Consider the following 57,671-nt stretch of genomic DNA (forward strand, 5'->3'; position numbering starts at 1 on the left):
CCCCAGCCTGGCTGGCCTCGAATCCGTAACGCTGGGGGGTGGAAACGGTCGAGGGGGGGCCCCCCGGGGGGGGCCCCCCCCGGGGGGGGGGGCCCCCAACCCTTTTTTGGTATGCGTAACTTCAAGTTCACGTTGCGCGCTCAGCATCACAGCCATGGGTACTGCTGCAATGCTCAGAGCCGCCGGCGTCGGAGCCGGTGACGAGGTCGTCGTACCGGCCTTCGGGAACGTCGAGCTGGCCGAGGCCGTGTGCCTCGTGGGTGCGCTCCCCGTGTTCGCCGACATAGATCCGGCCACCTACTGCCTCGACCCCTCCGCCGTCGAAGCTGCCGTAACTCCTCGGACCGCGGCCGTCGTTGTCGTACACCGCTTCGGACGGCGTGCCGACATCACGCGGTTGCACGAGGTCGGCCGGCGGCACGGGCTGCTCGTGCTGGAGCAGGGCGAGTCCGAGGCGCCGTACGACGAGATGGCGCAGCGCAGGGAGCGGGCCGCCTACCTCGACGCCAAGCTGAAGGGCGTGCGCACGCCGGACGGCGGTGACGGGCACAGCTACCAGCAGTACGTGGTGCGGGTGCCGGGCAACGGCCGGCCGGACCGTGACGCCTTCGCGCGGGCCCTGCGGGCCAAGGGAGTTGCCTGCCACGTGCCGGTGAAGACACCCGTGCACCGGCTGCCCGAGTTCCGGTGCTGCGTGACGCTGCCGCAGACCGAGCGGGCCGCGGACGAGACGCTCGCCCTGCCCGTCGACGCCGCACTGACCAAACGCGAGATGCAGCGCATCGTGTCCGCGTGCAACGCCCTCGGCGGACTGCTCCAGCCCGCCTTCTGACCGCCGCCGAACGAGTTTGGGAAATGCGGCCTGTTCAGGGTATGGTTTTCTTGTTGCCGCGAGGGAAACCTCGAATGCGACAGGCCCCTATAGCTCAGTCGGTAGAGCGTCTCCATGGTAAGGAGAAGGTCAACGGTTCGATTCCGTTTGGGGGCTCTGGAATAAAGGCCTCGCCCTTGTGGGCGGGGCCTTCTTCGTGTGCCCGGGCGGGCCCGGGGCCTCAGTCGTGGTGAAGCCCCGAGACCCGCATCGCCAGGATCGCCATGTCGTCCGAGGGGGCGTCGGACGCGAAGCGTTCCACGGCTCGCATGATGCGTGCCGCGACAGCGCCGGCCGTGAGACCCGTGCAGGTGGTCAGCACGTCGGCGAGACCGTCGTCGCCCAGCATGCGGGTGCCCTCACGGCGTTCGGTGACGCCGTCCGTGACGCACAGCAGGACGTCGCCCGGGTCGAGGGTGACCGTCTGCTCGTACAGCTCCAGGTCCTCGATGACGCCGAGCAGCGGCTGGGGTTCGGCCGCCGCGACGACCGTGCCGTCCTGGCGCAGGCGCAGCGGGAGCGGGTGGCCCGCGCAGACCACCTTCAGCTCGGCGCTGCCGTCCGCCTGGGGCCGCATCTCGCCGTAGAGCAGGGTCAGGAAGCGGCTGCGGTCGCCCTCGTCGAGGATCGCGGAGTTGAGGCGCTCCAGCACGGCGGGGCCGGACAGGCCCTCGCGGGCCAGCAGGCGCAGCGCGTGCCGGGCCAGGCCCGTGACCGCCGCCGCGTTCGGGCCGGTGCCGCAGACGTCGCCGATGGCGAAGCCGTAGGCGCCGTTGCCGATGGGGAACAGGTCGTAGAAGTCGCCGCCGACCTCGTTGCCCTCGCCGGCCGCGCGGTAGATGACCTCGACCTCGACGCCGTCGATCTGCGGCAGGCCGGGCGGGAGCAGGCTGCGCTGGAGGGCCTGGCTGATCGCGGTGCGTTCCGAGTACAGGCGGGCGTTGTCCAGGGCGAGCGCGGCCCGGCGGGACAAGTCCTCGGCCAGTTCCAGGATCTCCTGCCGGAAGTGCTCGTCCGTGGGCTTGCCGAGGGTGAGCATGCCGATCACGCGGTTGCGGGCGACCAGCGGCAGGACGACCGTCTCGCCGCCGACCGCGGAGGCGGTGGCGAGGGTCGGGCCGATGCCCGAGGCGATCTGGTGCGTGGGGCCGCCGGACAGGCCGAGGCTGCGCATGGAGCTGCGCAGGGCCGCCTGGTGGGCGACCTCGCCGGGGGTGTTCCAGACGCGGGCGCCGGGCGTCGGTACCGGATCGGGCGGGGAGATCTTCGACAGCAACGACTTGATGCCGTCGATGAGTTCCTCGTCCTCGTGCAGGACGTACGAGAGGTAGGGCTCGGATGCCTGGTCGGCGATCGTGTAGACGGCGCACCAGGTGGCGAGCGTCGGCACGGTCATCTGGGCCATCAGGGCCAGCGTCTGGTCCCGGTCCAGGGTGCCGGCGAGCAGGTCGGAGGCCTCGACCAGGAAGCTCAGGGAACCGCGTCGCAGCCGTTCGAGCTCGCCCAACCGGGCCGACTCCACGGCCAGGGCGATGCGGTCGGCGGCGAACTGCAGGCGCAGCGCCTCCTCGTTGGAGTACCGGCCGGGTGCCTCGGCCGCGACGCCGAGGGAGCCGGTGAGGCGGCCCTCGACCTTCAGCGGGACCGTGACGACCGAGCGCATGCCGGTGCCGTTGAGCAGAGGTACGGCGCCGGGCACGGCGTTGAGGTCGTCGTGGACGGCCGGCATGCGGGCGGAGCCGTAGCGGCCGGGGCCCGCCTCCACGGGGACGCGGGCGAAGCGCTGGCGGGCGGAGGGCAGGCCGGTGGAGGCGCGGACCTCCAGCTCCGTCTCGTCGTCGGTAGCCAGGAGCAGGAACGCGGAGTCGCCGTCGAGCATGTCGCGGGCGCGTTCGACGGTGCGTTGCAGCAGGCCGTCGAGGTCGTCCGGGGCGGGGGAGCCGATGAACACCTCGAAGGGGTCGGTGCTCTGGCCGTCGGAGGCGGTGGCCTGGTCGCCGGCGGGGACGCGCTGCGGGGTCTGCAGGACGGCGCGCTCGTGGTCCCGGACCAGGAGGCAGACGGTGGACGGCTCGCCGCCGGTGTCGCGGACCCTGAGGTGGGAGGCGTAGACCGAGGCCACCCGTCCGTCGGCGCCGCGGACGCCGTAGCTGCCCTCCCAGCGGGAGAGTTGGAGCGCCTCGGCGATGCCGGTGCCGGTGCCGGGGGTGTGCGGCCAGGCGGCGAGGTCGGTGAGGGGCCTGCCGATGACCGCGGCCGCCGGGTAGCCGAACAGTTCCTCCGCGTCCTCGTTCCAGGCGTTGATCATGCCCTTGCGGTCGATCTGGACGACCGCGACACGGACCCGGCCGTCGGCGAGCGGGAGCAGCTCGGCGGGCAGCGAGGGTCCGGCGGCGCGGGTGCCGACCGGGCGTTCGGGCAGGTCGAGCTGGAACCAGACGTTCTTGTGGGTGGGTGTGTAGTCCACGCCCCAGCGGGCGGCCAGGGCCGCGCACAGCTGCAGGCCGCGCCCGCCCTCCCGGTCGGGGCTGCCCATGGCGGCGGGCGAGCCCTGGAGGGGGACCTCGCGTTCCGGGTAGCGGTCGGAGACCTCGATGCGCACGCCGTCCTCGGTGCGCAGGCACAGCACTTCCGCGTGGGTGCCCGCGTGCACGACCGCGTTGGTCACCAGTTCGCTGGTGAGGACCACCGCGTCGTCGACGATGTCGGCGAAGCCCCAGCCCTGGAGGGTGTCGCGGACGAAGGACCGGGCGGTCGCGACCGATCGGCCGACGGGCTCGAAACTGGCGGCCGCGCGCGCGGTGATCACAGAACTCCTCGGCCGGTTGTCGACGTGCAGGGCTGCGGGGCCGGCCGGCTCGCGCCGCTGCTGCGGCATCAGCTCGCCCGTCGGCCGTGGCTCCGGGGGAAGTCCCTCGGGGATCACTCCGGTGGTCATGGTCTGCGGCCGCCCCTCCGATGCCCGCTCGTTCTCGTGCCACCGCCCAGGCCGGTGGGACCGGTGCGGCTGGACAGCCGCATGCAAGGTTACTTACCTTCCCCGTCCGAGTGGATGCCGGTCGCCGGTGATTACGCCCCCAGGGTGTGCGGACGATGTGCGAAGCTGCCGAACTGTTATGGCCTGGTTCGGCCGGGGTGAAACACTGGGCAAGCTTCTGACGAAGGTCCGGTCATGCTGCGTGTGTTCCGTGTACGGCGGGCAGCAGCCCTTGGTGTGTCGGATCTCGTCTGGCAGAAATACCCATGAGTAACGGGTACGCGGAAGTAACCGGTGGGCCGGGATGCGGCGCACCGGGCCGGCGTGGCCGAGCACGGCAGTGGCACAGCAGTAACGGTCTACCCCTTCGGGAGGGACACAGTGGAGTCTGGCGCAGCGACGCGGGGCACGAAGACGCGCGCGAAAGGCGGACCGTCCCTGGGCAGGAACGGCGGCACCACCGCCGTGGACACGGCTGCCCTGAACCGGCTGCAGGCGGCCCTCGTGGCGATGCGCGACGGGAACTTCCGCAAGCGGCTCACGGTGTCCGGGGACGGCGTGATGTCGGAGATCGCGGCGGTCTTCAACGAGGTGGCCGACCGCAATCTGCATCTGACCGGCGAGCTGTCGCGGGTGCGGCGCATGGTGGGGCGTGAGGGCAAGCTCACAGAGCGGCTGGAGACGGGTGCCTGCGAGGGCTCCTGGGCGACCGCCATCGACAACTCCAACGCGCTGGTCGACGATCTGGTGTGGCCGGTCTCGGAGGTCAGCCGGGTCCTGACGGCGGTCGCGGAGGGCGATCTGTCGCCCCGCATGGACCTGCGCACCCAGGCACCGGACGGCACCGGGCATCCGCTGCGGGGCGAGTTCCTGAAGGTCGGCCGTACCGTCAACAACCTGGTCGACCAGCTGTCGACGTTCACCGACGAGGTCACGCGGGTGGCCAGCGAGGTCGGCACCGAGGGCAAGCTCGGCGGGCAGGCGCGCGTGCGGGGGCTGTCCGGTTCGTGGAAGGACCTCACGGACTCGGTCAACACGATGGCGTCCCGGCTGACGGCGCAGGTGCGGGACATCGCCCTGGTGACGACCGCGGTGGCCAAGGGCGATCTGTCGCGCAAGGTCACGGTGCACGTCGCCGGCGAGATGCTGGAGCTGAAGAACACCGTCAACACGATGGTCGACCAGCTCTCGGCGTTCTCCTCGGAGGTGACGCGGGTCGCGCGCGAGGTCGGCACGGACGGCATTCTCGGTGGTCAGGCGCATGTTCCCGGGGTGGACGGCACCTGGAAGGAACTCACCGACTCGGTGAACCTGATGGCCGGCAACCTGACGGCTCAGGTGCGCGGGATCGCCCAGGTCACCACCGCGGTGGCCAACGGTGACCTGTCGCAGAAGGTGACCGTGCCGGCGCGTGGCGAGGTCGCGCAGCTGGCCGAGACGATCAACCAGATGACCGAGACGCTGCGGATCTTCGCCGACGAGGTCACGAGGGTGGCCAACGAGGTCGGTGCCGAGGGACGGCTGGGCGGTCAGGCGAACGTGCCGGGTGTCGCCGGCACCTGGAAGGACCTCACCGACTCCGTCAACACGGTGTTCCGGAATCTGACCACACAGGTGAGGGACATCGCCGCCGTGACGACGGCGGTGGCCAGCGGTGACCTGTCGCAGAAGGTCACCGTGGACGTGGCCGGCGAGATGCTGGAGCTGAAGAACACCGTCAACGGCATGGTGGACCAGCTGTCCGCGTTCGGTGCTGAGGTGACGCGGGTCGCGCGCGAGGTCGGTGTCGAGGGTGAGCTGGGCGGCCAGGCGCAGGTGCCGGGGGCGGCCGGTACCTGGAAGGACCTGACGGACTCCGTCAACACCGCGTTCCGCAACCTGACCGGGCAGGTGCGCAACATCGCGCAGGTGACGACGGCGGTGGCCAACGGCGATCTGTCGCAGAAGGTCACGGTGGACGTGTCCGGCGAGATGCTCCAGCTGAAGAACACCGTGAACACGATGGTGGACCAGCTGTCGAGCTTCGCGGACCAGGTCACGCGCATGGCGCGGGACGTGGGTACGGAGGGCCGGCTGGGCGGTCAGGCGCGGGTGGACGGCGTCTCGGGCACCTGGAAGGAGCTGACGGACTCCGTCAACTTCATGGCCGGGAACCTCACCTCACAGGTGAGGCAGATCGCACAGGTGACGACGGCGGTGGCGCGCGGTGACCTGTCGCAGAAGATCGACGTCGACGCGCGCGGCGAGATCCTCGAGCTGAAGAACACGATCAACACGATGGTCGACCAGCTCTCCGCCTTCGCCGACCAGGTGACCCGGGTGTCCCGGGACGTGGGCACCGAGGGCCGGCTCGGCGGTCAGGCGCAGGTGCCGGGCGTGGCCGGTGTGTGGCGGGACCTGACGGACTCGGTGAACGGCATGGCCGGGAACCTCACCGCCCAGGTGCGCAACATCGCCCAGGTCGCCACGGCGGTGGCCCGCGGTGACCTGTCCCAGAAGATCACCGTGGACGCGCGCGGCGAGATCCTGGAGCTGAAGAACACCCTGAACACGATGGTGGACCAGCTGTCGTCGTTCGCCCAGGAGGTCACGCGGGTGGCCCGTGAGGTGGGCACGGAGGGCATGCTCGGCGGTCAGGCCGAGGTGCAGGGTGTCTCCGGCACCTGGAAGGACCTCACGCAGTCCGTGAACTTCATGGCGAACAACCTGACGATCCAGGTGCGCAACATCGCCGAGGTCACGACGGCGGTCGCCAAGGGCGACCTGTCGAAGAAGATCACCGTGGACGCGAAGGGCGAGATCCTCGAACTGGTCACGACGGTCAACACGATGGTCGACCAGCTCTCCAGCTTCGCCGAGCAGGTGACCCGGGTGGCCCGTGAGGTGGGCACCGAGGGCATCCTGGGCGGCCAGGCGCACGTGCCGGGTGTCACGGGCATCTGGAAGGACCTGAGCAACAACGTCAACCTGATGGCCAACAACCTGACCATGCAGGTGCGGAACATCTCGCAGGTGGCCGCGGCCGTGGCCAACGGTGATCTGACCCGGCAGGTGACGATCGAGGCGAGCGGTGAGGTCGCGCAGCTCGCGGACACCATCAACACGATGGTCAAGACGCTGAGTTCGTTCGCCGACCAGGTGACCAAGGTGGCCCGTGAGGTGGGCACGGACGGCATCCTGGGCGGTCAGGCGCACGTGCCGGGTGTGGCCGGGACGTGGAAGGACCTCACCGAGTCCGTGAACCAGATGGCGTCCAACCTGACCGGTCAGGTGCGCAACATCGCGATGGTCACCACGGCCATCGCCAAGGGTGACCTGACGAAGAAGATCGACATCGACGCCCGCGGTGAGATCCTCGAACTGAAGACGACGATCAACACGATGGTCGACCAGCTCTCCAGCTTCGCCGAGGAGGTCACCCGGGTCGCCCGTGAGGTGGGCACGGAGGGGCAACTCGGCGGCCAGGCACGCGTGCGTGACGTCGACGGCACCTGGCGGGACCTCACCGAGTCGGTGAACGAGATGGCCGGGAACCTGACCCGGCAGGTGCGTGCCATCGCGCGCGTGGCGACCGCGGTGACCCGCGGCGACCTGAACCTGAAGATCGACGTCGACGCGTCCGGCGAGATCCAGGAGCTGCAGGACTACATCAACAAGATGATCGCCAACCTGCGCGACACCACGATCGCCAACAAGGAGCAGGACTGGCTCAAGGGCAACCTCGCCCGTATCTCCGCGCTGATGCAGGGCCGCCGGGACCTGGAGGACGTGGCCTCGCTGATCATGAGCGAGCTGACGCCGGTGGTCTCCGCGCAGCACGGGGCGTTCTTCGTGGCGATGCCGCTGATGGAGGGCCAGGACATCAGCGGTGACGCCGGGGAGCAGTACGAACTGCGGATGCTCGGCTCGTACGGCTACTCGATGGGCTCCATGCCGACGTCGTTCAGGCCGGGTGAGGCGCTCATCGGCACGGCAGCCGAGGAGCGGCGCACGATCCTCGTGGAGAACGCGCCCAGCGGCTACCTGAAGATCTCCTCGGGGCTGGGGGAGGCGCCGCCGGCGCAGGTGATCGTGCTGCCGGTGCTGTTCGAGGGCACGGTGCTCGGGGTGATCGAGCTGGCCTCCTTCACGCCGTTCACCCAGATCCAGAAGGACTTCCTCAACCAGATCGCCGAGATGATCGCGACCAGTGTCAACACCATCTCGGTCAACACCAAGACCGAGCAGTTGCTGAAGCAGTCGCAGGAGCTGACCGAGCAACTGCGCGAGCGGTCGGCGGAGTTGGAGAACCGGCAGAAGGCGCTGCAGGCGTCCAACGCCGAGCTGGAGGAGAAGGCGGAGCTGCTGGCCCGGCAGAACCGGGACATCGAGGTGAAGAACACCGAGATCGAGGAGGCCCGGCAGGTCCTGGAGGAGCGGGCCGAGCAGCTCGCGGTGTCCATGCGCTACAAGAGCGAGTTCCTCGCGAACATGTCGCACGAGCTGCGCACACCGCTCAACTCGCTGCTGATCCTGGCCAAGCTGCTCGCCGACAACGCCGAGGGGAACCTGTCGCCGAAGCAGGTGGAGTTCGCCGAGACCATCCACGGCGCCGGTTCCGACCTGCTCCAGCTGATCAACGACATCCTCGACCTGTCGAAGGTCGAGGCGGGCAAGATGGACGTCTCCCCGACGCGTATCGCGCTCGTCCAGCTCGTGGACTACGTGGAGGCCACCTTCCGGCCGCTGACCGCGGAGAAGGGGCTCGACCTGTCGGTGCGGGTGTCCCCGGAGCTGCCGGCGACCCTGCACACCGACGAGCAGCGGCTGCTTCAGGTGCTGCGCAACCTGTTGTCGAACGCGGTGAAGTTCACCGACTCCGGGTCGGTGGAGCTGGTGATCCGGCCCGCGGGCGCGGATGTGCCGCAGAAGATCCGGGAGCAGTTGCTCGAGGCCGGTTCGCTCACCGATCCGCAGGCGGATCTGATCGCGTTCTCGGTGACCGACACGGGCATCGGCATCGCGGCCAGCAAGATGCGGGTGATCTTCGAGGCGTTCAAGCAGGCGGACGGCACGACCAGCCGCAAGTACGGTGGCACCGGCCTCGGTCTGTCGATCTCGCGGGAGATCGCGCAGCTGCTCGGCGGTGAGATCCACGCGCAGAGCGAGCCGGGCCGCGGTTCGACGTTCACGCTGTACCTGCCGCTGCACCCGAGCGAACTGCCGCCGCAGGGCTACCAGCAGTCGGTGGCCCCGCTGGAGGCCGGTGAGCTGGTCGCCTCCGAGGCGCGGCTGTCCTCGGAGCTGTCCGCAGCGGAGATCGTGACGCCGGCCGAGGTGAAGTCGTACCAGGAGACGCAGAACGGGGCCGCCGCGCTCTTCCGGCGCCGGCGCCGCAGTCTGCCGCCGGTCGAGCAGCGGCCCGAGCAGTGGACGACGATCGCCGAGCAGGAGAGCGTGCCGGAGCCCGCCCGCGCGGTGCGGTTCGGCGGCGAGAAGGTGCTGATCGTCGACGACGACATCCGCAACGTGTTCGCGCTCACCAGCGTCCTGGAGCAGCACGGGCTGTCGGTGCTGTACGCCGAGAACGGCCGTGAGGGCATCGAGGTGCTCGAACAGCACGACGACGTGGCGGTCGTGCTGATGGACATCATGATGCCCGAGATGGACGGGTACGCGACGACCACGGCGATCCGCCGGATGCCGCAGTTCGCCGGGCTGCCGATCATCGCGCTGACCGCGAAGGCCATGAAGGGCGACCGGGAGAAGGCGATCGAATCGGGCGCCTCCGACTACGTGACCAAGCCGGTCGACCCCGATCATCTGCTGGCGGTCATGCGGCAGTGGATGGGGGCCCGGTGACGGGGTGACCGGTGCGAACGTGAACGGGGTGGGAACCCGGGATGTGCACGTGGAGTTGCCGGTCCCCGGTCTCCGGACGTGTGGGGGAATCGCGGATTCCGGGAACCTTCCGGTCCTGCGCCGCGTTTCCCTTATGTGCACAGTGACATCGCGGTGACAGGGTGTGGCGACGGGCGGGGTGCGGCTACGATGACCGGCACAAGGACGGACGGCGAAAGGGAGTCGTCCCCTGGGGCGGCGCCCGGTGTACCGCCGGGACGAGGAGGGCGGGCCATGGTGCAGAAGGCCAAGATCCTCCTGGTCGATGACCGGCCGGAGAATCTGCTGGCGCTGGAGGCCATCCTCTCTGCGCTCGATCAGACACTGGTGCGGGCATCGTCCGGGGAGGAAGCGCTCAAAGCACTGCTCACGGACGATTTCGCGGTCATTCTGCTGGATGTCCAGATGCCGGGCATGGACGGTTTCGAGACGGCCGCGCACATCAAGCGGCGGGAGCGGACCCGGGACATCCCGATCATCTTCCTGACCGCGATCAACCACGGCCCCCACCACACCTTCCGGGGTTACGCGGCGGGCGCGGTGGACTACATCTCGAAGCCGTTCGACCCGTGGGTGCTGCGCGCCAAGGTCTCGGTGTTCGTCGAGCTGTACATGAAGAACTGCCAGCTGCGGGAACAGGCGGCGCTGCTGAGGCTCCAGTTGGAGGGCGGCGGCAGGAGCGCGGTGGGCGGCAAGGAGTCCGCCGGGCTGCTCGCGGAGCTGTCGGCGCGGCTGGCGGCCGTGGAGGAGCAGGCGGAGGCGCTGTCCAAGCAGTTGGACGACGAGTCGGCGGACGCGGCCGCGGTGGCCACGGCGGCCCATCTCGAACGCAAACTCACCGGGCTGCGCCGGGCGCTCGACGCGCTGGAGCCGGGCACGGCGAGCGGTGCCGCGTCGATGCCGCCGCAGAACTGACGCCCGCCCGGAGCACAGTTGTCCATGAGTGCGCGTCAGTTCCGCGCCGCGGTACGGGGGACACGTACGGGTGAAGCCGGCGGTCCCCCCTGTTCGAGCGAAGTCGAGAACTCGGGGGCGGGCACACGTGTCCGCCGTCGTCTCCCCCGGTAACCTCACACCTATGGCCTCACGTCCCTCCGCAGCCAAGAAGCCCGCCAAGAAGGCGGCCGCTCCCACGAAGGCTCCGGCGAGGAAGGCCGCCGCCAGGAAAGCCCCCGCCAAGAAGGCGCCCGCGAGGAGGGCCCCGGCCAAGAAGGTCGCGCCGCCCAGGCCGGCACCGAGCCCGACAGGGGGCCTGTACCGGCTGGTGCGCGCCCTGTGGCTGGGTTTGGCGCACGCCGTCGGCGCCGTCTTCCGGGGCATAGGGCAGGGCGCGCGCAACCTCGACCCGGCCCACCGCAAGGACGGCGTCGCGCTGCTGCTGTTCGGCATCGCGCTGATCGTCGCCGCCGGCACCTGGGCCGATCTGCGCGGTCCGGTCGGCGACCTGGTGGAGATCCTGGTCACCGGCGCCTTCGGCCGGCTCGACCTGCTGGTGCCGATACTGCTCGCGGTGATCGCCGTGCGGTTCATCCGGCACCCGGAGCAGCCGGAGGCCAACGGCCGTATCGTGATCGGCCTGTCCGCGCTCGTCATCGGCGTGCTCGGCCAGGTCCACATCGCCTGCGGCTCACCCGCCCGCAGCGACGGCATGCAGGCCATAAGGGACGCCGGCGGCCTGATCGGCTGGGCGGCGGCGACCCCGCTGACGTACACCGTGAGCGACATGCTCGCCGTACCGCTGCTGGTGCTGCTGACCGTCTTCGGACTGCTCGTGGTGACCGCCACCCCCGTCAACGCCATCCCGCAGCGGCTGCGCGCGCTCGGCGTGCGGCTGGGGCTGCTGCCCGAGCCGGAGGAGTACGAGACCTCCGAGGACGACGAGCGGTACGACGAGCAGTGGCGTGAGGCGCTGCCCGCGCGCCCCCGTAAGCGCCGGAGCGCCCCTCAGGGGTACGACCCCGAGGGCGCCGAGGAGGAGGCCCTCTCACAGCGCCGCGGCCGTCCCAGGCGCTCCGCGGTGCCGCAGCCCGACCCGCAGCGCCGGATGGACGCCGTGGACGTCGCGGCGGCCGCCGCGGCCGCGCTCGACGGCGCCGTCCTGCACGGCATGCCGCCGTCGCCGCTCGTCGCCGACCTCACCCAGGGGGTCGGCGCGGGGGAGCGCGAGGACACCACGCCGGTGCCGACCCCGGCAGCCGCCCCCGGCCCGGCACCCGCGTCCGCGACGGTTCCAGCGGCCGCCCCGGTTCCCGCGCCGGCCGCCCGGCCCGAGCAGGAGAAGGTCCAGGTCGCGAATGTCCCCGACCTCACGAAGGCGGCCCCCGACGCGCCCCGCGAGCTGCCCCCGCGCGCGGAGCAGCTCCAGCTCGCCGGGGACATCACCTACGGGCTGCCGTCGCTGGACCTGCTCACCCGCGGCGGGCCGGGGAAGGCGCGCAGCGCGGCCAACGACGCGATCGTCGACTCCCTGCGCAACGTCTTCTCCGAGTTCAAGGTCGACGCCGACGTCACCGGCTTCACCCGGGGCCCGACCGTCACCCGCTACGAGGTCCAGCTCGGCCCCGCCGTGAAGGTCGAGCGGATCACCGCGCTCACCAAGAACATCGCGTACGCCGTCGCCAGCCCCGACGTGCGGATCATCAGCCCCATCCCGGGCAAGTCCGCGGTCGGCATCGAGATCCCGAACACCGACCGGGAGATGGTCAACCTCGGTGACGTGCTGCGCCTCGCGGAGTCCGCCGAGGACGACGACCCGATGCTGGTCGCCTTCGGCAAGGACGTCGAGGGCGGGTACGTGATGCACTCGCTGGCGAAGATGCCGCACATGCTGGTCGCGGGCGCCACCGGGTCCGGCAAGTCGTCCTGCATCAACTGCCTGATCACCTCGGTCATGATGCGGGCGACCCCGGAGGACGTCCGGATGATCCTGGTCGACCCCAAGCGCGTCGAGCTGACCGCGTACGAGGGCATCCCGCACCTGATCACGCCGATCATCACCAACCCCAAGCGTGCCGCGGAGGCCCTGCAGTGGGTCGTGCGCGAGATGGACCTGCGCTACGACGACCTCGCCGCGTACGGCTTCCGGCACATCGACGACTTCAACCGGGCGGTTCGCGAGGGCAAGGTCAAGCCGCCCGAGGGCAGCGAGCGGGAGCTCCAGGCGTACCCGTACCTGCTGGTGATCGTGGACGAGCTGGCCGACCTGATGATGGTCGCCCCGCGGGACGTCGAGGACGCGATCGTGCGCATCACCCAGCTCGCGCGCGCGGCCGGCATCCACCTGGTGCTGGCGACCCAGCGACCCTCGGTCGACGTGGTCACCGGCCTCATCAAGGCCAACGTGCCCTCGCGGCTGGCGTTCGCCACCTCCTCGCTCGCCGACTCCCGGGTCATCCTCGACCAGCCCGGCGCCGAGAAGCTGATCGGCAAGGGCGACGGGCTGTTCCTGCCCATGGGCGCGAGCAAGCCGACCCGCATGCAGGGCGCGTTCGTGACCGAGGCCGAGGTCGCCGCCGTCGTCCAGCACTGCAAGGACCAGATGGCGCCCGTCTTCCGGGACGACGTCACCGTGGGCACCAAGCAGAAGAAGGAGATCGACGAGGACATCGGCGACGACCTCGACCTGCTGTGCCAGGCGGCCGAGCTGGTCGTCTCCACCCAGTTCGGGTCGACGTCCATGCTCCAGCGCAAGCTGCGCGTCGGCTTCGCCAAGGCCGGCCGGCTGATGGACCTCATGGAGTCCCGCAACATCGTCGGGCCCAGCGAGGGCTCGAAGGCGCGTGACGTTCTCGTGAAGCCCGACGAACTGGACGGCGTGCTCGCGGTGATCCGCGGGGAGTCCGACGGCTAGGACGCGCGGGGCGCGCGGACCCGGCGGACCGGGCGGACGGAAGCGGCAAGGCGGTCGATTCCGGGCGGACACAAGGGGAAGTGCGGGCGGGAACGGGCGGATCGGGTGGGGCCGCTGAAGCGGACTGGGCCGGTTGCCCGCCCGGCGTGCGGAACCCGGCGTGTCGGGTTACGCCGGCTGGCGGCACGGCCGTGATCCACCCGTTAGAGAGAGTCGGGCAACCGTTTCCCTTTGCTGTACGTCAAGTTGAGCGAAAGGACAGCTACCGACCCCGATATGGGGTAGGTGTCTGTCCCCGCCGTCGGGATGACCGGCCTTTCCGATTGGCGTACAAGTCCCACCGCCCGGTTGCCCCACCCTTTCGCTCCCGCCCTAGACTGAACCTCCAGCACAGGTGGCTCACACGCTCGAAAGGCGCCCCCGTGTCCATCGGCAACTCCCCTGAAGACGAGCGTCCGTTCCCAGACGTGTCCGAAGAAGCCCGTACCTCCGTCGGGCGCGCCCTGCAGCAGGCGCGCATCGCGGCCGGGCTCACCGTCGACGCTGTCAGCAGCGCCACTCGTGTCCGCATCGCCATCGTGCACGCCATCGAGGCGGACGACTTCGCCCCCTGCGGCGGTGACGTGTACGCGCGCGGGCACATCCGCACGCTGGCCAGGGCTGTGCACCTCGACCCCGCACCACTGATCGAGCAGTTCGACGCCGAGCACGGCGGACGGCCCGCGCCGACCCCGGCGGCCCCCCTGTTCGAGGCGGAACGTATCCGCCCCGAGCGCAGGGGCCCGAACTGGACCGCGGCCATGGTCGCCGCGATCGTCGCCGTCGTCGGTTTCGTCGGGTTCACCGCGTTCAAGGGCGGCGGCGCCGGGAACGACGCCAAGTCGCAGGTCGCCGAGGGCACCACCACCACGCCCAGCAAGTCCTCCTCGCCCACCCCCAAGAAGGGCAAGCCCGCCGAGCCCACCTCGGAGGCGTCCGACAGCGCCATCGCGGCCGCCCCGCAGGACAAGGTCACCGTCCAGGTCAGCGCGCCGGGCGGGCGCAGCTGGATCTCCGCCAAGGACCACAACGGACGGATGCTCTTCGACGGGCTGCTGAAGAAGGGCGAGTCCAAGACCTTCCAGGACAACTCCAAGATCAACCTGATCCTCGGCGACGCCGGCGCGATCCAGCTGTACGTCAACGGCAAGAAGATCGAGGACAACTTCCGGCCGGGCGCCGTGGAGCGCCTCACGTACACCAAGGGCGACCCCGAGGCCGGATGAGGGGCCCTCGGGCGGAGCGGATGTGACGGGGTTGGCCAGGATCGGCCAACCCCGTCGACGTGGGTCGTCAGTGAGACAAAGTAGTCTTGAGCCCATGCCTGAACGCCGTACCGTCGCACTAGTCACTCTCGGCTGCGCCCGTAACGAGGTGGACTCGGAGGAGCTCGCAGGCCGTTTGGAGGCGGACGGCTGGCAGCTCGTCGAGGACGCCGCGGACGCCGATGTCGCCGTGGTCAACACCTGTGGCTTCGTCGAAGCCGCCAAGAAGGACTCCGTCGACGCCCTGCTGGAGGCCAACGACCTCAAGGACCATGGCAGAACCCAGGCCGTCGTGGCGGTGGGCTGCATGGCCGAGCGGTACGGCAAGGAACTGGCCGAGGCCCTGCCCGAGGCCGACGGCGTGCTCGGTTTCGACGACTACGCCGACATCTCCGACCGCCTGCAGACCATCCTGTCGGGCGGCATCCACGCCGCCCACACCCCGCGCGACCGCCGCAAGCTGCTGCCGATCAGCCCGGCCGAGCGCCAGGAGTCGGCCGCCGCCGTCGCGCTGCCCGGCCACGGCCCCACCGATCTCCCGGAGGGCCTCGCGCCCGCCTCCGGCCCGCGAGCGCCCCTGCGCCGCCGGCTGGACGGCTCCCCGGTCGCCTCCGTCAAGCTCGCCTCCGGCTGCGACCGGCGCTGCTCGTTCTGCGCCATCCCGTCCTTCCGCGGCTCCTTCATCTCCCGCCGCCCCAGCGACGTGCTGAACGAGACGCGCTGGCTGGCCGAGCAGGGGGTGAAGGAGATCATGCTGGTCTCCGAGAACAACACCTCCTACGGCAAGGACCTGGGCGACATCCGCCTGCTGGAGTCCCTGCTGCCCGAGCTGTCCGAGGTCGACGGCATCGAGCGGGTGCGGGTGAGCTACCTGCAGCCGGCCGAGATGCGCCCCGGCCTGATCGACGTGCTGACCTCCACCCCGAAGGTCGCCCCCTACTTCGACCTGTCCTTCCAGCACTCCGCGCCCGACGTGCTGCGCGCGATGCGCCGCTTCGGCGACACCGACCGCTTCCTGGAACTGCTCGACACCATCCGGAGCAAGGCCCCGGAGGCCGGCGTGCGCTCCAACTTCATCGTCGGCTTCCCCGGCGAGAGCGAGTCGGACCTCGCCGAACTGGAGCGCTTCCTGACCGGCGCCCGCCTGGACGCCATCGGTGTCTTCGGGTATTCGGACGAGGAGGGCACGGAAGCGGCGACGTACGAGAACAAGCTCGACGAGGACGTCGTCGCCGAGCGCCTCGCCCATATCTCCCGGCTCGCCGAGGAGCTCGTCTCCCAGCGGTCCGAGGAGCGCGTCGGGCAGACCGTCAGCGTCCTCGTGGAGTCCGTGGACGACGAGGAGGGCGTGTACGGCCGTGCGGCGCACCAGGCGCCGGAGACGGACGGCCAGGTGCTGCTCACGAGCGGCGCGGGCCTGAGCGTCGGACGTATGGTCGAGGCGAAGGTGGTCGGCACGGAGGGCGTCGACCTGGTCGCCGAGCCGCTGGCGGGCTCGTCCGGGTGTAGCGAGGAGGCGGGCAGATGACCGGAGTCCCGGCATCCGCCGCGGGCGGCTCCACCGGCGCGCAGGGTGCCCGTGGTTCCGCCGCCGCTGCCGACGGCGCCCGTGAGGTCTCCGGTTCCGGCCCCGCGGCTACGGCCGCGGACTCCGAGGGCGTGCGGCCCGCGCGCGGCGGCAAGCTGACGGCCGCTGCCGTCAACCAGGCGAGCGTCTGGAACGTCGCCAATCTGCTGACGATGCTGCGGCTGCTGCTGGTGCCCGGATTCGTGGCGCTGATGCTGGCGGACGGCGGCTACGACCCGGCCTGGCGCTCGCTCGCCTGGGCGGCTTTCGCCATCGCCATGATCACCGACCTGTTCGACGGACATCTGGCGCGCACGTACAACCTGGTCACCGACTTCGGGAAGATCGCCGACCCCATCGCCGACAAGGCGATCATGGGCGCGGCCCTCGTCTGCCTGTCGGCCCTGGGCGATCTGCCGTGGTGGGTCACGGCCGTCATCCTCGGCCGGGAACTCGGCATCACCCTGTTGCGTTTCCTGGTCATCCGCTACGGCGTGATCCCCGCGAGCCGGGGTGGCAAGCTCAAGACGCTCACCCAGGGCGTCGCCGTGGGGATGTACGTCCTGGCGCTGACCGGCTGGCTGGCCTCCCTGAGGTTCTGGGTGATGGCCGCGGCGGTCGTCCTCACCGTCGTCACGGGCCTGGACTACGTGAGACAAGCCATTGTGCTGCGCCGGCGGGGAATGGCCGAGCGCGCGGCGGCGTTGGAGGAGAAGCAGGCGTGAGTTCACCGGCCACCGAAGTAGTGCGACTACTGACCGTGATGGGCGAGAGCCTCGCCGTGGCGGAGTCGCTCACCGGTGGACTGGTGGCGGCGGAGATCACCACGGTCCCCGGGGCCTCCAAGGTCTTCCGCGGTTCGGTCACCGCGTACGCCACCGAGCTCAAGCACGAGCTGCTGGCGGTGGACGCCACTCTCCTGGAGCAGCGGGGAGCGGTGGATGCGCAGGTCGCGGCCCAGATGGCGGCCGGGGTCCGTAAGGCCCTGGGTGCCGACTGGGGGATCGCGACGACCGGTGTCGCGGGCCCCGATCCGCAGGACGGACAGCCCGTCGGGACGGTGTTCGTGGCCGTCGACGGCCCCCGGACGCCGGGCTCTGGTTCTGCCGGTGGCGGAAAAGTGGAGGCCCTGCGGTTGAACGGCGACCGTGCGGAAATTCGTATGGAGAGTGTACGGAGCGTACTCGCACTGCTTCTGAAGGAGCTTGCGGGCGAACAGACCGGGAATGAGCGGGCACAGGATACGGAACGGAACGGGGGGTTTTGATGTTTGCAGCCCTGAGTGAACACGACATCGCTCCCCGCACGGCCGCGGCGCGAGGCGGTACGGTGGGGCGAGAAGGATGCGGCTACGCGGTCCGAGGAGGGAGCCACCGATGATTCTGCTCCGTCGCCTGCTTGGTGACGTGCTGCGTCGGCAGCGCCAACGCCAGGGCCGTACTCTGCGCGAAGTCTCCTCGTCCGCCCGAGTCTCACTCGGCTATCTCTCCGAGGTGGAGCGGGGGCAGAAGGAGGCTTCCTCCGAGCTGCTCTCCGCCATCTGCGACGCGCTGGACGTACGGATGTCGGAACTGATGCGAGAGGTGAGCGACGAACTGGCGCTCGCCGAACTGGCCCAGTCCGCCACGGCCACCCAGTCCGTGCCCACGCCGGTCCGTCCGATGCTGGGTTCCGTGTCGGTGACCGGTGTGCCACCGGAACGGGTGACCATCAAGGCGCCCGCCGAAGCGGTGGACGTGGTCGCGGCGTGACGTCTGCCTGCGCGGCCTGACGACCCCGATACGTGCGAAGCCCTGGCCGGGCTTCCCAGGGAGACCTGGGGCCCGGCCGGGGCTTTCGCGTGGTGCTCGCGCGTGATCTGTGTCTCGCTTTGGTCCATTTGCCGGTATTCGGTGTGGCGGTCATGGTGGAGGGACGTGACGGCCCCGAGCCCCCGGAGGAAACGGATGTACGTCGTGAAGAGCCCGTTGCCCGACGACGACCTGAAGACCGTGGCCGAGGCGCTGCAGGGCGCCCTGGTCGACCTGGTGGACCTCGCCCTGGTCGCCAAGCAGGTCCACTGGAATGTCGTCGGACCCCGCTTCCGCTCCATCCACCTCCAGCTCGACGAGGTCGTCGACTCCGCGCGCATCCACTCCGACACGGTGGCCGAGCGAGCCTCCGCGCTCGGCGTACCGCCCGACGGGCGCGCGGCCACGGTGGCCTCCGCCAGCGGCATAGGGAGCGCCCCGGCCGGCTGGGTCAAGGACGCGGACGCGGTACGGGCCCTGGTGGACGCCCTCGGCGCGGTGATCGTCCGGATGCGGGCGCGGGTGAACGGGACCGGCGAGGCGGACCCGGTGTCCCAGGACATCTTCATCGGGATCACCGCGGACCTGGAGAAACACCACTGGATGTTCCAGGCGGAGAACGCCTGAGGGGCCGGTCCTGCACCTGTGAGCCCTCGGTGCGCCTCCCGCACGGGTCGCGTGGCGTTCTAGCGTCCGGCTGGAGGTGACGGCCATGGTGAGGCGGGTGGTGCGCTGGGGGGCCGCACTCGGGCTGGGACTCCTGTGGTGGTGGGCGGTGCTGCGCATCGCCCTCGGCGCGGGCGCCGGGGTGATCGAGGGAGCCGTGGTGGCCGGCGGCTGGGGGCTGAGCGTGCTTCCCGTGCACTGCGTTCCCAAGAGGCAGGCGGCCGGGGCCGTGGAGGCGGGGCGCTGGACTGCCGCCTGGCGGACGGCGGCCGCTCCGGGCGCTACCAGGGCATCGCCACGCCCCCGTTCGGACGGAGGATCTGGCCCGTCATGAACGCCGACGCGTCCGACGCCAGGTACAGCACGGTGTGCGCGACGTCGTCGGGCTCGCCGACCCGGCCCAGCGGGGACCTCCGCGCCATCAGGCCCTCGGTACGGGCCTGGACCTGCCGGTCGTGGCGGGCGGTCATGGGGGTGCGCACCCAGCCCGGGGCTACCGCGTTGACCCGGATGCCGTGCCGGCCGACCTCGGTGGCCAGCGTCTTCGTCAGCTGGACCACGGCCGCCTTGGCCGCGCCATAGCAGAGCAGCCCGGGCCCGCCGGTGTCGACCGCGCCGGAGGCCATGGTGACGATGCTGCCCGGGGTGTCGTGGGCGAGCATCGACCGGGCCGCCTCCTGGCAGGCGTACAGGACGCCCTTGAAGTTGACGTCCAGCACCCGGTCCAGGTCCTCGTCGCGGGTGTCCAGGACGGGGCTGCTGTGCATGATCCCGGCGACCGCCGCCATCACGTCCAGGCGCCCGGCGGCGCGGACCGCCGAGGTGAGCGCGGTCCGGTCGGTGACGTCCAGGACGTGGGTACGGGCCGTGCCGCCGGCCTTCCCGATCAGCTCGGCCGTGCCGTGCAGGCCGTCCGCGTCCAGGTCGGCACAGTGCACCGCGGCTCCCGCCTCGGCGAGCAGGACGGCGCAGGCCCGCCCGATGCCGCCGGCGGCTCCGGTGACGAACGCGGTGCGTCCGGTGAGGGCGTACGCCTTGAGAGCCATACAGCGACCGTACGAGCGTTTCTGACGGTCCGTCAATTGGCGGTCCGGTAATTGCCGGCCCGGTAGTCAGTGGTCCGGTGATCGGGGGTCCGGTGGTCGGTGGTCCGGCAATTGGTGCGCCGTCGACTAGCCGGACGTGGACGGGCGGCGGGGATAGCGCTCGCGAAACTTCTGCGCCTGCCCCGGTGCTGGTGCGGGGCCCACCTGGCAGTGGGGGCACCAGTAGGTGGGGCGCTCCTGGGAGCCGTCGCCCTGGTCGGCCACCCGGATCCGGGTCCGGCAGCGCAGGCAGGGGCGGCCCGCGCGGCCGTAGACGAACAGATCCTGCCGGGGCAGGCCCGTGGTCCGGCGGACCGGGCGCTCGCGGTTCGCCTCCAGCAGCTTCTTGGAGAGCGCGGTCAGCTTGGCGGCGTGGTCCGCGGGCAGGGCCCCGACCGGCAGCCAGGGGGTCACACCGAGCAGGAAGCACAGCTCGCTCTTGTACACGTTGCCGATCCCGGCGAGATTGCGCTGGTCGAGCAGGGCCTCGCCGAGGCCACGGTCCGGATCCCTGAGCAGGTTGGCGAGGGCGCGCTCGGGGTCCCAGTCCGGGCCGAGCAGATCCGGGCCGAGGTGGCCGACGGCTCGCTCCTCCTCGCCGGTGCGCAGGAACTCCAGCACCGGCAGGCGGTAGCCGACGGCCGTGCGGTCGTCGGCGCCGAGGATCGCCCGGATCTGGTGTCCCGGGCCCCCGCGCCAGCGCTCGTCCGGGGCGTAGATCTTCCAGGCGCCCTCCATGCGCAGGTGCGTGTGGAGGGTCAGGTCCCCCTCGAAGCGGGTGAGCAGGTGCTTGCCGCGCGCGATCGTGTTCAGGACCGTGCGGCCCGTGAGGTCGACCGTCGCGTACTTCGGCACCCGGAAGTCGCTGCGGTTCACCACCCTGCCCGCGAGGGCCTCGTGCAGTCGCCGCGCGGCCTGCCAGACCGTGTCACCTTCGGGCATGCGTCAAGGGTGCCACGACGGGGTGGGGCGTGACGGTCCGCCGCCGGGGCGGCGTGGTCATGCCCGCAGGCGCAGGCCGCGCGGGGTCGCGACGAAGCCCGCCCCCTCAAGGAGGGTGCCCATGGGGGAGGTCAGGGACTGGGCGCCGTTGACCCGCTCCACCGTGACCGTGCCGAGAGAGCCCGCTCGGGCGGCCGCGGCGAGAGCCTCCGCCGCGATGCGCAGACGCGGGTCGTCGGTGGCGGCGGCGTCCGGGGCGGAGGGCCAGGCCAGCAGGGTCTTGCCGCCGCGCTCCATGTACAGCGCGAGCTCGCCCTCCACCAGCACCACCAGCGAACCCGCCTTGCGGCCCGGCTTGTGCCCGGCCCCGGTCGGCGGCTCGGGCCAGGGAAGGGCGGCGCCGTAGGCGTTGGCCGGGTCGGCCGCGGCGAGGACCACGGCCCGGGGATCGGGGGACGACGAGCGCGCGCCGCGTGCGCCGAAACCGCGGCTCGCGGACGGGCCGTAGGGCGCGCCCGAGCCGCCGCCCCGCGGGCCGCCGTAGCCGGGGGAGGCGAAGGGGTCCGCGCCCGGCTCCAGGTCACGGGGCGAGACGTAGTCGCCGGCGTGCCGCTGCTCGCCGCGCCCGAAGTCACCCGGGGGCGCGGGGTGGTCCTGCGGCGGCCAACCGAAGTCGCCGTCGGAACCCGGGTGGGCCAGTCCGCCGTCGCCCTGTTCGAAGACGTCCGGTGCCGTGTGGCCGCCCTCGGGGAAGGGCACCGGAGTGCCGTCGCCGCCGAAGCCGTTCGCGAAGGCGGGGGCGGGCACCTGCTCGCCCCGCTCACGGGCGTTGGACACCGCGCGGAGCCGGTCGACCGCCCCGTCCATCGCGAACTGGGCGGCGCCCAGACCCTCGACCACGTAACCGCGTCTCGCCTGGCCGCTGTCCTCGAAGGCGGACAGCACGCGGTACACCGCCGAGAAACCGCCCTCCACGCCCTCCGCGCCGACGGCACCCCGGGTGACCACTCCGTGCCGGTCCAGCAGGGTGCGGGCCAGCGCGTGGGCGCGCACCGTGGCGTCCGGCTCGGCGGCGGGCAGCAGTGACCAGCGGCCGGCCACCGTGGGCGGGCCGGTGCGGGAGGCGGCCCGGGCGGCGGCCGTCAGGGAGCCGTAACGGCCGCGCGGGACGGAGCGCTTGGCCCGGTGGGCCGTCGAACCCGCCGTGCGGCCCGAACCCAGCAGGGAGCGCATCGGGGCGAGGGTGTCGTTGGTGAGCCGCCCCGACCACGCCAGGTCCCACAGGGCGTCGGCCAGGTGTGGATCGGTGGCCTCGGGATGGGTGGTGGCCCGTACCTGGTCGGCGATCTGACGGAAGAACAGGCCGTAGCCGCCCGACAGCGCGTCCAGGACCGACTGGTGCAGCGCGGTCAGCTCCAGGGGGTGCGGCGGCGGCAGGAGCAGGGGAGCGGCGTCCGCCAGGTACAGCGAGACCCAGCCGTCCTTGCCGGGCAGCGCGCCCGCACCGGCCCACACCACCTCGCCCGCGGCCGTGAGTTCGTCCAGCATGGAGGGCGTGTAGTTCGCCACGCGGGACGGCAGGACCAGCTTCTCCAGCGCCGAGGCGGGCACCGAGGCGCCCTGCAACTGCTCGACGGCGCGTACCAGTCCGTCGACACCGCGCAGCCCGTGCCCCTTGCCGATGTGCTGCCACTGCGGCAGGAACTGCGCGAGCGCGGCCGGCGGCACCGGCTCCAGCTCGTGCCGCAGCGCGGCCAGGGAACGGCGACGCAACCGGCGCAGTACGGCCGCGTCGCACCACTCCTGGCCGATGCCCGCCGGATGGAACTCACCCTGCACGACCCGGCCGCTCGCGGCCAGTCGCTGCAGAGCGCCCTCGGTGACCGCCACGCCCAGGCCGAAGCGGGCGGCGGCGGTGGCCGACGTGAACGGGCCGTGCGTACGGGCGTGCCGCGCGAGGAGGTCGCCCAGCGGGTCCTTCACCGGTTCGGTGAAGGCCTCGGGGACGCCGACCGGCAGCGCCGTGCCGAGCGCGTCGCGCAGACGGCCCGCGTCCTCGACGGCCGCCCAGTGGTCGGTACCGGCGATACGGACCCGGATGGCCCGGCGGGCCGCGGCCAGCTCCCGCGCCCACTGCGGGTCGGCGCCCCGCTCGGCCAGCTCCGCGTCGGTCAGCGGCCCGAGCAGCCGCAGCACGTCCGCCACCCCCTCCACGTCCTTGACCCGGCGGTCCTCGGTCAGCCACTGCAGCTCGCGCTCCAGCTCGGTCAGCACCTCCGCGTCGAGCAGCTCGCGCAGCTCCGCCTGGCCCAGCAGTTCGGCCAGCAGCCGGGAGTCCAGCGACAGCGCGGCCGCACGGCGCTCGGCGAGCGGGGAGTCGCCCTCGTACAGGAACTGCGCCACGTACCCGAACAGGAGCGAGCGGGCGAACGGGGACGGCTCGGGCGTGGTCACCTCGACCAGGCGGACCTTGCGGGACTCGATGTCGCCCATCAGCTCCACGAGGCCGGGGACGTCGAAGACGTCCTGGAGACACTCGCGGACCGCCTCCAGGACGATCGGGAACGAGCCGAACTCACTGGCCACCTGGAGCAGTTGCGCCGCCCGCTGACGCTGCTGCCACAGCGGTGTGCGCTTGCCGGGGTTACGGCGCGGCAGCAGCAGCGCACGGGCGGCGCACTCACGGAACCGGGAGGCGAACAGGGCGGAGCTGCCGACCTGCTCGGTGACCACCTGGTCGACCTCGCCCTTGTCGAAGGCGATGTCCGCCGCGCCCACCGGGGCCTGATCGCTGTCGTACTCGGCGCCGGACCGCACGGGCTCCTGGTCGAGCAGGTCCAGGCCCATCAGGTCGGCGTCGGGCAGGCGCAGCACGATGCCGTCGTCGGCGTGCATCACCTGCGCGTCCATGCCGTACCGCTCGGACAGGCGGGCGGCGAGCGCCAGCGCCCAGGGGGCGTGGACCTGGGCGCCGAACGGGGAGTGGACGACGACCCGCCAGTCGCCGAGCTCGTCCCGGAAGCGCTCGACCACGATCGTCCGGTCGTCCGGGACATGGCCGCAGGCCTCGCGCTGTTCGTCCAGGTAGGACAGCACGTTGTCCACCGCCCAGGCGTCCAGGCCCGCCGCGAGCAGGCGCAGCCGGGCGTCGTCCTTGGACAGCGAGCCCACCTCGCGCAGGAACGCGCCCACCGCGCGGCCCAGTTCCAGTGGACGGCCGAGCTGGTCGCCCTTCCAGAAGGGCAGCCGGCCCGGCACACCCGGAGCCGGGGAGACCAGGACGCGGTCGCGCGTGATGTCCTCGATGCGCCAGGAACTCGTGCCCAGGGTGAAGACGTCCCCCACCCGGGACTCGTACACCATCTCCTCGTCCAGCTCACCGACCCGGCCGCCGCCCTTCTTGGGGTCGGAACCGGCGAGGAAGACCCCGAAGAGGCCGCGGTCGGGGATGGTGCCACCGGAGGTGACGGCGAGACGCTGGGCGCCCGGCCGGCCGGTGATCTCACCGGTCACCCGGTCCCACACCACGCGCGGGCGCAGCTCCGCGAAAGCGTCCGAGGGGTAGCGGCCCGCGAGCATGTCGAGGGTCGCCGTGAACGCCGACTCGGGCAGCGAGGCGAAGGGGGCCGCGCGGCGGACCGTGGCGAGCAGGTCGTCGAACTGCCAGGTGTCCAGCGCCGTCATGGCCACGAGCTGCTGGGCCAGCACGTCCAGCGGGTTCGCGGGGACCCTCAGGGACTCGATGGCCCCCGTGCGCATCCGCTCGGTGACCACCGCCGACTGGACCAGATCGCCACGGTACTTGGGGAAGACCACTCCGGTGGAGACGGCGCCCACCTGGTGTCCCGCGCGGCCCACGCGCTGGAGCCCGGACGCCACCGAGGGCGGCGACTCGACCTGCACGACCAGGTCCACGGCGCCCATGTCGATGCCCAGCTCCAGGCTGGACGTGGCGACCACCGCGGGCAGCCGGCCCGCCTTGAGGTCCTCCTCCACCAGGGCGCGCTGCTCCTTGGAGACCGAGCCGTGGTGCGCGCGGGCGATCACCTGCGGCGCGCCCTGGGACGCGCCCGAGCCGCCCATCAGCTCGGCCGGGGAGTGGTGCTCGCCGAGCGGCTCCCCGGTCGCCCGCTCGTAGGCGATCTCGTTGAGCCGGTTGCACAGCCGCTCGGCCAGCCGCCGGGAGTTGGCGAACACGATCGTGGAGCGGTGTGCCTGCACCAGGTCCGCGATCCGCTCCTCCACGTGCGGCCAGATCGACGGCCGCTCCGCGCCCTCGGCGCCGTCGGCCGCCGGGGAACCGCCCAGCTCGCCCATGTCCTCGACCGGGACGACCACGGAGAGGTCGAACTCCTTGCCGGACTCCGGCTGGACGATCTCCACCTTGCGACGCGGCGAGAGGTACCGGGCCACCTCGTCCACCGGGCGCACGGTCGCCGACAGACCGATCCGGCGGGCCGGCTTCGGCAGCAGCTCGTCCAGCCGCTCCAGGGACAGCGCGAGGTGCGCGCCGCGCTTGGTGCCCGCGACCGCGTGCACCTCGTCCAGGATCACCGTCTCGATGCCCGTCAGCGCGTCGCGGGTGGCCGACGTCAGCATCAGGAACAGCGACTCGGGGGTGGTGATCAGGATGTCCGGCGGACGCGTGGACAGCGCGCGCCGCTCGGCGGGCGGGGTGTCACCGGAGCGGATGCCCACCTTGACCTCGGGCTCGGGCAGGCCCAGGCGCACGGACTCCTGGCGGATGCCCGTCAGGGGACTGCGCAGGTTCCGCTCCACGTCGACCGCGAGGGCCTTCAGCGGGGACACGTACAGCACCCGGCAGCGCTTCCTCGGGTCGGCGGGCGGAGGCGTCGAGGCCAGTTGGTCCAGGGCGGCGAGGAACGCGGCCAGCGTCTTGCCCGAGCCGGTGGGGGCGACCACCAGCACGTCCGAGCCCGCCCCGATGGCCCGCCAGGCGCCCGCCTGGGCCGCGGTGGGCGCGGAGAACGCCCCCGTGAACCAGCCGCGGGTCGCGGGGGAGAAGCCGTCGAGGGCTCGGAGTGCGGAGCTGACCATGCCCTCCATCCTGCACCCGGGCACTGACAATCGCGCTGAGCTGGGCCAACGAGGGCCAGGGGGGTCCGCGTGCCGCCGGGGTCTCGCCGGGGTGGCGGAGAATGGACGCATGGCGGGATCAGCGGAGCGGGCACGGCACTGGCGGTACGAGCAGCTGCCGGGCGTCGACCTGCTGCGGGCCCGGTACATACGGAAGACCTTCGTCCGGCACACCCACGAGAACTTCGTGATCGCCGCCATAGCCGACGGCGTCGAGGTCTTCCACCACCGCGGCTCCGACGTGTCCGCGGGCGCCGGGGCCCTCGCCCTGGTCAATCCGGACACACCCCACACCGGCCGGGCCGGCGTGCCCGAGGGCTGGCGGTACGGCGCGGTGTACCCGCCGCCCGAGGTGGTGGCCGAGATCGCGGCCGAGACCACCACCGTCCGCGGCACACCCGGCTTCGTCAGCCCCGTCCTCGACGACCCCTACAGCGTCCGCCTCGTCCACCAGGTGCTCCGCGCCGCCGACGAGGGCAACGCCCTGGCCGCCGACACCCTGCTGCGGGTGGCCGTGACCAGGCTGCTGCGGCTCAACGGCGGACCGCTGCCGCAGCGGCGGACGCGGACGGCCGGGGAGCGGATCGCCGCACGCGCGCGTGAGGTGCTGGAGGAGCGGATCGCCGAGCCGCCGACCCTGGAACGCCTCGCCGTCGACCTGGGCACCAGCCCGTTCGCCCTGCTGCGGGCGTTCCGCGACACCTACGGTATGCCGCCGCACACCTGGCTGACCGACGCCCGGGTACGGCGGGCACGAATCCTGCTCGACGCGGGCACGGCACCCGCCGAGGCGGCCGTCGCCGTCGGCTTCACCGACCAGCCCCACCTCAACCGGCACTTCACCAGGATCGTCGGCGTGCCCCCGGGCGCCTACCAGCGCGAGCGCAAGAACGTACAAGACCAGGACTGACGTGCGGCCGTACGGTCTTGGCGTGGCACAACAGACAGCACCCCCGGACACGTCCGCAGAAGACACCCGCAAGCCCGACTCCGCCGTCGTACGGGACGCCCTGGGCGTCGGTGTCGCCGTCGGGCTCTCCGGGTTCGCCTTCGGGGTGACCTCGGCCGGCAGCGGACTGGGCCTCCTCCAGAGCTGTGCGCTCAGCCTGCTGGTGTTCACCGGCGCCTCCCAGTTCGCCCTGGTGGGCGCGCTCGCCGCCGGCGGCAACCCGTTCACGGCCGCCGCCGGCGCCTTCTTCCTCGGAGTGCGCAACGCGTTCTACGGACTGCGTCTGTCGCAGTTGCTGGCCCTCCCGCGCGCGGTGCGGCCGCTGGCCGCGCAGTGGGTGATCGACGAGACCACGGCGGTGACCCTGGCACAGCCCACCCGGCGGGCCAGGCGGCTGGGTTTCACCGTCACCGGGCTCACCCTGTACCTGCTCTGGAACGTCACCACACTGCTCGGTGCGCTGGGCGCCAAGGCCATCGGGGACACCGACGCCTGGGGACTGGACGCGGCCGGCCCCGCCGTCTTCCTGGCCCTGCTCGCCCCGATGTTCAAGACGCCCACCGAACGAGCGGTCGCGGGTCTCGCGGTGCTCCTCGGCCTCGGCCTGCTGCCCGTGCTGCCGGCGGGTGTACCGGTCCTGGTGGCGGCGTTGGCGGCCCCGGTCGCGCTGGTGGCCGAGGGGCGGCGCGGTAGCCGTGCCCGGGTCCATCGGGGTGAGGGGGGCGATGGCGTCCATGGATCTGAGGGGGTCCACGGGTCGGCCAGGTCGGGCGAAGTCGAGGGGGCTGATGGGGCTGATGGGGCGGCCAGGCCGGAGGAGGCGGACGGAACCGGCGGCTCGGATGGAGCGCATGGATCCGCTGGATCGAAGGAGGGGCGTTGAACACCTGGATCGCGATCGGCGTGACCGCGCTCGGCTGCTACGTCGTCAAGCTGGCCGGACTTCTCGTACCTGCGCAGGCGGTGGAACGTCCGCTGGTCCGCCGGCTCGCCGCCCTGCTGCCCGTCGCCCTCCTCGCCGCGCTCACCGCCCAGCAGACGTTCGCCCACGGTCACACGCTGGTGCTGGACGCCCGGGCCGCCGGGCTCGGAGCGGCCGCCGTGGCGCTGGTGCTGCGCGCCCCGTTCCTGCTGGTCGTCGCGGCGGCCGTGGTGGTGACGGCGGGGGTACGGGCGATCGGCGGCTGAGCTCGACGGGACGTGTTCGGCCCGGATCGACCCGGCCGTCGGCCGGGAGGACCGGCCGGGCCGGGACGGGGCTGGTCGGGAGCGGACCGGCCCGGAGGTGGGCCGGCGGGGCTCGGCCGGGGTTGCCGGACCCGGCGGGACGGGGCCGACCTGGCGAGGGCCGGGGTGGCCGGGGTGGCCGGAGTGGCCAGGGCGGCTGGGCCGGCCGCCCGAGCGGGCAAGGCCATAGCGGCCGGGGCGGCGGGCCGGCCGGACCGGGTCACATGGTCGGGCTGAGCCGGCTCGGTGGCACCAGGGTGGCCCGGTTCACCGCGCCGACCGGGCGAGGCCGGGGCCGGCGGGCCCGGGGCATGTGACCTGACCAGGCCGGTCGGGCCGGACCGCATCTTCTGGACCGGCCCGGGCCGCGGCTTGGCGGGGCCGGCCCGGCCACGTTCATTGGGCGGACCAGGCGTGACCGGCCCGACCAGGCGTGACCCGCCCGACCGGGCGTCCGTGCCGGGCGGGTGCTACTGGGCCGGCGACCAGGGGCGGTGAGCCGGCCGGGGGACAGAGCGGGCCGAGGTCAGCGGGTCGGGCCGGGCCGAGCTCAGCGGGTCGGGCTCGGCTGGGCTCAGCCCACGAAGCGGCCGTAGGCCTTGAGGGTGCGCAGCGCCTCGATCGTCACCATGGGGCGCGCCTCGAGCGCCGGGACCGGCGCCCACTGGCGCCAGCGGATCGGCCAGCCGCCGTCCTCCCGCTGCTCGGCGGCGAGGAAGTCCAGGGAGCGGGCCATCTCGTCGTCCGTGAACCACGCGCGCGCGAGCGACCGCGGGGTCCTGGCGAAGTCGTGCGGGAAATGGTGCTCGCCGGGGGCGTAACCGGGCGCGACCGGGTAGGCGTCCAGGCGGTCCGGGTCCAGCGCCGCCAGCCGCTGCTCGCGCACCAGGCGGCCGAGCCGGTCCGCGGCCGCCTCCGCGCGCGGGCGGTCCGGGGCGGAGTCCAGGAAGGCCACGGCGGCCTCCACCTCGTAGGGGTGGGACTTGTCCAGGGACTCCACGGCTTGCCAGCAGAAGTCGGTGGCCCGGAAGAGCCAGGCGTGCCACACCTCGTTGCGGTGCAGCACGCCCACCACGGGCCCTGTGGCGAGCAGATCGCTGGGCGGGTCCTCCGGGACCGGGACGAACGGCGCCGCGGGATACCCGCGCTGGCTGGGATGGATCGCCGGCAGGGCGCCGTCCGCCGTGGAGACGGAGGTCAGATAGCGGCACACACGCTCCACCCGCTGCCCGCCGCACCGTCCGGTGGCGTCCAGCACGCGCAGCGCGTGCGCGGTGTGCAGGGGCTGGCTCACCGGACCGCGCAGATCGGGCTCCAGGGCGTGGCCGTACCCGCCGTCCTCGTTGCGGTAGGCGTTCAGCGCGGCCTCCACGGGATCGGCGGCGCCGTTCAGGAAGTGGTACGCGAAGAGCCGCTGCTCCAGCACGCGCGCGGTGAGCCAGACGAACTGTTCGGCGCGGAAGAGCGGGGAGCGCGCCGGGGGCGTAGGGGGGAGTGGGGAAGCTCCTGTTTCGGCCATGCGACAGACCGTAGGACGGAAAGCGGTCTCGGCAAGCGGTCACCGGCAGGGCCCACCCCCAGGGGCGGGATACTGGTGTCATGCGGTTGACGGTCTTCTGGCAGCGGATGGCGGAACACTTCGGTCCGGGGTACGCCGAAACCTTCGCGCGCGACCATGTGATGACGGAACTCGACGGGCGCACGGTGAACGAGGCGCTCGACGCGGGCTGGGAGGCCAAAGAGGTGTGGCGCGTGGTCTGCTCGGTGATGGACGTGCCCGGTGAGCGGCGCTGAGCGGCGGCGAGGACCCCGGGCGGGGTCATGCTGTCGGTGGCGTGGGCGACACTTGCCCCGTGGCACCCATTGACGACAACGAGCCGGCCGACCGGCACACGGCATCCCCGACCGTGACGACGCCGCCGCCCGCCCGGCGACCGGCCGACGACGCCGCCGCGTGGGCGGGCCGCCGCATGCCGCGCTGGCTGCCGCGCGCCATGGTGCTCGCGCTCGCGCTCATCGCCGCGTTCCAACTGGGCAGCTGGGCGTTCCACCAGCTCACCGGACTGCTGATCAACATATTGATCGCGTTCTTCCTCGCCCTCGCCATCGAGCCCGCCGTGAGCTGGATGGCGAGCCGCGGCATGCGCAGGGGGCTCGCCACCTTCCTCGTCTTCCTCGGGCTGACGATCGTCACCGCCGGCTTCATCACGTTGCTCGGCTCGATGCTGGCCGGCCAGATCATCAAGATGGTCGAGGGCTTCCCCGACTACCTGGACTCGGTGATCCACTGGATCAACCAGACCTTCCACACGGAGCTCAGACGCGTGGACGTCCAGGAGGGCCTGCTCCACTCCGACTGGCTGCGCAAGTACGCGCAGAACAGCGCGGCCGGGGTGCTCGACGTGTCCGCCCAGGTGCTCGGCGGCCTCTTCCAGCTGCTCACCGTCGCGCTGTTCTCGTTCTACTTCGCCGCCGACGGCCCCCGGCTGCGGCGCGCGCTCTGCTCCGTCCTGCCGCCCGCGCGCCAGGCCGAGGTGCTGCGGGCCTGGGAGATCGCCGTCGACAAGACGGGCGGCTACCTCTACTCGCGCGGCCTGATGGCGCTCATCTCCGGGATAGCGCACTACATCCTGCTCCAGGCCCTGGGCGTGCCGTACGCGCCCGTGCTCGGTGTCTGGGTGGGTCTCGTCTCGCAGTTCATCCCGACCATCGGCACCTATCTCGCGGGTGCGCTGCCCATGCTGATCGCGTTCACCGTGAACCCCTGGTACGCGGTGTGGGTGCTGGTCTTCGTCGTGGTCTACCAGCAGTTCGAGAACTACATGCTGCAGCCCAAGCTGACCTCCAAGACCGTCGACATCCATCCGGCGGTCGCCTTCGGCTCCGTGATCGCGGGCACCGCGCTGCTGGGCGCGGTCGGCGCGCTGATCGCCATCCCGGCGACCGCCACGCTCCAGGCTTTCCTGGGGGCGTACGTGAAGCGGTACGCCGTCACGGACGACCCCCGGGTGCAGGGCCACCGCCCGCGGGGGACCGGCGGCGCCGGGTCGGGCGCGCGCCTGCGGCTGTGGGCACGCCGGCCGCGCACGGAGGAGTCCTCGTAGGGGCGGGCCCTCGTACAAGGCGCCCATGCAGCAGTGCGGACGGGGCCGGAGCCGGGACGGTGCGCAGGCGCAGGAGAGGTACGCCTTCAGTACGTGAGGACTGCCCACACGGCCGCACCAGCGACGGCCGCCGCGTAGCAGCCCGTCGCGGCGGCCACGATCCGCCATCGCGTCCGCTCGCTCCAGGAGGTGCGGGACAGCGTCCAGGCCAGCAGCGGCAGCACCAGGACGGCATGCAGGCTCACCCCGTGCAGCGGCTTGAGCGGAGCTGTCGAGTGGTAGGCGGCCTCCTGCTGGCCGGTCCGCGTCAGGACGACCCCGCGCGCGATCATCGCCGCGCCCGAGGCCAGCGCCAGCAGCAGGATCGCGAACCCCGAGCGCACCGCCAGCGGCATGCCGGCGGGGCCCGCGGGCCGGTGCCGGAAGGAGGCGACGGCGAAGACGGTGAGCAGCACCACCAGGACCCCGCCGCCCACCGCGAGCGCCATGGACACCGCCGTGTCGAAGGGGGACTCCATGTTGAGGTGCGAGGGCACCCGGCGCCATGCCTGAAGGGTGATCCCGCCGACCTCGACCACACAGTCCACGGCGAGGACGAGGAGCAGGGCGGCGCGCGCCCGCGGTGTCGTGCGCAGGTACGACGTGACCCAGGTGAGCGCGATCAGCGTCAGCCCGAAGGAGAGCCCGAAGGTCACGGGCTTGCGCCAGGAGACGGGGCCGTCCCAGGGGCCGCCATCCACCGCGAACACCAGCAGATGGACGAGACCGGAGAGCACGAGGAGCGCTCCGGTGACGTGGCACAGGCGCTCGACGCGGCGCGGAATCTTCATGGTCCAAGGCTCCGGGGAACACCCCCGCGCGGTCGTCGTCCCGTCGGAGACATCCGGTCTACGGCCCGGGGAGCAGACGCGGAGCACGGCCCGGGTCGGGGGTCGGGAGCGGCGTCGGGAAAGCGGCGGGAGCGTCGGCGAGGCGGGCGTGGTGCGCTTGACACGAAAATCGAACATCCATTCTCATGGAGGCTCAGGCGCGGCACTCGACGGGGAATTTAGACGCGGTTTGGTCCGATATATCCACCTGTTATCCACAGGCCGGGCCGACGTCGGGGCGCATTGTCAGTGGCAGGCGTTAGCGTCTTTGACGTGAAGCGATCGACTCAAGCAAACCGGGTGGAACCCATGGCAGGAACCGACCGCGAGAAGGCGCTCGACGCCGCGCTCGCACAAATTGAACGGCAATTCGGCAAGGGCGCGGTCATGCGCATGGGCGACCGGTCGAGGGAGCCCATCGAGGTCATCCCGACCGGGTCGACCGCGCTCGACGTCGCCCTCGGTGTCGGTGGCCTGCCGCGTGGCCGTGTAGTGGAGGTCTACGGCCCGGAGTCCTCCGGTAAGACGACCCTGACCCTGCACGCCGTGGCCAACGCCCAGAAGGCCGGCGGCCAGGTCGCCTTCGTGGACGCCGAGCACGCCCTCGACCCCGAGTACGCGCGCAAGCTGGGCGTCGACATCGACAACCTGATCCTCTCCCAGCCGGACAACGGCGAGCAGGCGCTCGAGATCGTGGACATGCTGGTCCGCTCCGGCGCCCTCGACCTGATCGTCATCGACTCCGTCGCCGCGCTCGTCCCGCGTGCGGAGATCGAGGGCGAGATGGGCGACAGCCACGTCGGCCTCCAGGCCCGCCTGATGAGCCAGGCCCTGCGGAAGATCACGAGCGCGCTCAACCAGTCCAAGACCACCGCGATCTTCATCAACCAGCTCCGCGAGAAGATCGGCGTGATGTTCGGCTCGCCGGAGACCACGACCGGTGGCCGGGCGCTGAAGTTCTACGCCTCGGTGCGCATCGACATCCGCCGCATCGAGACCCTGAAGGACGGCACGGAGGCGGTGGGCAACCGCACCCGCTGCAAGGTCGTCAAGAACAAGGTCGCCCCGCCCTTCAAGCAGGCCGAGTTCGACATCCTCTACGGCCAGGGCATCAGCCGCGAGGGCGGCCTGATCGACATGGGCGTGGAACACGGCTTCGTCCGCAAGGCGGGCGCCTGGTACACGTACGAGGGCGACCAGCTCGGCCAGGGCAAGGAGAACGCGCGCAACTTCCTCAAGGACAACCCCGACCTGGCCAACGAGATCGAGAAGAAGATCAAGGAGAAGCTGGGCGTCGGTGTCCGGCCGGAGGAGCCCGCGGCCGAGCCGGGCGCGGACGCGGCGGTGACCGCCGTGGCCGACGACGCCAAGACGGCGCCCGCCCCGGCGGCCGCCAAGGCCACCAAGCCCAAGGCCGCCGCCGCCAAGAGCTGACCCGTGACGCGACGAACCGACTGGGCCGAGTACGAGTACGCCTCACCCGGTGCCCCACGGGGGAGGGGCGCCGGGAGCGACACGGGCTCCGCCGCGGCCGGTGACGACGGATACGGGGGCGAAGGGCACGGCCCGCACGACGGACACGGTGCCGGCGGCACGGAGCCGGGCGGCGAGCCCTACGGGGGAGACTCGCCGCGCCGCGGCTCCCGGGGGGCCGCCGGACCACGCGCCGGCCGGGGACGCGGGCGCCGCAGGGGCGGCTTCGGGGAGCCGTCAGGAGAGGACGAAGACGCCCCTTCCTCGTCGAGGGCCGAGCGGGGGGCGTCTTCAGGGGACCCGGCTGAGCGGGCGCGGGCGATCTGTCTGCGTCTGCTCACCGGGTCCCCGCGCACCCGCAAGCAGCTCGCGGACGCCCTGCGCAAGCGGGAGATCCCCGAGGACGTGGCAGAGGAGGTGCTGTCCCGCTTCGAGGAGGTCGGGCTCATCGACGACGGCGCGTTCGCGGACGCCTGGGTGGAGTCCCGGCACCACGGCAGAGGGCTCGCCCGGCGCGCACTCGCGCGGGAACTGCGCACGAAGGGCGTCGACTCCGCGCTGATCGACGAGGCCGTCGGACAGCTCGACTCCGAGCAGGAGGAGGCGACCGCCCGCGAACTGGTCGCCCGCAAGCTGCGGTCCACCCGTGGCCTCGACCGCGACAAGCGGCTCCGGCGCCTCGCCGGCATGCTCGCGCGCAAGGGCTACTCCGAGGGGCTGGCCCTCCGCATCGTCCGGCAGGCCCTGGAGGAAGAGGGCGAGGACACGGAGTTCCTTCAGGACGAGGGCTACTGACGGCCGGACGCCCGGCCGAGGACGAGGCGCCCGGCTGAGCGCGAGGGCGCCCGGCCGGTGCCCGTGCAGCACGGCCCGGGACCCGCTCACTGGCCGGTATGCGCATGGCTGACACATACGGAGGTGGGGCTAGCCCCCGCTCAAGACGCCAGGCCACCGCAGTGATTCCGGACCCGGGCACGAGGAGTCTGTAAGCACGCCCCGGAACACGGCCCGCGCCTTGACCGGCAGGCGCACGGACTCCGCGACGCACAACAGAAGAGAGCCCGCCCCCATGATGCTGCGATACGCCCTTCAGACCGTCCGCGCCCGCATGGCCGGCTCTCTCGGCGCCTTCCTCGCCCTGATGTGCGCGGCCGCCCTGATCACCGCCTGCGGCACCCTCCTCGAGACCGGGCTGCGCGGAGCGATCCGCACCGAGCGCTACGCCGCCGCCCCCGTCGTGGTCTCCGCCGACCAGTACGTCCACCACACCAAGGTGAAGCACAAGAAGGGCAAGACCAAGGTCAAGCGCAAGGCGAAGCCCATCGCCGAACGCGCCTGGCTCTCCGCGGACCTCGGCACGGCACTCGCCCGCACCCCCGGCGTCGCCCGCGTCGTCTCCGAACTCACCTTCCTGGCGCAGCCGCTGACCCCCTACGGCACCGGCGAACGCCCCGCCTACGGGCATGCCTGGGACTCCGCCGCGCTGACGCCCTACCGGCTGACCGCGGGCCGCGCTCCCCAGGCCGCCGGGGACCTCGTCATCGACGACGACCTCGCCGCACGCGCCCACCTCCGGCCCGGCGACCGCCTCACGGTGCAGTCGACACAGTCCCCGCGCAGCTACCGCGTCACCGGTGTCGCCACACCGGCCACGCCCGTACGCCACCAGACGTCACTGTTCTTCTCCACCGCCGAGGCCCGAAGGCTCGCCGCGCACCCGGGACAGGTCACCGCCTTCGGCGTGCTCCCGGCCGAGGGCGCCGACCCGTCGACCCTGCGACAGGCCGTGACCCAGGCGCTGCACGGCACGACTGCTCAGGTCAGCACCGGAGACGCCCGCGGTCCCGTGGAGTTCCTCGACGCGGCGACCGCCCGCACCCGGCTGGTCAGCATGGGCGGCGCGATGGGCGGCACCTCGCTGCTGGTCGCCGTACTCGTGGTCGTCGGCACCTTCGCGCTCACCGTCCAGCAGCGCCACCGCGAACTGGCCCTGCTCCGCGCCATCGCCGCCACCCCCGGACAGATCCGCAAACTGCTCGGCCGGGAGGCGCTGATCGTCGGCACGGCGGCGGGGATCACCGGCGCACTGCTCGGTCTGCCACTGGGCGGCTGGCTGCACTCCAGGTTCGTCGCCCTCGGCGCCGTGCCCGTCACGCTCCAGCCCAGTGTCAGTGTCTTCCCGCCGCTCGCCGCGCTCGCCGCCACCCTGCTGGGCGCCTGGGCGGCGGCCCGGATCGCCTCCCGCAGGATCGCCGGGATCAGGCCGGCCGAAGCCCTGGCGGAGGCCAGGACCGAACGCACCCGCCCGGCCTGGGGGCGTATCGCCGCCGGGCTGCTGCTCCTCGCCGGCGGAATCGTCCTCGTCGCCGTCCTCACCTCCCTGCGCACCGAGCCCGCCTCGACTCCCGTGACCTTCCTCGCCGTCGTCGTCCTGTGCACCTCCGTCGCCCTGCTCGGTCCGCTGCTGGTCAAGGCCGCCGCGCTCCTGCTCGCCGGCCCCCTGCGGCTCACCGGCCAAGGCGGCCGCCTCGCCACCGCCAACCTGCGCGGCAACGCCACCCGGATGGCCTCCGTCGTCACCCCCCTCACCCTGCTGATCGGCATGACCTGCACCGTGCTGTTCGTCCAGTCGACCCTCGGCGACGCCGCCCGCGCCCAGGCACGCGAGGGTGTCACCGCGAACTGGGTCGTCGCCGCCGAGGGGCCCGGCGTCCCCGGGGAGGCAGCGCAACGGCTGCGCGCCCAGCACGACACGGTCACCGAAGTCGTCCGCACGACCGTCCGCGTCGGTCTCGACAAGTACTCCGCGCAGGGCGTCACACCGGCCGGTCTGACCCGCACCTGGGACCCGAAGGTCACCGCCGGCTCCCTCGGTGGTCTCGCCCCCGGTACCGTCGCCGTCAGTGAACTGGCCGCCGACCAGCACCACCTGAGGCCCGGAAGCACCCTGAAACTCACGCTCGGCGACGGCACGCCCGTCATGCTCACCGTCGCCGCCGTCTACGCCCGGGGTCTCGGCTTCGGCGACCTCACCTTCGCCCATGACCTCGTGGCCCACCACGTCGACAACCCGCTCGCCTCCTCCGTCCTCGTCAGCACGACCCGTACACAGACAGAACTCGCGACTACCCTCCGTGAGTTCCCGGGACTGCGAGTTCTTTCGCCGACCGCCGCGGACACCCTCCAGGCCGACCGGCAGCAGGCGAACGCCGAGGTCAACTATCTGGCGATGGGACTGGTCCTGGCCTTCACCGCCATCGCGGTCGTCAACACCCTTGCCATGTCGGTCGCGGAGCGTGTCCGGGAGTTCGCCCTCCTCCGCCTCGCCGGTGCGACCCGCCGCCAGGTGCTGCGGGTGCTGCGCACCGAGGTGCTGTCCGTGCTGTTCCTCGCCACGGCACTCGGCAGCGGCATCGCTGTCGCCGTGCTCTCCGCGTTCAGCCTGGGCATGACCGGCCGGGCCGCTCCCACGGTCGCACCCCTGCTCTACGTCACCGTGGTCGCGGTCGCCGTCCTTCTCGCCCTCGTCTCCAGCGCCGTACCCGGACGTGCGGCGTTGCGCGTGCCGGCGGTGACGGTGGCCACGGCCAAGGAGTAGGAAGGCGCCGGGAGGCGGCCGATCGGCGGGCCAGTCGAGTCCCCGTCAGCCCCGCAGGCCGTCCGTCCGTTCGGTCGTCCCGTTCGCTCGGTCGTCCCGTCGGTTCCGCCGGTCGCGTCAGTCCTCGGGCGGCTCCACCGGCAGCCCCGCCGCGCGCCACGCCTGGAATCCACCCACCAGGTCGGTCGCTCGGTGCAGGCCCAACTGGTGGAGGGAGACGGCGGCCAGGCTTGAGGCGTAACCCTCGTTGCAGATCACGACGACGCGCAGGTCGTGACCGGTGGCCTCGGGGACCCGGTGGCTGCCCTGGGGGTCGAGGCGCCACTCCAGTTCGTTGCGCTCGATGACGAGGGCGCCGGGGATCAGCCCGTCCCGCTCGCGCAGGGCCGCGTACCGGATGTCGACCAGCAGGGCCTCACCGGTGCGCGCCGCCTCGTGCGCCTGCTCCGCCTCGACGCGCCGATAGCCCGCGCGGACCCGCTCCAGCAGATCGTCGATGCCGACCGGCCGCTCGTCCGCGGCGCTCACTGCCAGTCCTCCGGACGCTCGACCTGCTCCAGGCGCAGCACCGGGCCCGTGCGGCTGTAGCGCCGGATCCGCGGCAGCGGCGGGTAGTAGGCGTGGATCGAGATCGCGTGCCGGTCGGTGGACTCGTTGAGCACCTCGTGCACGTGGTGACGGCCGAAGGAGCGGCCCTCGCCGGCGGGCAGCCGGCGCTTGCGGTCCACGTCCTCGGCGAGTTCCAGGGTCTTCCAGCCGTCGGTGGGCAGCCGGGCCGCAAGTGAGTACTCCGCGAGCTCGCCCGACGCGGTGTGGAACGCGCCGACCGAGTCGGCGTGGTCGTGCCAGCCGGTGCCGCTGCCGGGCGGCCAGCCGATCAGCCAGGCCTCGCTGCCGCCGGGGCCGTCCAGCCGCACCCAGGTGCGGCCCTCCGGGTCGAGCGGGAGCGAGGCGATCAGCTCGGCGTCGGCGGCCGTGCGCCGCACGAAGTCGAGGAGATCCGCCTGGGTCGGCGCGGAGCCGGCGGCCCGGGCCGCGGCAGGGGAGGAGAGAGCGGGGGAGACAGACACGTGCACCGTCCTGAATGGGTTCGCCGAACGGGCGCGCGAGGGCGCCCGGAAGAAAGGGGAAGCGAATTCAGCGGGACGGGCGACACACGCAGCCCGCGTAGCGGACGAGGTCCATATGGACCCTCCGCCACAGGCGCACACAGGTGTCGGTCACGATCCGGAGTACAGCACGCCACCGCAGGACGGTCAACTCACTGTCACCATCTGGACAGAGGGTGACGGGCCTCACGGTCAGCACACGCCGGAACCGGCCTCCGCCTCCTCCTTCACGGCGCCGCCCACGGTCGCCTCGGCGGCCGCGTAGAGATCGGCCGGACGCACTCCGCTCAGCGCGGTGACCAGATGGCCGTCGGGGCGCACGAGCAGGACGCTGTGCGCCGGCGCACCCGGGTACTCCTCGGCGACCAGCAGCTCGGCCGGGTGCGGCAGCGCCGTCACCGCCGCCGCGAGCCGGGGCATCACCCCGGCGGACATCCAGTGCTTGCGGTCCCACACGCCCGTGCCCGGCGCGATCAGCACGACCAGGAGGGCCCCGCGCCCCAGCCGCTCGCGCAGCCGTACGAAGGAACCGTCCTCCGCGGTGACCCGCACGTCGGTGACCGCCGCGCCGGGCGGGGTCTCGACGGCGATCTCGCCCTCCAGATGACGGGGCGTGAGCGGCGAGTCGGCGTACGCCCCCGGCGCACCCAGCGGACCGCGCCCCAAGTGGCCGTCCATCAGCAGCAGCTCATGGCCGCGTGTCGCACCGGGCACGATGCTGCGCAGGCCGCCCGAGCCGCGGAGCACCGGCAGTGCCTGGTCGGCGGCGCGCAGCCGGGCGGCGACCACCGCGCGCCGCTCGGCCTGGTAGCTGTCGAGCAGTGCCTCGTGGTGCCCGTGGTGCCACGCCGGAGCCAGTTTCCAGGCCAGGTTGTCGGCGTCGCGCAGGCCTTCGTCGAGGCCCTGGGTGCCGAGCGCGCCGAGCAGGTGGGCCGCGTCCCCGGCGAGGAAGACCCGGCCGGCGCGCCAGCGCCGGGCCAGCCGGTGGTGCACGGTGTGGACGCCGGTGTCGAGGAGGTCGTAGGCCGGCGCGGACTCGCCCGTCCAGCCCGTGAGCGTCTCGCGGATGCCGGCCACCAGGATCTCGGGCGTGACGAGGTCCTTGCCCGGCGGCAGCAGCCAGTCCAGCCGCCACACGCCGTCCGGGAGGGGGCGGGCGGTCACCTCTCCGGCCGAGGGTCCGGACGGCCGCCACGGCGGCATCCGGTGAAGCAACGCGCGACCCTCCCAGGGAAGTTCCGTACGCAGCGTGGCGACCGCGTGCCGCTCCACCGCCGTACGGCCCGGGAACCGGATGTCCTGGAGCTTGCGCACGGTCGAGCGGGGGCCGTCGCAGCCGACCAGGTAGCTGCCACGCCACCAGGTGCCACCGGGCCCCCGGGTGTGCGCGGTGATGGCGGAACGCTCCTGCTCGATCGCGTCGAGCCGGCTGTCCACGGCGATCCGCACCAGCGGCTCGTCCGCGGCGGCCGCGCGCAGGGCGCTCGTGAGGACGTGCTGGGCGAGGTGCAGCGGGGCGGGCGTGTCGTCCTCGAAGGTGATCTCGCTGGTCACCTGCTTGCGCCGCAGGGACCGCCATCCGGTCCATCGTGAGCCGTGGTCACCGAGCGCGACCCCGGTGAGCCGCGACAACAGGGCGGCCGTGTCCTCGCGCAGCACGGCGGTGCGGGCCGGGCGCGGCTCGTCCTTGCCGGGCCCCTCGTCCAGGACGACGGACGGCACCTCCTGACGGGCCAGCGCCAGGGCGAGCGTGAGCCCGACGGGCCCCGCTCCGACGACGATCACCGGGTCCACGACGCGGTGCCCCCTGCCCGCAGCGGTGTCCGGACGGTCGCAGGTGAACAGGAAGGTGAAGCGGGGTGCACGATCACAGAACGTATGCAACCCATTGGCGGAGTTTGCGTCAAGCGACCGGAGGCAGTGGCGATCATGCCACTGCCTCCGGGTGACGCATTCGGGTTTGATCCGGCGTCAGGCCGCGATTCCCGTCCCCGCCGCGCCGGCGATGTTCGCCGTTTCGTCGACGCCGAGCACCGCGCCGGTCGACTTCTTCCTCTGCCGCAGCCGTCGCTCCAGCCAGCTCGCGAACGTGGTCAGCGAGAAGTTGATGACCACGTAGATCACCGCGACGATCGTGAAGGAGGCGATGGTGTTGGCGCCGTAGTAGCCGCTCATCGTGTTGGCCGAGGAGAGGAGTTCGGGGAAGGTCAGGACCGCGCCGCCGAGCGCCGTGTCCTTCACGATGACGACCAGCTGGCTGACGATCGCCGGCAGCATGGCGGTGACCGACTGCGGCAGCAGGATGAGCCGCATGACCTGGTTCTTGCGCAGGCCGATCGCCATGGCCGCCTCGGACTGGCCCTTCGGCAGCGCGAGGATGCCCGCGCGGACGATCTCCGCGAGTACGGACGCGTTGTACAGCACCAGACCGGTGACGACCGCGTACAGGGGACGGTCGTCCGAACTGATGTCGGTGTACGCGGCGAACGCGGCGTTCGCGAAGATCATCAGGACCAGGACCGGGATCGCCCGGAAGAACTCCACGACCGTCGCGACCGGGACCCGTATCCACGCGTGGTCCGAGAGCCGGGCGATGCCGAGCAGGGCGCCGAGCGGGAGGGCGATGACCATGGCCAGGGCCGCGGCCTTCAGGGTGTTCTGCAGACCGGGCCAGATGTACGTCGAGTAGGCCTCGGTGCCGCTGAAAAACGGCTTCCAGAGGATCCACTCCCACTGGCCCTTGTCGTCGAGCCCCTTGTAGACCCACCACAGGACGGCCGCGAGGACGACGAGGAAGCCCGCCGTGTACAGGATGTTGCGCCGCTTGGCCCGCGGGCCCTGGGCGTCGTACAGGACCGAACTCATCGCTTCACCGCCACCTTCTTGCCCACCCAGCCGAGGATCAGACCGGTCGGCAGCGTCAGGCAGCAGAACCCGAAGGCGATGACCGCGGAGATCAGCAGCAGCTGTGCCTCGTTCTCCAGCATCTTCTTCATCAGGAGTGCCGCTTCCGCCACGCCGATCGCGGCCGCCACGGTGGTGTTCTTCGTCAACGCGATCAGCACGTTGGTCAGCGGCCCCACGGCCGCACGGAAGGCCTGCGGCAGTACGACCAGGCCCAGGACCTGCGTGAAGCTCAGGCCGATGGCGCGGGCCGCCTCGGCCTGCCCGACCGGCACCGTGTTGATGCCGGATCGGATCGCCTCGCAGACGAAGGCCGACGTGTAGACGGCCAGTCCGAGCACGGCCAGCCGGAAGTTGGACGTGTCGACCTGGTCCGACCCCAGGGTGATGCGCAGCGTGTCCTTCAGGCCGAGCGAGGCGAACAGGATGATCACCGTGAGCGGAATGTTCCGCACGATGTTCACGTAGGCGGTGCCGAAACCGCGCATCAGCGGCACCGGGCCCACCCGCATGGCGGCCAGCAGAGTGCCCCAGACCAGGGAGCCCACGGCCGACAGCAGCGTCAGCTGCACTGTCGTCCAGAACGCTCCCAGCACGTCGTACTTGCTAACAAAGTCGAACACGATCTCCCGTGCTTCCGCGTGTAGGGACGCCCGGGTGGGGCCCCCCCCCCGCCCGCGCCCCCCCCCCGCCGGGCCTCAGCTCTTGATGTCGCCGATCTTCGGGGCGGGCTCGTTCTTGTAGCCGGCCGGGCCGAAGTTCTTGTCCACGGCCTTCTGCCACGAACCGTCGGAGACCATCGACTCGAGGGCCTTGTTGATCTTGGCCTTGAGGTCGCTGCCCTTCTTGACGCCGATGCCGTAGTTCTCGTTGGTCATCTTGAGACCGCCGAGCTTGAACTTGCCCTTGAACTGGGCCTGGGCGGCGTAACCGGCGAGGATCGAGTCGTCCGTGGTCAGCGCGTCGATGGCCTTGCTCTGCAGACCGGTCAGGCACGCCGAGTACGTCGGGTACTGCTGCAGCTGCGCCTTGGGAGCCAGCTTGTCCTTGACGTTCTGGGCCGACGTCGAGCCGGTCACCGAACACAGCTTCTTCTTGTTCAGGTCGCCGGCCGACTTGATGGAGGGGTCGTCCGCGCGGACCAGCACGTCCTGGTGGGCCAGCAGGTACGGGCCGGCGAAGTCGACCTTCTGCTGGCGCTCCGGGGTGATCGAGTAGGACGCGGCGATGAAGTTGACGTCACCGCGCTGCAGCATGGTCTCGCGGTCGGCGCTCTTCGACTCCTTCCACTCGATCTGGTCGGCGTTGTAACCGAGCTTCTTGGCGACGTAGGTCGCCACGTCGACGTCGAAGCCGGTGTAGCCCTGCGGGGTCTTCTGGCCGATGCCGGGCTGGTCGAACTTGATGCCGATGGCGATCTTCTTGCCGCCGCCGGAGGAGCCGCCGTCGTCCTTCTTGTCGCCGCCGCACGCGGTCGCGGACACGGCAAGGGCGAGCACGACGGCCGAGGCGGCGGTGACCTTGCGGAGCTTCATGATGAACATCCTTTGCGTGGTGAAGGAACGAGGGCCGTGAGGGACGGGTGGCCCCGGGGCCGCCGGGGCGCCGGGCTCGGTGCCGTCAGTGGTGCAGGATCTTCGACAGGAAGTCCTTGGCCCGGTCGCTGCGCGGATTGCTGAAGAACTGGTCGGGCGAGGCCTGTTCGACGATGCGGCCGTCGGCCATGAAGACGACCCGGTTCGCGGCCGAACGCGCGAAGCCCATCTCGTGGGTGACGACGATCATGGTCATGCCCTCGCGGGCGAGCTGCTGCATGACCTCCAGGACCTCGTTGATCATCTCGGGGTCCAGCGCCGAGGTCGGCTCGTCGAAGAGCATGACCTTCGGGCCCATGGCCAGCGCCCGGGCGATGGCGACGCGCTGCTGCTGGCCGCCGGAGAGCTGCGCCGGGTACTTGTCGGCCTGGGTGCCCACGCCGACCCGGTCGAGCAGGGCCCGCGCCTTCTCCTCGGCCTGCTTCTTGTCCGTCCTGCGGACCTTGAGCTGGCCCAGCATCACGTTCTCGAGCACGGTCTTGTGCGCGAAGAGGTTGAAGGACTGGAAGACCATCCCGACGTCGGCGCGCAGCCTGGCCAGCTCCTTGCCCTCGTGGGGCAGCGCCTTGCCGTCGATCGTGATGGCGCCCGAGTCGATGGTCTCCAGGCGGTTGATGGTGCGGCACAAGGTCGACTTGCCGGACCCGGAGGGCCCGATGACCACGACGACCTCACCGCGGGAGATCGTCAGGTCGATGTCCTGGAGCACGTGCAACGCGCCGAAGTGCTTGTTGACGCTCTTCAGGACGACCAGTTCGCCGGACGCGGCCACGTCCTCCTTGGCCACCGATACTTCGGTCATCGCTTACTGGCTCCGTCCTCCTCGGTTTCGGTGGACAGTAGTAAGGGCCGGTGACCAGCGTCATCACATCTGAGGGGAATCTGAGCATCACGATCCGATAGCAATCGGACACGTGTCGTAGCAGTTGGCGCCCGCGCGCGTATCGGGCGGATAACGGAACCCGCAGGCAACCGGAACCCTCTTGACGCCGTCCTTATCCATCGGCGTGACTGCCATGGTGCACACGCGCGTGCACCCGGTGTACAAGCCGGACGAGAACCATGACCGTACGACCGCTGAACCGGAGGGGGCCGGGATGAGACTGCTGCTCGTCGAGGACGACAACCATGTCGCGGCCGCCCTGTCCGCGGTCCTGGCGCGGCACGGTTTCGACGTCACCCACGCGCGCAGCGGCGAGGAGGCCCTCCAGGCGCTCGTCCCGGAAGGCGCCGGCTTCGGGGTGGTCCTGCTCGACCTGGGCCTGCCCGACCAGGACGGCTACGAGGTCTGCGGCAAGATCCGCAAGCGCACCAGCATCCCCGTCATCATGGTCACCGCCCGCTCCGACGTCCGCTCCCGGATCCACGGGCTGAACCTGGGCGCCGACGACTACGTGGTCAAGCCGTACGACACCGGGGAACTGCTCGCCCGTATCCACGCCGTCAGCCGGCGCACCGTCCACGAGGACGCCGCGGCGGGCGCCGAGACCGCGCTGCGGCTCGGGTCCGTGCACATCGAACTGCCGACCCGTCAGGTCAGCGTGAACGGTTCGGTCGTCCCACTGACCCGCAAGGAGTTCGACCTCCTCGCGCTGCTCGCCCAGCGCCCCGGGGTCGTCTTCCGGCGGGAGCAGATCATCAGTGAGGTGTGGCGCACCAGTTGGGAAGGCACGGGCCGCACCCTGGAGGTGCACGTCGCCTCCCTGCGCGCCAAACTGCGCATGCCCGCGCTGATCGAGACCGTACGCGGCGTCGGCTACCGGCTCGTCGCCCCGGCCGCGTAGCGGGGCCGGGTGCGCACACGGCTCCTGCCGCTGCTCATCGTCCTGATGGCGGCCGTGCTCCTCGCCCTCGGCGTCCCGCTGGCCGTCAGTGTCGCCGCCGCCGAGCAGCAGCGGGTCGTCGTCGACCGGATCGACGACACCGCACGCTTCGCCGCACTCGCCCAGTACGTCACCGACGCGCCCAGCGGCTCCCGGCGCACGGCCCCGGACGAGCGTCAGGAGACCCTCCGCCGGGAACTGGACAGCTACTACGGCGTCTACGGCATCCGCGCGGGCGTCTTCTACCGCAACGGCTCCGCCATGGCCAACGCACCCGGCGACTGGCTGGTCCCGCAGGCGGGCGAGGTCAGGGAGGCGTTCGGCGAGGCGCTGCTGAGCCGCCGCAGCCACGACCCCCGGCAGGTGTGGCCCTGGCAGCGCAGCCGGCTGATCGTCGCCTCGCCGGTGATCCGGGACGGCGACGTCGTCGCGGTCGTGGTCACCGACTCGCCCACCGGGCAGATGCGTTCACGGATCCTGCGCGGCTGGCTGCTCATCGGGGCGGGGGAGATCGCCGCGATGCTGCTCGCCGTCGGCGCGGCGCTGCGGCTGACCGGCTGGGTGCTCAGGCCGGTACGGATCCTGGACGCGACCACCCACGACATCGCCACCGGACGCCTGAAGTCCCGGGTCGCGGTCGGCGGCGGACCGCCGGAACTCAGACGGCTGGCCCGGTCGTTCAACGAGATGGCGGACAACGTCGAGGACGTGCTGGAGCAGCAACGGGCCTTCGTCGCGGACGCCTCGCACCAGCTGCGCAACCCGCTCTCGGCGCTGCTGCTGCGCATCGAACTGCTCGCCCTCGAACTCCCCGAGGGCAACGAGGAGATCGCCTCGGTCCGCACCGAGGGCAAACGGCTCGCGCAGGTCCTGGACGACCTGCTGGACCTGGCGCTGGCCGAGCACACGGAAGCCGACCTCGCGGTGACCGACATCGGCGCCCTGACCGAGGAGCGGGTGGCCGCCTGGTCACCGGCCGCCGACGCCAAGGGTGTCCGGCTCGCCGGCGACTGCCCGCCCACCACCGGCTGGGCCGACCCGATCACCTTGTCCAGCGCGCTGGACGCGGTGATCGACAACGCCGTGAAGTTCACCCCCGAGGGCGGCACGGTGGACGTCGCCGTGTCCTTCGACGGCGCGGCCGCGACGGTCGTGGTCACCGACACCGGGCCCGGCCTCACCGACGACGAACTCGCGCGCGTGGGCGACCGCTTCTGGCGCAGCGGCCGCCACCAGAACGTCAAGGGCTCGGGTCTCGGCCTGTCCATCACCCGCGCCCTGCTCGCGGCCGGCGGCGGCTCGATCACCTTCGCGCACCACGAGCCGCGCGGACTGCGGGTCACGGTGTCCGTGCCACGGCACCCGGAGACGCACTAGGCACGCTGCGGACGGACCGACGGGCGGACCGCCGGACTGGCCGGGCGGGCGGACCGACGGGCGGACCGCAGGACGGGCCCGACGGACGGGCCCGCCGGACGGAGCGGGCGGACGGGAGCGGCGGACGGCCCGCAGGACGGAAGCGACGGACGGCCCGGCGGTGGGGCCTCCGGGCGGTCGGCGGCGCGCGCGACCGCGCCCGTCAGGGCTTGACCGACTCGTAGTAGCGCCGGGCGCCCTCCTGCAGGGGCAGCGGATCGGTGTAGATGGCGGTGCGCAGGTCGACGAGCTGGGCGGAGTGCACATGGGCACCGATTCCGTCCCGGCTCCTGATCACCGTGCGGGTCAGCCACTCGGTCAGCCGGGGATCCATGTCCTTGCGGGTCATCAGCACATTGGACACCGCGATCGTCGGCACCGCCGACCCCCGCTGCACGGAGTGGTACGCCGACTCGGGAATGCTGGTGGCCCGGTAGTAGCGGGCCACCGCACCGTCGGCGTGCAGCCTGGTGACGAGCTCGCCGTCGATCGGCACGAACTTGAAGGCGGACTTCTCGGCCAGCCCCATCAGCCCCTTGGTGGGCAGCCCGCCCGACCAGAAGAAGGCGTCGATCTTCCCCCGCCGCAGCTGGTCGGGACCGGTGTCTATGCCGTCCGAGACCGGGGTGATGTCCTTGCGCGGGTCGATGTCCGCGGCCCGCAGGACCCGGTTCGCGATCAACCGCACCCCGGAGTCGGGCAGTCCGATCGCCACCCGCTTGTGCCGCAGGTCAGCGACGCTGTCGACGGTCGAGTCGCGCGGCACGATCAGCTGCACGTAGTCGTCGTAGAGACGGGCCACACCGCGCAGCTGGGCGGCCGCACCGGGATGCCGCAGCGTGTAGGTCTCCACCGCGTCCGCCGCCGCGATCGTGAAGTCGGCCGTGCCGGCCGCCACCCGCTGGACGTTCTCCTGCGAACCGGCGCTGTTCAGCAGCTTCACCTTCAACCCCGGCATGTCCTTGCGCAGCTCGGTGCGCAGCCGCTCGGCGTATTCCTGGTAGACCCCGGGCGGCGTGCCCGTGCTGAAGACGATCGTCCCGCTCGGCGGCTTCTCGCCCAGCGGCAGCAGCCACCACAGCAGCAACCCGAGGGCGACGACGCCGGCGGCCGCGCTCTGCAGCGCCCGGCGCCTGCTGACACGGGTGAACACCATGGACATGCGGGCGATCCTGCCAGGCCGTGCGCGGCACTGGCCAGGGTGGGGCCGCCCCGCCTGGTTCCAGCGGGGCCGCCGGCGCTGTCAGTGGCGGCCGTTAGGGTCGCCGCATGAGCACTTCGCCCGCCCGCCTGGTCCGTGAGTTCCACACCGCCTTCGGCCTGGACGCCCGCACCATACCGACGGAGGTGACGCCGGCCCTGGCCGAGCACCGCGGGGAGCTGCTCGCCGAGGAGGCGGCCGAGGTCGCGGAGGTGTCGGTCGAGGGGCCGCTGGACCGGCTCGCGCACGAACTGGCGGACGTGGTGTACGTGGCGTACGGCACCGCCCTGGTCCACGGGATCGACCTGGACGAGGTGATCGCCGAGATCCACCGCGCCAACATGAGCAAGCTGGGTCCCGGTGGCGAGGTGGCCCGCCGTGCCGACGGCAAGGTCCTCAAGGGTGAGCACTACCGGGCACCGGACGTGTCGGCGGTCCTGCGCTGCCAGGGCTGGACGCCGGACGGAACCTGACGGCGTCCGGCGTCACCTGGCGGCGCAGGACGATGCCGACGAGGCAGGGGGCCGCTGATCCTTCAGAGCACCGCGCCGCCCTGCCCCGGGATGCCCGTGCCGCCGAGCCGGGTGAGCAGGGCGGACAGCAGCCCGATCTCGTCCTCGCTCCACCCGTCGGCGGCGAAGACCTCGGCTGCCGTCTCCTCGGCCGTGGCCAGCATCTCCTTCAGGAGCTGCCGGCCCGTCCCGGTCAGCGACGCGTACGCCACGCGGGCGTCGCGGGCGTCCGGCTCACGGGTCACCAGTCCGATCCGCTCCAGCGGGGCCAGCCCCCGGGTCACCCCGGAGGCGGTCAGCCCCAGCGCCTCGGCGAGGTCGACCCGGCGCATCCGGCCACCGGGCGCCTGCCCCAGGCGCAGCAGCATCGTGAAGTCGGCGAGGCTCACCCCGTGCAGCCCGCTCAGCCGGGCGTCGAAACGCCGGACCAGCGCGGTCTGGGCCCGCACCAGCCGCAGTGCCGCGTCCAGGGCGCCGCTCATCCCTCACCGCCGTTCCCGCTCGCGCTTATCATTGCGAACTCCTTGACCACTCAAGTTTATGTGCCGTCGGAACGCATGGCGCGCCGCTGACGCTTCCCCAGGGGAGCCTGCGAGAGGTCCTCCGCACCGGACCTCAGCTTCTTGAAGCCGTAACCGCGCTCGGTCAGCCACCTCTTCGCCGCCTCCTCGGCCCGCTCGGTCGCCGCCAGGATGTCCTCCTCTTCCTCGCCGGTGTCCGAGAAGCGGAAGACGAAGGCGGGCCGGGCGGCGATGTCGTAGGTGAGATGCCCCTCGGGCGTGTAGGCGGCGCGCAGCATGTCGTGCTGGGCGGCCGTCCCGGCTGCCCTCCCTCGCTTTCCGCTGTCGTCCGATCAGGAGGCAGGGGCCGGCGGCGGGTTCTCGCGCAGCCAGGTCAGGACCTGCTCGGCGTGCTGGTCCGGTGGGAAGACCGGATGGAAGACGTGCTCGATCACGCCGTCCCGGACGATCATCGTGAGCCGCTTGTACAGCCGCGTCCCGCCCGCCTCGAACGTCGGCAGCCCCAGCGCCTCGGCCAGGTCGAAGGCCGGGTCGGACAGCATGCCGAACGGCAGCCCGAGCCGCTCCACGACCTCGCTCTGGTAGCCGGTGTCCTGGCTGGACAGCCCGAACACCCGCCCGGCGCCGGCTTCGAGGAGTTCCCGGAAGTGGTCACGGAATCCGCAGGCCTCGGCGGTGCAGCCGCGGGCGCCCGGGATGGAGTTCCAGCCCTCCGGCAGGTCGGTGCCGGGGCGGCCGGTGAGGGGATAGACGTAGATCACCGCCCGGCGGGGCCCGAGCCGGTCGAGCCGGACGCTCCGGCCCGCCGTGTCGAGCAGCGTGAGCCCCGGCGCCCGTGTCCCGGGCAGGTGGTCCGCAGCGCCGTCGGCCTCGGGGGCGGGCAGGTCCGCGGGCAGCTTGAGGTAGTCCTCGGCCCGCGCCCCGCTTCCCGCAGCCGTCCTGGCGCCGCTGCCCCGGTGGGCGGCCGCGTTCAGCTGGGTGATCAGCGTCGAGCGGCGGGCCGTCAGCGCCTCGATACGCTCGCTGAGCTGGTCGATGGCGTCCCGGTAGCTCGCCAGCGACGCCGGACAGTCGTCGGCGTGCGCCCTGCCGGCCGCCAGGCACTCCAGGAACGGCCGGGTGCGTTCCACGGGGATGCCCAGCCCGTGCAGGGAGCGGATCTCCCGCACGAGCCGTACGTCGTCCCCGGTGTAGTCCCGGTATCCGTTGGCCAGCCGCGCGGGTGCGATCAGCCCCAGCGACTCGTAGTACCGCACCGCCTTGACCGTCGCACCGGCCTGATGGGCGAGCTCACCGATCCTCATTCCGATCACCTCACCGGAACGCTGAACCCGGCCCCCAGGGGCAGCGTCAAGGGTCCAGGGCCGGGCGCGCACCGGGGGCCGGGTCGTGCGCGCCCGTCGCGCGGATGCTCCGTGCCGGTGAGCAGGTGTACAACTGGAGCGGAGGGCGGTGGCATTCCATGGAGTACGTCGCGGTGACCGCGCTGAGCCATCCCGGGCTGCTCCGCCAGCGGAACGAGGACAGCCTCGTGATCGGTCCGTGGACCCTGTGCGCCACGGTGACGGAGAACGCGCAGACGCTGGTCTTCCCGCTCGGCGCCCCGCTCGTCGTCGCCGTCGCCGACGGGCTCGGCGGCCACCCCGGCGGCGACGTGGCCAGCGCGCTCGTCGTCCGCCGTCTCGCCGGCCTCGGCCCCGCACTGGCCACCGAGGACGATGTGCACGACGCCCTCTCCGCCTGCAACCGCGCCGTGTACCAGGCGGCCGGCGAAGACACGGCGAGCGAACTCGCCGCCATGGGCACGACGGTCGCCGGAGCCGTCGTACGCGGCGACTCCGTGCTGGTCTTCAACGTGGGCGACAGCCGGGTCTTCGGGGCCCCGCGGGACGGACTGCGCCAGGTCAGTCACGACGACAGCCCACCGCTGGAACCCGGGCGGCGCACCACGTCGATCGTCACCCAGTGCCTCGGCGGCACCCGTACCTACCGTGCCGTGCGCCCCCATGTGACGGCGCAGCCCCTGTCGCCCGGCGACCGCTGGCTCATCTGCACCGACGGCCTCACCGACCCGGTGCCCGAGGACGTGCTCGCCGACGTGCTGCGCACGCACGACGACGGCCGGGCCGCCTTCGAGCTGTGGAAGGCCGCGATGGCCGCGGGCGGCCCGGACAACGTCACGCTGGCCATCGTGCGCGTTGGCGGCGATTAGGGGCGGGAGAGCGCGGCAGGGGCTCACGCCGGGACCGCCTACCCTGGACGCATGACCAGCAGCAGCGACCGGAGCCCGGTAGTGGACGTTCAGAGCACTTTGACGTACGAGATCCGGACCTACGGGTGCCAGATGAACGTCCATGACTCCGAGCGGTTGTCCGGGCTGCTCGAAGAGGCCGGGTACGTGCGGGCCCCCGAGGGGTCGGACGGGGACGCGGACGTCGTCGTCTTCAACACCTGCGCCGTGCGCGAGAACGCCGACAACCGGCTGTACGGCAACCTCGGCCGGCTCGCGCCGCGCAAGGCGTCCCGGCCCGGGATGCAGATCGCGGTCGGCGGATGCCTGGCGCAGAAGGACCGGGACACCATCGTGAAGAAGGCGCCCTGGGTGGACGTCGTCTTCGGCACGCACAACATCGGCAAGCTGCCCGTCCTGCTGGAGCGCGCCCGCGTCCAGGAAGAGGCGCAGGTCGAGATCGCCGAGTCGCTCGAGGCGTTCCCCTCCACGCTGCCCACCCGGCGCGAAAGCGCCTACGCGGCCTGGGTGTCGATCTCCGTCGGCTGCAACAACACCTGCACCTTCTGCATCGTCCCGGCGCTGCGCGGCAAGGAGAAGGACCGCCGCACCGGCGACATCCTCGCCGAGATCGAGGCCCTGGTCGCCGAGGGCGTCTCCGAGATCACGCTGCTCGGCCAGAACGTCAACGCCTACGGCTCGGACATCGGCGACCGCGAGGCGTTCAGCAAGCTGCTGCGCGCCTGCGGCACGGTCGAAGGCCTGGAGCGGGTCCGCTTCACCTCCCCGCACCCCCGTGACTTCACGGACGACGTCATCGCCGCCATGGCCGAGACGCCGAACGTGATGCCGCAGCTGCACATGCCGCTCCAGTCCGGCTCGGACACCGTGCTGAAGGCGATGCGCCGCTCCTACCGGCAGGACCGTTACCTCGGGATCATCGAGAAGGTGCGGGCCGCCATCCCGCACGCCGCGATCACGACCGACATCATCGTGGGCTTCCCCGGCGAGACCGAGGAGGACTTCGAGCAGACGCTGCATGTGGTGCGCGAGGCGCGTTTCGCGCAGGCGTTCACCTTCCAGTACTCCAAGCGGCCCGGCACCCCTGCCGCGACGATGGAGGACCAGATCCCCAAGGAGGTCGTCCAGGCGCGCTACGAGCGTCTGGTCGCGCTCCAGGAGGAGATCTCCTGGGAGGAGAACAAGAAGCAGGTCGGCCGCACCCTGGAGCTGATGGTCGCCGAGGGCGAGGGCCGCAAGGACGGCGCCACCCACCGCCTCTCCGGTCGCGCCCCCGACAACCGCCTGGTCCACTTCACCAAGCCGGAGCAGGACGTCCGCCCCGGCGACGTGGTCACCGTCGAGATCACCTACGCCGCCCCGCACCACCTCCTCGCCGAGGGCGCCGTCCTCGACGTGCGCCGCACGCGCGCGGGCGACGCCTGGGAGAAGCGCAACGCCGCCGAGGCCGCCAAGCCGGCGGGCGTGATGCTCGGCCTGCCCAAGATCGGCGTCCCGGCCCCCCTCCCGGCCGCGGCGAGCGCCTGCGGCTGCGACTAGGGCCGCACGACCGGGGCCCGCACCCCACCGCGTAGGGGGCCCGCACCTCAACCGGGCACCCTGGCGGTGAGGTCGCCCGCATCGCGTGCGGGCGCCGCGAACCGCTCGTGCGGTGACGCCGGCCGGTGGTCCGGCGTTACCCTGCCGATCATGCTTGTCGCCGCAGCCGTCTGCCCCTGCCCGCCGCTGCTCGTGCCCGAGGTCGCCGCGGGTGCCGCCGCCGAACTGGACGCCGCGCGCGTGGCGTGCACCGACGCGCTGGGTGTGCTCGCCGCCGCCCGCCCCGACCTGCTGGTGGTCGTCGGACCCGCCGGGAAGAGCGGGCGCGGCCCGCACCCGCAGGGCACGCCGGGCTCCTTCCGGGGCTTCGGCGTCGACCTGGACGTGCGGCTCGGTCCCGCCACGGACTCCGTTCCCGAGCGCGAGCTGCCGCCGTCGCTGGCTGTCGGCGCCTGGCTGCTGGAGCGGACCGGCTGGGCGGACGCCCCGATCGAGGGACTCGGTGTCGGGGAACCGCTCGAGCCCGAGCGGTGTGCCGAGGCGGGCAGGGAGATCGGTGCCCGCGCGGAGCGGGTGGCGCTGCTGGTGATGGGCGACGCCAGCGCCTGCCGGACGCTCAAGGCGCCGGGCTACCTCGACGAGCGGGCGGCGGCCTTCGACGCCGGGGTGGCTCGGGCGCTGGGCGCGGCGGACCCGGCGGCCGTCATGGCGCTGGACGCAGGACTCGCGCACGAGCTGAAGGCCTCGGGCCGCGCGCCCTGGCAGCTTCTCGCCGGGGCGGCCGAGGGCGCGGACCTCAGCGGCGCGCTCCTGTACGACGACGCCCCGTACGGTGTCGGATACCTGGTCGCCACCTGGTCCTAGACGAACTGGGCGACCGAGGCGGCAGGGTCGCCCGGGCGCCCCTGCTCGGCGGATCGACCCACACGCACGCGCGGATCGACCCACCACGCACGCGCGGATCGACCCACCACGCACGCGCGGATCGTCCCGCCCCGCGCGCGGCGGACGGCCGGGACCTCGCGCCCTCGGCCGTCCACCGATCCGCGTGCCGTTCAGGAAGCCGGCGGCGGGCCCTCGGGGCGCGTGGCGGTCGTGGTGCCACCGGCCTGCGGACCCTCCGTGTGCGCGAGGCGGTCCATCGCCTGCTTTGTCTTGCTCGTACCCGCGTGGATCTTGTCGCTGTACTTGTGCTTGGTGCGGTCGTCCACGGCCTTCGCGGCCTTCTCGATGCCGTGCTGGACCTTGTCCTCGTGCCGGCGCGCGAAGTCCGACATCTTGTCCTTGGCCGGCGCGAGCTTGGCCTTCACGTTCTCCAAAAGACGCATGGTCCACCTTCCCTCACGGGGACAGTCATGTGCGGGCGCTCTCACCGGCCTCGCTGTCGGCGGCGTCGTCGGCGGACTGCTGCCTGGGGATCTCGGCCCCTTCGCCCTGCTGGGCCCCGGCGGCCTCCGGCTTCGCGGCCGCGCTCCCGGACTCGTCCGCTGCCGGTCCCCGTGCCTCCGGTCCCTCCGCCTCCGCCACCTCCGCCTCTCCCGGCTCGGTGCCGGCCGGCGCCTCGGCGGCCGACGCCTCTCGTGCCGCCTTCGACCGGCCGAGAATCCGTGCAAAAACGCCCATATCAACTCCATACGTTACTCGTGCGGGCGAAATCCCGCGTCACGCGGTGCGTCCGTTTGCGCCACTCCGGTCACCGGCTCCGGAAGACCGACCGCACGGCACGTCGGTGCAACGACCCGGGACACGGGCCGTCACGTAACCCGTTCGAGGCGTGGCGGTGGGGTTTGCGAGACTGGTGCGGTGAGCAGCGCACCCCTCGCCCCCCGCGTCATCGCCGTCGTCGGACCCACAGCGGCCGGAAAGTCCGATCTGGGCGTCCACCTGGCCCAGCGGCTCGGGGGTGAGGTCGTCAACGCCGACTCCATGCAGCTCTACCAGGGGATGGACATCGGCACCGCCAAGCTGACGCCCGAAGAGCGCGGCGGCATCCCGCACCACCTGCTCGACATCTGGGACGTGACGGTCGCGGCCTCCGTCGCCGAGTACCAGAAACTGGCCCGCGCCCGGATCGACGGGCTGCTCGCCGAGGGCCGCTGGCCGATCCTGGTCGGCGGCTCCGGCCTGTATGTCCGCGGAGCCGTCGACAACCTGGAGTTCCCAGGCACCGACCCCGAGGTCAGGGCCCGCCTGGAGGAGGAGCTGGCGCTGCGCGGCTCCGGCGCGCTGCACGCGCGCCTGGCCGCCGCCGACCCCGAGGCCGGCCGCGCCATCCTGCCCAGCAACGGCCGCCGTATCGTCCGGGCCCTGGAAGTGATCGAGATCACCGGGCAGCCGTTCACCGCCAACCTCCCCGGCCACGACTCGGTCTACGACACCGTCCAGATCGGCGTCGATGTCGCCCGCCCCGAGCTCGACGAGCGCATCACGCGCCGCGTAGACGTGATGTGGGAGCAGGGGCTCGTGGAGGAGGTGCGGGCCCTGGAGGCGCGGGGGCTGCGCGAGGGCCGTACCGCGTCCCGCGCGCTCGGGTACCAGCAGGTGCTCGCGGCGCTCGCCGGCGAGTGCACCGAAGCGGAAGCGCGGGCCGAGACCGTCCGCGCCACCAAGCGCTTCGCGCGCCGTCAGGATTCCTGGTTCAGGCGCGATCCCCGGGTGCACTGGCTGAGTGGGGCCGCGGCCGACCGCGGGGAACTTCCCGGGCGGGCTCTGACGTTGGTCGAACGACCGGTCACAGCCTGATCACGTCATGGCATCGGGATGCGCCGCATGTCAACGCGGCCTCTGACGCCGTGCCATCATCGAGCTTCGATCCACCAGTGGAGTCCTAGTTGGGAGGGCGCGTGGCGATGGAGGCCGGCCCTCGCGACACCGCACATAGTGCTGAGCACGTCACCACCGACGGTGGCGAACCGGAACAGGGCGAGGACCGTCTGGGCGCCCTGGCCGACGACGGCCCCGAGGAGACCTCCGGGGGCGTGACGGCCGACGGGCCGACGCCCGAGGAGATGTACGCCGGCGGTCCCGAGGTCGAGGTCGAGCTGCGCCCGCAGCGTCGGCTGCGCATCTGGCAGCTCGCGCCCATCGTGGCCCTGGCCGCGGGCGGCTCGCTGATGTTCGCCTTCCCGCTCGCCTTCGACTTCGGCGACAGCGGCGCGGTCATCGCGATGCTGGGCCTGCTGATCTGCTCCTGCGCGGCCGGCTGGGGCATGATGGCCGCCCGCCGGGTGGGCTACACCTGGCCCGGCCTGCCCCCGCGCGGCTCCGGACGCAGACCCGACTGGCGGGTCGTGCTCGGATACGTCCTGCTGGTGGCCGTGGTGGCGGTCCTCGCCGTCTGGCGCGTGGCACGGCTGCGCTGACCCGTCCCGGCGGGGGAGCGACCGGGCCCGGCCGCCGGGCGGCGCGTACCCTCGAGGGATGAGCACGCGGATCGCCTTCCTCAAGGGTCACGGCACCGAGAACGACTTCGTGATCGTCCCGGACCCCGAGAACACCATCGACCTCACCCCGGCCGTCGTCGCGGCCCTGTGCGACCGCCGCGCCGGCATCGGCGGCGACGGGGTCCTGCACGTCGTGCGGTCCGCGGCGCACCTCGAGGCCCGGTCGATGGCAGCCGAGGCGGAGTGGTTCATGGACTACCGCAACGGCGACGGCTCGATCGCCGAGATGTGCGGCAACGGCGCCCGCGTGTTCGCCCGCTACCTCCAGCACGCCGGGCTGGTCGACGAGGGCGACCTCGCGATCGCCACGCGCGCGGGGGTGAAGTCGGTGCACATCGACAAGGACGGCGACGTCACTGTCGGCATGGGCAGCGCCCGGCTCCCCGAGGGAGACGTCACGGTGAGCGTCGGCGAGCACAGCTGGCCCGCGCGCAACGTGAACATGGGCAACCCGCACGCCGTCGCCTTCGTCGACGACCTCGCGCACGCGGGCAACCTGTTCAGCCCGCCGCCGTTCAGCCCGGCGGCCGCCTACCCCGACGGGGTCAACGTCGAGTTCGTCGTCGACCGCGGTCCCCGCCACGTGGCTATGCGCGTGCACGAGCGCGGCTCCGGCGAGACCCGCTCCTGCGGCACCGGCGCGTGCGCGGTCGCCGTGGCCACCGCCCGGCGCGACGGCGCCGACCCGGCCGTCACCGGTACCCCGGTGACGTACACGGTGGACCTGCCCGGCGGGCGCCTGGTCATCACCGAACGCCCCGACGGCGAGATCGAGATGACTGGTCCGGCCGTGATCGTCGCCGAAGGCGAGATCGACGCCGACTGGCTGGAAAACGCCCTCCGCTGACCTGGTGAAACAACGGTGGTGACGGCCCCGGACACCAATACCAGGGGTTTCCGTGGGCCGGGGCCGTTCGAAACCACGGCCGAGTGCAGGGCAGGTGGCGCAAACTCTAAACCTCATTCGCGTCGCTCGATTGGGTGATCCGTTTCACGCTCGGCGAGAGGCGGTCAGTCATACGTGATGGGCTCGGTAGCATCAAGCACCGGCACGGACGGGGGAACGTCGCCAACCATGAGCCACGTACGCCCTGGGGCTCCGTCCGCCGGTCCACGAGCCGGAGGTGCCCATGAGTGCGGAGGCCACGAACCCTGCGACCCCTGGCCCGGTAGCGCCCACGGCGCCCGCGACGGCCCGCAGGAAGTCCCGGGCCCGGATCGACCTGCGGCGGCTCGGCCGGGCCGCCCTGCTCGGTCCCGCAGCCCGCGGCAGGCTGCCCGACGCCATCGGCCACGTCGTCGAGGCGCACCGCGCCCACCACCCCGACGCCGACCTCGACCCCCTCCGCCGGGCCTACGTCCTGGCCGAGTCCTCACACCGCGGCCAGATGCGCAAGAGCGGTGAGCCGTACATCACGCACCCGCTGGCCGTGACCCTGATCCTCGCCGAACTCGGCGCGGAGACGACCACCCTGACGGCCTCCCTGCTCCACGACACCGTCGAGGACACCGACGTGACGCTGGACCAGGTGCGCGAACAGTTCGGCGAGGAGGTGCGCTACCTCGTCGACGGCGTCACCAAGCTGGAGAAGGTCGACTACGGCGCGGCCGCCGAACCCGAGACCTTCCGCAAGATGCTCGTGGCCACCGGCAGCGACGTGCGCGTGATGTCGATCAAACTCGCCGACCGCCTGCACAACATGCGCACCCTCGGGGTGATGCGCCCCGAGAAACAGGAGCGGATCGCCAAGGTCACCCGGGACGTCCTCATCCCGCTCGCCGAACGCCTCGGCGTGCAGGCCCTGAAGACCGAACTCGAGGACCTGGTCTTCGCCATCCTCCACCCCGAGGAGTACGCGCACACCCGGGAACTGATCGCCCGCAACGCGGCCCGCCCCGACGACACCCTCGCGGAGATCGCCGACCAGGTGCGCGTGGTGCTGCGCGAGGCCGACATCCAGGCCGAAGTCCTCATCCGCCCGCGCCACTTCGTCTCCGTGCACCGGGTCTCGCGCAAGCGCGGCGAACTGCGCGGCGCCGACTTCGGCCGCCTGCTGGTGCTCGTCAACGAGGACGCGGACTGCTACGGCGTCCTCGGCGAACTGCAC

The 57,671-nt window shown here is 72.1% G+C and carries 47 protein-coding genes, 1 tRNA gene and 1 pseudogene (1 of these 49 running past the window's edge); 29 read left to right on the forward strand and 20 right to left on the reverse strand.

Annotation, left to right across the window (positions count from 1 at the left end; genetic code table 11):
- Window positions 1-169 precede the first annotated feature (169 nt).
- Both V7E45_RS00960 and V7E45_RS00965 read left to right on the forward strand, forming a co-directional pair.
- Window positions 170-832: a DegT/DnrJ/EryC1/StrS family aminotransferase gene (locus V7E45_RS00960; protein WP_333772163.1), complete on the forward strand. Its 663-nt coding sequence runs from the start codon at window positions 170-172 to the stop codon at window positions 830-832.
- Window positions 833-915: 83 nt separating this feature from the next.
- Window positions 916-988: transfer RNA gene (locus V7E45_RS00965), tRNA-Thr, on the forward strand.
- Window positions 989-1,052: 64 nt separating this feature from the next.
- Here the strand turns inward: V7E45_RS00965 and V7E45_RS00970 are convergent.
- Window positions 1,053-3,809: a SpoIIE family protein phosphatase gene (locus V7E45_RS00970; protein WP_333772098.1), complete on the reverse strand. Its 2,757-nt coding sequence runs from the start codon at window positions 3,807-3,809 to the stop codon at window positions 1,053-1,055.
- A gap of 420 nt (window positions 3,810-4,229) precedes the next feature.
- Here V7E45_RS00970 and V7E45_RS00975 point away from each other — a divergent pair, with 420 nt between their 5' ends.
- From V7E45_RS00975 to V7E45_RS01015, 9 genes are all read left to right on the forward strand, one after another.
- On the forward strand, window positions 4,230-9,689 hold the full coding sequence (locus V7E45_RS00975) for a HAMP domain-containing protein (protein WP_333772099.1): 5,460 nt from the start codon (window positions 4,230-4,232) through the stop codon (window positions 9,687-9,689).
- A gap of 273 nt (window positions 9,690-9,962) precedes the next feature.
- Entirely contained in the window at window positions 9,963-10,643 is a 681-nt protein-coding gene (locus V7E45_RS00980) for a response regulator (RefSeq protein ID WP_333772100.1), read from the forward strand.
- Between the two features lie 163 nt (window positions 10,644-10,806).
- Entirely contained in the window at window positions 10,807-13,578 is a 2,772-nt protein-coding gene (locus V7E45_RS00985; protein WP_333772101.1) for a DNA translocase FtsK, read from the forward strand.
- Between the two features lie 422 nt (window positions 13,579-14,000).
- The gene (locus tag V7E45_RS00990; protein WP_333772102.1) at window positions 14,001-14,843 is read left to right on the forward strand and encodes a helix-turn-helix domain-containing protein; all 843 of its coding nucleotides are present in this window, start codon (window positions 14,001-14,003) and stop codon (window positions 14,841-14,843) included.
- 94 nt (window positions 14,844-14,937) lie between these two features.
- Window positions 14,938-16,410, forward strand: coding sequence for a 30S ribosomal protein S12 methylthiotransferase RimO (rimO, locus tag V7E45_RS00995; protein ID WP_333772103.1), 1,473 nt, complete (start codon window positions 14,938-14,940; stop codon window positions 16,408-16,410).
- On the forward strand, window positions 16,407-17,174 hold the full coding sequence (gene pgsA, locus V7E45_RS01000; RefSeq protein WP_333772104.1) for a CDP-diacylglycerol--glycerol-3-phosphate 3-phosphatidyltransferase: 768 nt from the start codon (window positions 16,407-16,409) through the stop codon (window positions 17,172-17,174). Before rimO ends, pgsA begins: the two co-directional genes overlap by 4 nt.
- Entirely contained in the window at window positions 17,171-17,716 is a 546-nt protein-coding gene (locus V7E45_RS01005) for a CinA family protein (protein WP_333772105.1), read from the forward strand. The genes pgsA and V7E45_RS01005 overlap by 4 nt, the downstream gene beginning before the upstream one ends.
- A gap of 109 nt (window positions 17,717-17,825) precedes the next feature.
- On the forward strand, window positions 17,826-18,200 hold the full coding sequence (locus tag V7E45_RS01010) for a helix-turn-helix domain-containing protein (RefSeq protein WP_333772106.1): 375 nt from the start codon (window positions 17,826-17,828) through the stop codon (window positions 18,198-18,200).
- Between the two features lie 195 nt (window positions 18,201-18,395).
- Window positions 18,396-18,866 (forward strand): Dps family protein, encoded by a 471-nt coding sequence (locus V7E45_RS01015; protein WP_333772107.1) that lies wholly within the window; start codon window positions 18,396-18,398, stop codon window positions 18,864-18,866.
- 320 nt (window positions 18,867-19,186) lie between these two features.
- Here the strand turns inward: V7E45_RS01015 and V7E45_RS01025 are convergent, their stop codons facing one another.
- From V7E45_RS01025 to V7E45_RS01035, 3 genes are all read right to left on the reverse strand, one after another.
- Entirely contained in the window at window positions 19,187-19,951 is a 765-nt protein-coding gene (locus V7E45_RS01025; protein ID WP_333772109.1) for an SDR family NAD(P)-dependent oxidoreductase, read from the reverse strand.
- A 126-nt stretch (window positions 19,952-20,077) separates the two neighbouring features.
- Entirely contained in the window at window positions 20,078-20,932 is an 855-nt protein-coding gene (locus V7E45_RS01030) for an Fpg/Nei family DNA glycosylase (protein WP_333772110.1), read from the reverse strand.
- A gap of 57 nt (window positions 20,933-20,989) precedes the next feature.
- On the reverse strand, window positions 20,990-25,990 hold the full coding sequence (locus V7E45_RS01035; protein WP_333772111.1) for an ATP-dependent helicase: 5,001 nt from the start codon (window positions 25,988-25,990) through the stop codon (window positions 20,990-20,992).
- A gap of 109 nt (window positions 25,991-26,099) precedes the next feature.
- On the opposite strand from V7E45_RS01035, the gene V7E45_RS01040 reads away from it, so the two are divergent.
- Genes V7E45_RS01040 through V7E45_RS01050 form a run of 3 tightly spaced genes read left to right on the forward strand, consistent with a single transcriptional unit; the run spans window position 26,100 to window position 28,166 of the window.
- A complete protein-coding gene (locus tag V7E45_RS01040; protein ID WP_333772112.1) occupies window positions 26,100-26,939 on the forward strand; it encodes an AraC family transcriptional regulator in 840 nt (279 codons plus the stop codon).
- A gap of 22 nt (window positions 26,940-26,961) precedes the next feature.
- The gene (locus V7E45_RS01045) at window positions 26,962-27,861 is read left to right on the forward strand and encodes an AzlC family ABC transporter permease (protein WP_333772113.1); all 900 of its coding nucleotides are present in this window, start codon (window positions 26,962-26,964) and stop codon (window positions 27,859-27,861) included.
- On the forward strand, window positions 27,858-28,166 hold the full coding sequence (locus V7E45_RS01050) for an AzlD domain-containing protein (protein WP_317445745.1): 309 nt from the start codon (window positions 27,858-27,860) through the stop codon (window positions 28,164-28,166). Before V7E45_RS01045 ends, V7E45_RS01050 begins: the two co-directional genes overlap by 4 nt.
- Before the next feature lie 613 nt (window positions 28,167-28,779).
- Here the strand turns inward: V7E45_RS01050 and V7E45_RS01055 are convergent.
- Complete coding sequence (locus V7E45_RS01055) at window positions 28,780-29,724, reverse strand: hypothetical protein (protein ID WP_333772114.1); 945 nt, start codon at window positions 29,722-29,724, stop codon at window positions 28,780-28,782.
- 80 nt (window positions 29,725-29,804) lie between these two features.
- Here V7E45_RS01055 and V7E45_RS01060 point away from each other — a divergent pair, with 80 nt between their 5' ends.
- Entirely contained in the window at window positions 29,805-29,999 is a 195-nt protein-coding gene (locus tag V7E45_RS01060) for a DUF3046 domain-containing protein (RefSeq protein ID WP_333772115.1), read from the forward strand.
- Between the two features lie 176 nt (window positions 30,000-30,175).
- On the forward strand, window positions 30,176-31,309 hold the full coding sequence (locus tag V7E45_RS01065) for an AI-2E family transporter (protein WP_443055893.1): 1,134 nt from the start codon (window positions 30,176-30,178) through the stop codon (window positions 31,307-31,309).
- Between the two features lie 86 nt (window positions 31,310-31,395).
- Here the strand turns inward: V7E45_RS01065 and V7E45_RS01070 are convergent, their stop codons facing one another.
- Window positions 31,396-32,139 carry a hypothetical protein gene (locus V7E45_RS01070; protein WP_333772117.1) on the reverse strand — a complete coding sequence of 248 codons (744 nt, stop codon included), beginning with the start codon at window positions 32,137-32,139 and terminating at the stop codon, window positions 31,396-31,398.
- Between the two features lie 348 nt (window positions 32,140-32,487).
- Here V7E45_RS01070 and recA point away from each other — a divergent pair, with 348 nt between their 5' ends.
- The 3 genes from recA (at window position 32,488) to V7E45_RS01085 (ending at window position 37,249) form a co-directional block, all read left to right on the forward strand.
- A complete protein-coding gene (gene recA / locus V7E45_RS01075) occupies window positions 32,488-33,612 on the forward strand; it encodes a recombinase RecA (RefSeq protein ID WP_333772118.1) in 1,125 nt (374 codons plus the stop codon).
- 3 nt (window positions 33,613-33,615) lie between these two features.
- Window positions 33,616-34,446: a recombination regulator RecX gene (recX, locus tag V7E45_RS01080; RefSeq protein WP_333772119.1), complete on the forward strand. Its 831-nt coding sequence runs from the start codon at window positions 33,616-33,618 to the stop codon at window positions 34,444-34,446.
- A gap of 274 nt (window positions 34,447-34,720) precedes the next feature.
- A complete protein-coding gene (locus tag V7E45_RS01085) occupies window positions 34,721-37,249 on the forward strand; it encodes an ABC transporter permease (RefSeq protein ID WP_333772120.1) in 2,529 nt (842 codons plus the stop codon).
- Window positions 37,250-37,366: 117 nt separating this feature from the next.
- Here the strand turns inward: V7E45_RS01085 and V7E45_RS01090 are convergent, their stop codons facing one another.
- From V7E45_RS01090 to V7E45_RS01120, 8 genes are all read right to left on the reverse strand, one after another.
- On the reverse strand, window positions 37,367-37,777 hold the full coding sequence (locus V7E45_RS01090) for a rhodanese-like domain-containing protein (RefSeq protein ID WP_333772121.1): 411 nt from the start codon (window positions 37,775-37,777) through the stop codon (window positions 37,367-37,369).
- On the reverse strand, window positions 37,774-38,319 hold the full coding sequence (locus V7E45_RS01095) for a cysteine dioxygenase (protein WP_333772122.1): 546 nt from the start codon (window positions 38,317-38,319) through the stop codon (window positions 37,774-37,776). The genes V7E45_RS01090 and V7E45_RS01095 overlap by 4 nt, the downstream gene beginning before the upstream one ends.
- Window positions 38,320-38,386: 67 nt before the next feature.
- Entirely contained in the window at window positions 38,387-38,557 is a 171-nt protein-coding gene (locus tag V7E45_RS40530; RefSeq protein WP_443055890.1) for a putative leader peptide, read from the reverse strand.
- A complete protein-coding gene (locus V7E45_RS01100) occupies window positions 38,551-40,152 on the reverse strand; it encodes an FAD-dependent monooxygenase (RefSeq protein WP_333772123.1) in 1,602 nt (533 codons plus the stop codon). The genes V7E45_RS40530 and V7E45_RS01100 overlap by 7 nt, the downstream gene beginning before the upstream one ends.
- A 177-nt stretch (window positions 40,153-40,329) precedes the next feature.
- The gene (locus tag V7E45_RS01105) at window positions 40,330-41,223 is read right to left on the reverse strand and encodes an amino acid ABC transporter permease (protein WP_333772124.1); all 894 of its coding nucleotides are present in this window, start codon (window positions 41,221-41,223) and stop codon (window positions 40,330-40,332) included.
- Entirely contained in the window at window positions 41,220-41,885 is a 666-nt protein-coding gene (locus tag V7E45_RS01110; protein ID WP_333772125.1) for an amino acid ABC transporter permease, read from the reverse strand. Before V7E45_RS01110 ends, V7E45_RS01105 begins: the two co-directional genes overlap by 4 nt.
- Window positions 41,886-41,960: 75 nt before the next feature.
- Window positions 41,961-42,797 (reverse strand): glutamate ABC transporter substrate-binding protein, encoded by an 837-nt coding sequence (locus V7E45_RS01115; RefSeq protein WP_333772126.1) that lies wholly within the window; start codon window positions 42,795-42,797, stop codon window positions 41,961-41,963.
- An 85-nt stretch (window positions 42,798-42,882) separates the two neighbouring features.
- Entirely contained in the window at window positions 42,883-43,659 is a 777-nt protein-coding gene (locus V7E45_RS01120) for an amino acid ABC transporter ATP-binding protein (RefSeq protein ID WP_333772127.1), read from the reverse strand.
- Window positions 43,660-43,954: 295 nt separating this feature from the next.
- Here V7E45_RS01120 and V7E45_RS01125 point away from each other — a divergent pair, with 295 nt between their 5' ends.
- Window positions 43,955-44,641, forward strand: coding sequence for a response regulator transcription factor (locus tag V7E45_RS01125; RefSeq protein WP_333772164.1), 687 nt, complete (start codon window positions 43,955-43,957; stop codon window positions 44,639-44,641).
- A gap of 9 nt (window positions 44,642-44,650) precedes the next feature.
- Window positions 44,651-46,057 carry a sensor histidine kinase gene (locus tag V7E45_RS01130; protein ID WP_333772128.1) on the forward strand — a complete coding sequence of 469 codons (1,407 nt, stop codon included), beginning with the start codon at window positions 44,651-44,653 and terminating at the stop codon, window positions 46,055-46,057.
- A 202-nt stretch (window positions 46,058-46,259) separates the two neighbouring features.
- Here V7E45_RS01130 and V7E45_RS01135 read toward each other — a convergent pair whose 3' ends face one another.
- Entirely contained in the window at window positions 46,260-47,258 is a 999-nt protein-coding gene (locus V7E45_RS01135; RefSeq protein WP_333772129.1) for a TAXI family TRAP transporter solute-binding subunit, read from the reverse strand.
- Between the two features lie 107 nt (window positions 47,259-47,365).
- Between V7E45_RS01135 and V7E45_RS01140 the strand changes: the two genes are divergently transcribed.
- Complete coding sequence (locus tag V7E45_RS01140; RefSeq protein WP_333772130.1) at window positions 47,366-47,770, forward strand: MazG nucleotide pyrophosphohydrolase domain-containing protein; 405 nt, start codon at window positions 47,366-47,368, stop codon at window positions 47,768-47,770.
- 62 nt (window positions 47,771-47,832) lie between these two features.
- Here the strand turns inward: V7E45_RS01140 and V7E45_RS01145 are convergent, their stop codons facing one another.
- From V7E45_RS01145 to V7E45_RS01155, 3 genes and pseudogenes are all read right to left on the reverse strand, one after another.
- Entirely contained in the window at window positions 47,833-48,291 is a 459-nt protein-coding gene (locus tag V7E45_RS01145; protein WP_333772131.1) for a MarR family winged helix-turn-helix transcriptional regulator, read from the reverse strand.
- Between the two features lie 56 nt (window positions 48,292-48,347).
- Window positions 48,348-48,647: pseudogene (locus V7E45_RS01150) on the reverse strand (DUF6204 family protein); the annotation flags it as partial.
- 15 nt (window positions 48,648-48,662) lie between these two features.
- Window positions 48,663-49,634 carry a redoxin family protein gene (locus tag V7E45_RS01155; RefSeq protein WP_333772132.1) on the reverse strand — a complete coding sequence of 324 codons (972 nt, stop codon included), beginning with the start codon at window positions 49,632-49,634 and terminating at the stop codon, window positions 48,663-48,665.
- Between the two features lie 158 nt (window positions 49,635-49,792).
- On the opposite strand from V7E45_RS01155, the gene V7E45_RS01160 reads away from it, so the two are divergent.
- From V7E45_RS01160 to V7E45_RS01170, 3 genes are all read left to right on the forward strand, one after another.
- Complete coding sequence (locus V7E45_RS01160; RefSeq protein WP_333772133.1) at window positions 49,793-50,542, forward strand: PP2C family protein-serine/threonine phosphatase; 750 nt, start codon at window positions 49,793-49,795, stop codon at window positions 50,540-50,542.
- A gap of 51 nt (window positions 50,543-50,593) precedes the next feature.
- Complete coding sequence (miaB, locus tag V7E45_RS01165; protein WP_333772134.1) at window positions 50,594-52,120, forward strand: tRNA (N6-isopentenyl adenosine(37)-C2)-methylthiotransferase MiaB; 1,527 nt, start codon at window positions 50,594-50,596, stop codon at window positions 52,118-52,120.
- Between the two features lie 150 nt (window positions 52,121-52,270).
- Window positions 52,271-52,984: a class III extradiol dioxygenase subunit B-like domain-containing protein gene (locus tag V7E45_RS01170; RefSeq protein WP_333772135.1), complete on the forward strand. Its 714-nt coding sequence runs from the start codon at window positions 52,271-52,273 to the stop codon at window positions 52,982-52,984.
- A gap of 191 nt (window positions 52,985-53,175) precedes the next feature.
- Here V7E45_RS01170 and V7E45_RS01175 read toward each other — a convergent pair whose 3' ends face one another.
- Both V7E45_RS01175 and V7E45_RS01180 read right to left on the reverse strand, forming a co-directional pair.
- Window positions 53,176-53,448, reverse strand: coding sequence for an antitoxin (locus V7E45_RS01175; protein ID WP_317445771.1), 273 nt, complete (start codon window positions 53,446-53,448; stop codon window positions 53,176-53,178).
- A 25-nt stretch (window positions 53,449-53,473) separates the two neighbouring features.
- On the reverse strand, window positions 53,474-53,743 hold the full coding sequence (locus V7E45_RS01180; protein WP_333772136.1) for a hypothetical protein: 270 nt from the start codon (window positions 53,741-53,743) through the stop codon (window positions 53,474-53,476).
- Between the two features lie 180 nt (window positions 53,744-53,923).
- On the opposite strand from V7E45_RS01180, the gene miaA reads away from it, so the two are divergent.
- The 4 genes from miaA to V7E45_RS01200 form a co-directional block, all read left to right on the forward strand.
- On the forward strand, window positions 53,924-54,862 hold the full coding sequence (miaA, locus tag V7E45_RS01185; RefSeq protein ID WP_333772137.1) for a tRNA (adenosine(37)-N6)-dimethylallyltransferase MiaA: 939 nt from the start codon (window positions 53,924-53,926) through the stop codon (window positions 54,860-54,862).
- Window positions 54,863-54,969: 107 nt separating this feature from the next.
- Entirely contained in the window at window positions 54,970-55,482 is a 513-nt protein-coding gene (locus tag V7E45_RS01190) for a hypothetical protein (protein WP_333772165.1), read from the forward strand.
- A gap of 58 nt (window positions 55,483-55,540) precedes the next feature.
- Window positions 55,541-56,410, forward strand: a complete 870-nt coding sequence (gene dapF / locus V7E45_RS01195; protein ID WP_333772138.1) for a diaminopimelate epimerase — start codon at window positions 55,541-55,543, stop codon at window positions 56,408-56,410.
- 283 nt (window positions 56,411-56,693) lie between these two features.
- Window positions 56,694-57,671, forward strand: the 5' portion of a protein-coding gene (locus tag V7E45_RS01200) for a RelA/SpoT family protein (RefSeq protein ID WP_333772139.1). Its footprint extends 1,152 nt past the window's final position; 978 of the gene's 2,130 nt are visible here — the first part of the coding sequence; it begins with the start codon at window positions 56,694-56,696; the stop codon falls past the right edge of the window.

The organism is Streptomyces sp. IBSBF 3136 (assembly GCF_036815105.1).
GTDB lineage: Bacteria > Actinomycetota > Actinomycetes > Streptomycetales > Streptomycetaceae > Streptomyces.

Coding starts and splice junctions, on each gene's coding strand:
- V7E45_RS00960 (WP_333772163.1), top strand. CDS start 170: ATGCTCAGAGCCGCCGGCGTCGGAGCCGGTGACGAGGTCGTCGTACCG.
- V7E45_RS00970 (WP_333772098.1), bottom strand. CDS start 3,809: ATGACCACCGGAGTGATCCCCGAGGGACTTCCCCCGGAGCCACGGCCG.
- V7E45_RS00980 (WP_333772100.1), top strand. CDS start 9,963: ATGGTGCAGAAGGCCAAGATCCTCCTGGTCGATGACCGGCCGGAGAAT.
- V7E45_RS00985 (WP_333772101.1), top strand. CDS start 10,807: ATGGCCTCACGTCCCTCCGCAGCCAAGAAGCCCGCCAAGAAGGCGGCC.
- rimO (WP_333772103.1), top strand. CDS start 14,938: ATGCCTGAACGCCGTACCGTCGCACTAGTCACTCTCGGCTGCGCCCGT.
- pgsA (WP_333772104.1), top strand. CDS start 16,407: ATGACCGGAGTCCCGGCATCCGCCGCGGGCGGCTCCACCGGCGCGCAG.
- V7E45_RS01010 (WP_333772106.1), top strand. CDS start 17,826: ATGATTCTGCTCCGTCGCCTGCTTGGTGACGTGCTGCGTCGGCAGCGC.
- V7E45_RS01015 (WP_333772107.1), top strand. CDS start 18,396: ATGTACGTCGTGAAGAGCCCGTTGCCCGACGACGACCTGAAGACCGTG.
- V7E45_RS01025 (WP_333772109.1), bottom strand. CDS start 19,951: ATGGCTCTCAAGGCGTACGCCCTCACCGGACGCACCGCGTTCGTCACC.
- V7E45_RS01030 (WP_333772110.1), bottom strand. CDS start 20,932: ATGCCCGAAGGTGACACGGTCTGGCAGGCCGCGCGGCGACTGCACGAG.
- V7E45_RS01035 (WP_333772111.1), bottom strand. CDS start 25,990: ATGGTCAGCTCCGCACTCCGAGCCCTCGACGGCTTCTCCCCCGCGACC.
- V7E45_RS01040 (WP_333772112.1), top strand. CDS start 26,100: ATGGCGGGATCAGCGGAGCGGGCACGGCACTGGCGGTACGAGCAGCTG.
- V7E45_RS01055 (WP_333772114.1), bottom strand. CDS start 29,724: ATGGCCGAAACAGGAGCTTCCCCACTCCCCCCTACGCCCCCGGCGCGC.
- V7E45_RS01060 (WP_333772115.1), top strand. CDS start 29,805: ATGCGGTTGACGGTCTTCTGGCAGCGGATGGCGGAACACTTCGGTCCG.
- V7E45_RS01065 (WP_443055893.1), top strand. CDS start 30,176: ATGCCGCGCTGGCTGCCGCGCGCCATGGTGCTCGCGCTCGCGCTCATC.
- V7E45_RS01070 (WP_333772117.1), bottom strand. CDS start 32,139: ATGAAGATTCCGCGCCGCGTCGAGCGCCTGTGCCACGTCACCGGAGCG.
- recA (WP_333772118.1), top strand. CDS start 32,488: ATGGCAGGAACCGACCGCGAGAAGGCGCTCGACGCCGCGCTCGCACAA.
- V7E45_RS01085 (WP_333772120.1), top strand. CDS start 34,721: ATGATGCTGCGATACGCCCTTCAGACCGTCCGCGCCCGCATGGCCGGC.
- V7E45_RS01105 (WP_333772124.1), bottom strand. CDS start 41,223: ATGAGTTCGGTCCTGTACGACGCCCAGGGCCCGCGGGCCAAGCGGCGC.
- V7E45_RS01115 (WP_333772126.1), bottom strand. CDS start 42,797: ATGAAGCTCCGCAAGGTCACCGCCGCCTCGGCCGTCGTGCTCGCCCTT.
- V7E45_RS01120 (WP_333772127.1), bottom strand. CDS start 43,659: ATGACCGAAGTATCGGTGGCCAAGGAGGACGTGGCCGCGTCCGGCGAA.
- V7E45_RS01125 (WP_333772164.1), top strand. CDS start 43,955: ATGAGACTGCTGCTCGTCGAGGACGACAACCATGTCGCGGCCGCCCTG.
- V7E45_RS01135 (WP_333772129.1), bottom strand. CDS start 47,258: ATGTCCATGGTGTTCACCCGTGTCAGCAGGCGCCGGGCGCTGCAGAGC.
- V7E45_RS01140 (WP_333772130.1), top strand. CDS start 47,366: ATGAGCACTTCGCCCGCCCGCCTGGTCCGTGAGTTCCACACCGCCTTC.
- V7E45_RS01145 (WP_333772131.1), bottom strand. CDS start 48,291: ATGAGCGGCGCCCTGGACGCGGCACTGCGGCTGGTGCGGGCCCAGACC.
- V7E45_RS01155 (WP_333772132.1), bottom strand. CDS start 49,634: ATGAGGATCGGTGAGCTCGCCCATCAGGCCGGTGCGACGGTCAAGGCG.
- V7E45_RS01160 (WP_333772133.1), top strand. CDS start 49,793: ATGGAGTACGTCGCGGTGACCGCGCTGAGCCATCCCGGGCTGCTCCGC.
- miaB (WP_333772134.1), top strand. CDS start 50,594: ATGACCAGCAGCAGCGACCGGAGCCCGGTAGTGGACGTTCAGAGCACT.
- V7E45_RS01170 (WP_333772135.1), top strand. CDS start 52,271: ATGCTTGTCGCCGCAGCCGTCTGCCCCTGCCCGCCGCTGCTCGTGCCC.
- V7E45_RS01175 (WP_317445771.1), bottom strand. CDS start 53,448: ATGCGTCTTTTGGAGAACGTGAAGGCCAAGCTCGCGCCGGCCAAGGAC.
- V7E45_RS01180 (WP_333772136.1), bottom strand. CDS start 53,743: ATGGGCGTTTTTGCACGGATTCTCGGCCGGTCGAAGGCGGCACGAGAG.
- V7E45_RS01190 (WP_333772165.1), top strand. CDS start 54,970: ATGGAGGCCGGCCCTCGCGACACCGCACATAGTGCTGAGCACGTCACC.
- dapF (WP_333772138.1), top strand. CDS start 55,541: ATGAGCACGCGGATCGCCTTCCTCAAGGGTCACGGCACCGAGAACGAC.